This window comes from Luteolibacter algae (assembly GCF_042683045.1).
Lineage (GTDB): Bacteria > Verrucomicrobiota > Verrucomicrobiia > Verrucomicrobiales > Akkermansiaceae > Luteolibacter > Luteolibacter algae.
Genome location: NZ_JBHUIT010000031.1, coordinates 1 through 56308, shown reverse-complemented (window position 1 = coordinate 56308; position 56308 = coordinate 1). Strand labels below are relative to the sequence as shown.

Here is a 56308-nt window from a genome sequence, read left to right as displayed (position 1 = left end):
ATCCATCCTTCGATATTTCCCATGGTTTCGAGGGCCATATCATTGATGTGAAGTCTGTCGGTGAGGTGCATGGACTCATCATTTCCGACGGGGATGTCGTCAAAATCCGCTCTACAGGAGGAATCACCCAGAACATCCCCAAGCGCCAGATCAGAACCAGTAAAGCGCTTGATCGTTCGCTAATGCTCAGTGCGGATCAACTGGGGCTTTCCGCGCAAGATGTGGCGGATCTGGTGGAATGGTTGAAAAATTATTGATCGCAAAGTTACCAGCGGCTGAGCCATTGAAACCGGCTCACCCTCTGGAACCGCATCGGGAACAAGGAGTGCGGTTTTCGTCCTGCCTACGCGGCTTTACGGATCAGACCGACAAGAACACCCTGGATGATTAGCTCTCCAGCGGGAATGAGATCCGGAAACGATTCGTTCTCAGCCTTGAGGAAAGGCTTACCCTTGGCGGCGATATAGCGTTTGAGAGTCGTTTCGCCATCGATAAGCGCTGCGACAATATCGTTATTGCGAGGCTCTCTCTTCTCCAGGACGACCGTATCGCCATCACAGATGTGGGCATCGATCATTGATTCCCCCCGGACAACGAGGGCAAACGTTTCCCGGTTCCGGTTGAGCCCCAGCGAGGTGACATCAATCGAGATACAGCCCTCCTGTTCCTGCTCGGCATCCTCGGCGAAGCCTGCGGCGATGCTTCCGTAAATAGGAATATCCCGAATCTCCGCCCGGTCGAGATCCTCAGGAAAAATCACCGCTCTTGCTTTGCCGGGAAGCCGCTGGATGACCCCCTTCTTTTCCAGTGCCCGCAAATGGCTCATCGCGGCCGTCTGGCTGGCGAATCCAAAATAATGCTGAATCTCCCGGGTGGAAGGCATGAGCCCCGTTTCGCGGCTAGACTTTCGCAGATAATCCAGGATTTCGGTTTGGCGACTGGTAAGAGAGTGGGACATAATGCAACTTGAACAGTGTTCTTGAGAACAAGAATGGTTCCTACTCCTTTTTACGTAAAGGAAATAATTTTAAGCGACCTCTACGACTAGATTGATCTCCACCGAAACATTCAGCGGTAGCGCGGCTGCCCCAAGTGCTGTCCGGGAGTGCTTTCCGCGCTCTCCAAAGATTTCCACCAAAAGCTCTGAAGCCCCGTTTACCACAACTGGATGACCATAGAAATCCGGATCAGAGTTTACAAAACCGTTGAGCGAGACGATTTGCTTCACGTTATCGAGCGATCCGATTGCTTCTTTGATCACGGCAAGACGGTTGAGAATAATGATCCGGGCGCCTTCCGCGGCGTCTTCGACAGAACATGCCGAAGGAACTTTTCCTAGAATCTTGGTTTCTCCATCTATTGGCAGTCCGCCGGAAAGAAATAGTAGATTTCCGCTACGGACATAATTGACATAAGCGGCGACCGGCTGCGGAACTTCCGGGAGTCTGAGGCCGAGGGATTCGATTTTGGCGAGGGTGTTGTCTTGCATGATTGTGTGGAGAGACGCTGGTCTAATAGAAGAAAACCGTCACGTAAAATTGCTCCATCTATCAGGAGTCCGGGAGTTATAACCCCTGCAGGTATTCCACGATCTCCCGGTGCCCGAACATTGAGGCGAATTGTATGGGTGTTTGTCCTCCTCCTTGGTCGGCGGTCACATCGGCCCCGTGCTCCACGAGCAGCCTTGCGATCTCCGGATATCCCTTGAAGGAAACACCTCCAAGGGGAGTCTGGCCGCGTTGGTTACGCTTTTCGGTGTCTGCTTCTTTGGCGAGAAGAAGGGCCACGGAAGAGGTATTGCCGTGGTATGCGGCAAGCATCAGCAATGTGTTTCCGCTTTCGTCGGAAAGGTTTACGGGCATACCGGCGTCCAGCATTACCCCAAGCAATTCATCATTGCCATCGCGGGCAGCCTGGATGGCTTGCCCTTGAAGCTCGGCATATCGTTCCAGCTCTGCTGTAGTCGTCTCGTGCATAGTGGTATAGGTGGGTAAATTATTGGATTTCCGGGCGGCAGCCAACCCACCGCCCGGCTAAGGTTTATTCAGTCGATCTATGGTGATCAGAGTGCGGAAGACTCTTCCTGGACGGAGATATTATTTGCGTCGAAATCCATTTCCAACGCTCTTGCAACCCCCGCCGCATAAGCCGGATCGGCTTTATGGAAATGTCCCAATTGACGGCGGATAATATTCTCCGGGACCCCTCCCATCGCAGCCGCAATATTGCCGAAGAGCTGTCCTTTTTGATCATCGGACATGATTCTGAAGAGGTTGCCCGCCTGGGTGTAATCGTCATTGCCTTCCCGATGGTCGTAGCGATCCGCATCGCCCGAGATAGCAAGCGGAGGTTCATCAAAGTCATGGTTTTCCACCGGCCCGTTAAAACTATTAGGCTCATAGTAGGCATCACTGGAAGATGGCTTGGAGAAATTCATTGAGCCATCCATGTGATAGGTATTGACCTCAGATTTCGGTAAGTTGACCGGCAGCTTCTCATACCAAACTCCCAGGCGGTAGCGGTGCGCATCCGCATAGGAAAAGATCCGCGCCTGGAGCATTTTATCCGGAGAAAAGCCTATTCCCGGGACGATATTGGATGGGTTGAAAGCTGCTTGCTCGATTTCCTGAAAGTAATTCTCAGGGTTCCGGTTCAGCTCCAGAATGCCCACATCGATGCACGGATAGTCCGAGTGCGGCCAGACTTTGGTGAGATCAAAGGGATTGATATGGTAGGTATCCGCATCCTTTTCCGGCATGACTTGGATCTGCATCTTCCATTTGGGGAAATCCCCTTTTTCGATGTGTTCGTAGAGATCGCGTTGTGAAGATTCACGGTCTTTTGCGATGACCTGCTCACCCTCTTCATTGGTCATCGTCTCAATCCCTTGCAGGGTTTTAAAATGGAATTTCACCCAGAACCGTTCGCGCTCGGCATTGATAAAACTGAACGTATGCGAGCCATAGCCATTCGTGTGGCGGAGAGACTTCGGAAGGCCGCGATCAGACATCAGAATGGTTACCTGGTGGAGACTTTCGGGCGATAATGACCAGAAATCCCACATGGCCGTGGCCGAGCGCATGTTCGTGCGTGGATGCCGCTTTTGGGTATGGATGAAATCAGGAAATTTCATCGGATCGCGCACGAAGAACACCGGCGTATTATTTCCGACGAGGTCCCAGTTTCCCTGATCCGTATAGAACTTGAGTGCCCAGCCGCGCACATCGCGCTCCGCATCCGCGGCGCCCCGTTCTCCGGCTACCGTGGAAAAGCGCAGCAGGCACTGGGTTTCCTTGCCTATCTCCGAGAAAATCGCGGCCTTGGTGTATTTCGTGATATCGTGCGTGATCGTAAGCTTTCCGTAGGCACCTGAGCCTTTGGCATGCACTGCCCGCTCTGGAATGCGCTCGCGGTTCTGGTGTGCCAGCTTTTCGATAAGCTGATAATCCTCGAGCAAAAGCGGCCCGCGCGAGCCAGCGGTTTTCGAGTTCTGGTTATCAGCGATAGGGTTGCCACCTGTGGTGGTCATCTGCGGTCTGTTTGTCATGGATTGAGGAGTTTGAATGCCCGAAAGCCCCCTTGGGCGCATTCCGAACAAGCTATAGTGAACATATTTTCATCCATTGGAAAATACTATTCTCGAAATGCTTGATATCGGAAATTCCTATACGAAGCTATCCACATGGATTTACGGCAGCTGGAATATTTCGTGGAAATTGTCAAAGAGGGGTCCCTGACCGCAGCGGCACGTCGTTGTCGGGTTGCCCAGCCTTCGCTAAGCCAGCAACTCCGGCTTTTGGAAGAGGAATTGGGCGAGCCTCTCGTATACCGGAAGCCGCGCGGCATCGAGCCAACTGCAGCCGGGCTTCTGCTTCTGGAACATGCCGAAGGTCTGCTACGCCAGTCCCGCCTGCTCCTTGAGAGCTTTGAGAAAAGGCGTGAGACCAAGCAAGGGAGGGTGATCTTCGGGATCATTCCCACACTGGCTCCCTATCTTTTGCCGAAACTTCTGAGCCCTTTCCGCAAGGCATATCCGCAAGTGGATGTCCAAGTCAGGGAAGGGAAAACCTCCGCCCTGATCCAGCAGGTCGTGGATGGATCGATAGGCTTCGCGATTCTCAGCGACGTGGTTCCGCGGGATCTGAAAAAATGGTCACTCCACGTCAAAGAGCTTTTCCGGGAGCCTCTGATGCTGGCGCTCCCACATGATCACGCCATGGCCCGGAGCACCGCATCCCCCCGCCCCGAAGATCTCGGAAAGGAAAACATCATCCACCTCCAGGGCGGGCATTGCCTGACCGACAGGACGCTTAAAGTATGCCGCTTGGAGCGCCTTGATCCCCGACTGGAATGCGATCAGCTGGAGACCGCACTCGCGATGGTAGGGGCGGGAATGGGTGTGGCGGTCGTCCCGGAAATCGCAACTGCGGCGGGGAGCCGCGCCGATGTCTGCCTCAGAAAATTTTCCGATCCCGTGCCGGAAAGGACCATCAGCCTGATGAAGCGCAGAGCCGTGACATTGTCGAAGCCGGAGGAAGCGCTGATCTCTCTGGTAAAACGATTGTAGAAAAATAAATCATCAGCTTGCGCCAACGGCTTTGGAGGATAGGTTCCATCTTTATGAAATCCAGAGCCCTCCCAGCCCGTGCCGCGTTGTTCTTTCTAGCCATGCCCTTGGCACAAACCGCGCATGCGGAAATTGGAACGGAACTATTGTATCGGGGTTTGGAACGGCCGGTATGGGTTGGTGCACCCAGTAAGACCACGGGCAAACTATGGGCCATGGAACAAGCGGGTAAAATCTGGATCATCGATCTCCAGAACGGAACTAAATCGGACAAGCCCTTTCTCGATATCAGCGACAGAGCCGACCGGAGAATGAACGAAGAAGGATTGCTGGGCTTGGCGTTTTCGCCGGATTTCGAGGAAACCGGCCGCTACTATATCAATTACACGACCAAGGACAGCACCACACGTATAGTCCGCTATATTTCAAAGGACCGTAAAACGACGGATGCGGGCAGCGGCGAAGTTATTCTGGAGTACAAACAGCCCTACGATAACCACAACGGCGGTTGGCTGGACTTCGGGCCCGATGGCATGCTCTACATTGCCACGGGCGATGGTGGTTCCGGCTTTGATCCCCAGCAATATGCCCAGGATCTTTCGAGTCTGCTTGGAAAACTCCTAAGGCTGGATGTGTCCGGGGAAAAAGGCTATCGCGTGCCTGAAGATAATGGCTTCAAGGATATCAAAGGCGCCAAACCCGAGATCCACGCCTTCGGTCTGCGCAATCCGTGGCGGTGCTCATTTGACCGGAAAACCAACGATCTCTGGATCGGGGATGTCGGCCAGAAATCCTGGGAAGAAATCGATTTCGTCCCGCACGGAGAGCTCTCGAAAAAGAATTTCGGCTGGCGCCTGCGAGAGGGCGATGTCGAGACCATGAACCTCAAAGGGAAAAGCGTCGGCGGCCCGGAGCCTGAGAATTATCATGCGCCGATCTATGTCTACAAGCAAGGCAGCGGCCCGAAGGAGGGGTATTCCGTAACAGGCGGCTATGTGTATCGCGGCAAGGACATCAAGGAATTGCAAGGCCGCTACATTTTCGGCGACTACCAGAACCCGCGTATATGGTCTTTTTCTCCGGAGAACGGCAAGGTTTCCGACTTTAAGGATCACACGGAGTCCATGCAGCCCAAGGGCGGCCGGATAAATCTCATCTCCTCGTTTGGAGAAGACGCGGAAGGCGAACTATATCTCACGGATCTCTCTGGCCCCATTTACCGCGTGGTGGAAAAATAAACTATCCAACCCGGCTTTTACCAAAAGCCTCCCCTAAGCAGGCTATCCACAAAGACGCCACTGGATTCCATCGGTGGCGTCTTCATATTTCAGAACAGGTCAGAAGAAAAGAATCTCACTTTGCATAGGTGAGATCGATGAATCGCATGGAGCCAGCCGGAACCACGAGCTTCACGGGACCTTCCCCGACTTCGATTTCCTCGTTGCTGAGGATATCGCGCATTCCAGTGGGCTGTTTGCCTTGGAACGTCACCGTAACATCCCGCTCCTGTGGATCAAGATAGCCGGGATCAATCAACACGAGCCGGGTGTGATTATCATCCAGGCGGATCGCGCTCCAGGAGGCACCTGATACCAGGACCGGCATTTTTTTTGCGCCGGCTTGCACGGTCTCCCTGATGGTTTTACCGAATTCCTTGGCAGGAATTTTCACACCGTCGAGAAAGCCGGATTTTGTATCGGTAATGGTGAAAGGCGTGCCTGCTTTCTCCAGCTCAGGTGCGGATTCCACTGCAGCGACGGGAACCATCCCGTAAGGCATGGTAGGCATAAAGTTCAGCCAACGGTAATCGACACCCAATGCCACTTTTGAGAAATCGTGTTCAGGCAAACTTGCACCACAACAATCCACATTCGCGATCGAGAAAACCGCGTTTTCATCATCCGGAGTGTAAAGCTCCAGATTGTGCCCGTCATCCGCTCTTTCGATCGTCCGATGATCCGGATCCTTGATGAGCTGCCATGCGCCGATGGAAAGAATATCCTCCTTGTTCACCACGGGTAGCACTCCGGATTTCATCAGGGCGTAAAGTGTGTTCATCCCGGGATCTTCCAGATATGCGATATTGAAGATCAATCCGTAGCGCGAGCCGTATGCGGCCAGCAGCGCACCATTACGCAGGTAGGGCGAAACGGAACGCTGGCCACCCGGCGAGAGAGGGCGCCAGCATGTCGGATTATCATCCACCAGACGCATCGCGAAATCCTCGATATATCCTCCCGCCAGCATTCCCACGCGGCCCGCGAAGTTGAGCTCCTGCGCCCGGGAGTTTGTGTCTTCCGCGGAGGGCACCAGAACATCGGAATATTTACCGGGGAAGAAAAGATCCTTCCAAGGCTCCAAGTGGGAAGTGGCTGCCCAGAAGATATTTTTGTAGCGGAAGTAAAGCTTAGCCTTCCCGTGTTTTCGCATCGCGGTGGCAAGCCTCGGGACATACTCATTGATGAAATGGTGCACCCTGGGATCCTCGGTATTTGCCATCTCGGCGTAGACGAATCCGTAGCAAGTATTCGGCGCAGCCTCCAGCACTGCCTCCATGGTATCGATACTAGTGATGAAAGGATCGTTCCCGTGACCGGTCCATGCGGTGAAAGGAGTGCCTTCTGCCTCCATCTTCCTGGCGAGAGCCACGATCTCCTCGCGGGTCATCGAGTAACTCATACGCTTGTCCTTCTTCAAAGCAACTTCGCCGATCGCTGCCACAAGCTCTTTGCGGTCCGACTTTTCCTGCATGTAGATCTGGTTGGCGAAAGCCATTTCCGCACCATCAAGATTTTCCACCTCTGCCGGTAGATTGTTCGAGCTGAGCATGACCCATGGCTTCTCCGAGCGTTTTTGATATTCGGGAAGCTTGAAGGCGAGAGTCTGGCGGTAGAGTATTTCGAGGTTTTTTTCCACGGTTGCCATCCGTCCCAGCAGACTGTGGGAAGTCTCCAGCCAGTTGTCCTCTGCCAGTGGGTAGAGGTAAACACCGTTACCACCGTCCACCTCGCCCGCTGCCACCAGCTGCTTGGTCTTTGGCTCAAGAGTGAAATCACTGAAAACAATTCCCCGGTGTCTTTCTCCGACTTTTTTGATGAGATTGCCGTTGAGATCGCAGAGATAAATAAATCCTCCGAATTGAAGGGCGATTTCATCGCGGACAGGGAGCAATGATGCGCCGGTAACATGCGCGTAGCGTTGCTTGTCTTTTGGCGACCCGGTGAACTCTGCGATCGCTTCGAGCTTACCATTCAGTCCCACCCATACAGCCTTGGAATCATCCCCGAAAAAGAGAAGATCTTCCAGCCCGTCCTTATCGATATCCGCGACATCGAAATCGGTGAGCATCATTTTCCCAAGATTCTTGCTAGGTAACTTGTTGGTGCCTACTTCCGCAAGCACCTCTTTGGTTTCAGGGTTGAGGATACCCATGAATTTCCAGCGAAACTTATCGTGCCGGTAGGTCATGACAAAGAGCGATTGTCTGTCCTTCTCAATGAAATTCCCAGCTTCCAGCTTCCGCACTGTGCCCTCGATTTTCGTGGCAGAGAGCTGTTTCCCGGACTTATCCAACTCATAGAGATGGAAATCATTGCCACCTGCGAAAATGCGCGACTCCCCGCCGTTTTCCACGACCGCGATCTCGGAGAATCGCACTTTATGGCCCGGATTGAAACTCCACCTGGGGGTTCCGTCATTGCCCCAACAATGGATATTTCCGTCTCCACTCGCGCCAAGCAGCTCATCGACACCGTCGTTATCTATATCAGCTGCTTCTATCTCAAAAAGCACTGCCGGGGTTTTGCCCTTATTCTCCCAGAGCTTCTCTCCGCTCATGGAATAGGCTGCGACTCCGCCGGAAAGTTCGGATAAAAAGAGGGCCGGCTTGCCGTCGATTTCCGTAACCGCGGAGCAACGGAGTCCGTTCAAATCCGTGGCAAAATCACCGCCGTAAAGGCTCGGTGACAGTAAAAACAATGCGGCGGCAAAGGTTGGTGACAGGTTCATGGGTGATGAAAGATTTATTGAAGTTATATGGACTCTACCGGGGCTTATTTACCTAGGGTAGTGGCTCCGGTTTTACGCAGCTCGATGTATTTTGCCTGCATCCGTTTGATGCGCTCAGCCTGCTCGGGATTGCCAAGTAGATTTCCGGACTCTTCCTCAGCGAGATTGCTATCAAGATTGAACAAGGCAAGCGGAGTAAAATCCAACTCCTCCAGCGGAGCGTCCTTGCCCGATTTTTTTTCGCCCTTCTTCAGCTTTTTACCCATGATCAGTTTCCAAGGTCCTTCACGTAAGGCAAAGGTCGGCCCGCCGGACGATTGGTGCATGAGATAGGCATGCTGTTGCTCCGGCTTTTCCGATTTGAAAATCGGGACAAGATTCAAGGAATCAATCACTTTTGAGCGATCCACTTCCTGTTCTGCCAGGGAGGCGATCGTAGCAACGGTATCCAGGCCTACGATGGACGTATCTGAAACGCTGTTTGGTTCGATCACGCCCGGCCAGACCGCAATGAATGGAACCCGATGGCCGCCCTCGCTAATGGAACCCTTTTTCCCGCTCAAACCATTGCTGGAATCATGGGTCGGGCTCGCACTGAGACCGCCATTGTCTGAGGTGAACATAAAGAGCGTGTTCTCATATACGCCGGCTTTTTTCAGTGCGTTTATGATCATGCCGACCTGGACATCCAGCTCGAGAACCATGTCGGTGAGATTGGAGCCGGTGACACCCGCGATTTTCACTCCGTCCAGCTCGGCCGGTGGAGAATGGGGAAGATGCACCGCCTGACTGCAGTAGTAGATGAAGAACGGTTCATCGGCATGCTCACTGGTTTGTCTGTCGATATAGCTCACCGCTTTGTTGGCCAGCATGGGACCGGCGAGAGAGGGATCCCAATGGGAATCTCCGAGCCCCTCATAGGTTTTACCTTTCTTGTCATCCGGATATCGGATCTGGCCAACTTCCAGATGCTTCAGTGTGGAATCTTCCTGCAGTGGCACCCATTTTTGATTTTCATAAAAGGCGAAAGGTGTGTTCTGAATCCCCTGGGGTAGCTCAAATGCGTAATCGAAGCCGAAGTGCAAGGCCCCTTCAGAAAGCTCGGGTGAAGGCTTTTTTCTGGATTGCATCGAGCTGCCCAGACCCCATTTCCCGAAAAAAGCGGTATGATAGCCACCAGCCTTGGCGATGCGCGCGGATGTCGTAAACTTCGGATCAATACCAGAGTCCGAGTCCGGCGTCCAAACGCCAAATGACCGGTAATTCCGGTAGGAGTAGTTTCCCGTCAGCATGGAAAAGCGCGTTGGTGCGCAGAGCGAAGCCGGAGCGTGGGCATCGGTAAATCTCATGCCATCCGCTGCCAGCTTATCGATATTGGGAGTATCCACACTGAACTTCTTTTTCGAGTTCCCGTCCCAGTAACAACTGATGTCTCCCTGGCCGATATCATCCGCCATGATGAGAACGATATTGGGCTTCTGGCTCTTCGCCCATAATGAAGCAGAGGAGATGAATAATACGGCAAAAGAAACTGCGCGGAGCGGGATTTTCATGAGTTGGAACGGAGAGGGATTTATGTTTTTCCAGTATTTCCTTACACAGATTTTTCGATTTCTGCGGGAAGGATTGGGACACTGTGGAAAAATATATCCCGCACGCCTTACAGCTCAGGATCTTCGATAATCTTCACACTGCTGTTGGAGTGAATGAACTTCTCCACATCACTGGCGGAAATCTGCCCTTTTCGGGTATAGATACGGTTCAAACGCAGCAAGTGGATCCTTTGATCGAAAGTCGCATTGTAGCATCCCCGCAAATCCAGGGATTCGATTTCCAGCAAATTAAGATCAGAAACCTTAAACGAGCCACTGCAGTTCACAATGAGATGACTGAGGGTGAAATACCTGAGGACGCATAGTTTATAGTTTCCGCTTGGTATGCGCAGCTTGAGATCACCCTCATTGGAAACGACAGCCGTCCGGTTCTTCCAGGTATACTCCAGGGTGAGTTTTTTCGATCGGTCGTTCACCACCTGAAAAAATGCTTCCACCAATGGCGCGTCGGTAGGCCGCAGGCGGGTGCTTTCAAGCTGATACAATAGGACCTTTTCCAAATGATTGGAGTTCTCAAACTTGTTTTTGGCAGCGGCGTGGTAAAAGGCGATGAGTTGCTCTGTGGTGGGACGTTTTTCCTCATCGAAATCAAATTTTGCGAATTGACGGGCTAGGTTCACCATGGGAGCGAGCGCCCCGTATTGATCCGAAATCCCCATTTTCAGCGCTGCCTTGTGATCAAGCTTGATGCAATTGAGTACAAATTGCGCACGTCTCGCCGGCACGCACTCAGGATCCAGCATCAGAGCCATATCGACCAATCGCAGGGCGTGGGCTACGATCTGAACGGGTTGGTGGGCAACGCTCATCCGCATGTTGGCGTTCGCGGAATTGGTGAGATTAAGCGCGAGTTCCTTTTTGGTAAGATCGGATTGTTTGAACAGCTCCTGATAATCCGATGAGATCATATCCACCTCGGTGAGAAGACGGTTTGCCCGCTGTCGCTCCTCCGCCGTGGCGGTCTGCTCGCGGTCAAGGTATTGGACAAACAACACACAGGTTACAGTGAGGATGATCAGCGCAAGGGATGCGATCGATGCCGGGAGCCGGTTTCTACCGAAGAAAAGCCGCATTTCACGGAAAAAACCCGGCTCTTCCGCTGCTGTTGCATAACCACCCAGGTAGTTGCGGATCTCCTGTTGGAGTAATCTTACAGACTCGTATCGATCGCCTGGAGCCAGAGCCATCGCCTTCAAGACGACTGCCTCCAAGCCTTCCGGGATTTCCCTCGCAGGAAATCTTTTCCTAAGCGGCGCCACTCTGGAGTGAGCCGTATCATCAAGCACCTTCTCCGTCGTCCCTTCGAAGGGAGGATGCCCGGTCAGAATCGCGTGAAGGATACAGCCCAGCGAATAAATATCTGTCCGCTCGTCCTTGCGCTGATTCGGGAGCGCCTGCTCCGGAGCCATATAGCCCAGACTTCCCAGCACTTGGGTATCATGCTCATCCTCATCGATGACGGAGCGCGATAGCCCGGAGGGAAATCCCTCGTCTTCCGCCTCCTCAAAATGGGTCCGCTGGCCCAAGCCCCAGTCACACACCAGAACCTCGCCAAAGCTATCGCATTGGATGTTCTGGGGCTTAAGGTCGAGATGCAGGACCCCGCGTGAATGCGCATAGGAAATGGCATCACAGATCTTATTGAAAATCTCAAGCAGCCCGGCGAGCGGATATGAAGGCTCCTGCGAAATAAGAGTTTGCAGGCTGGTATTGCCCCGCAGATCCATGGTGAAAAATGGCCGCTGGCCCCCGTCCACACCCACATCGTGGACTTTGATAATATTCGGGTGATTCATCCCGGCGATGAGCCACGCCTCATGGATAAAGGGATCGAAAAAACGATAGCCGCGGTTCTTGCGCAACCGCGCCATTGCGACCCACCTGCGGGAGCGTGTGTCAAACGTGCGGAAAACATCCTTCAAGGCGCCCTGGCCAAGCTGCTCCACATCCGTGTAGCGCTTTCCCGCTTCTAGAATCGAGGCAAATGACGGACAGAGCAGATCAAGCAATTCCTCATCATACCGGTTCGCATCCGCATAGATTTTCAGCAGCTTCGGATCCGGCTGTTTGAATTCGAAAGGTCCCTTTTTCGGCTCCCTCATGGCTCCAGATTTGCCGTAAGTTCCTGGATTTCCAGATAGAGCGCCTTTTTGACGCGCTTTTTCAACGTGTAGACAGACGAGACTGCCAGGCCAGTGCGTTCCGCGATTTCCGAGGCTGGAATGTCCTCCATGGAAAGCTCGAAAACCTCCATTGCCTGGCCTTTGAAAAGTGTACGTATCCGCTCCATCGCCTGCTCCACAATATAGACGGACCATTCCTTTTCGATATGCGCATCCAGATCGGATTCCTTGCCCATATTCTCAAAAACCACCGCCTCGCCCATCCCCTGGATACGCCGCATCTGGCTTTTTGTTTTACGGAAATGGTCGATCGCCAGATTACGGATCATCGTGCTCAGCCAAGTGCGAAACCGCGATTTTTCCCGATCGTATTTCGGCAGGTCCTTTGTAAGCGAAATCAAAACCTGCTGTGAGATATCATCGATATCGTCCTTATGGACATTCAGCCCATGCAGCACATAGAAAATGAACCTCCGGTAATGCTCTTCGAGCTCCACCCATGCATCCTGATCAGCCGTATCGACAGCACGGCGTAGCAATGTATAGGAAGTGTTTTTTGACTCGGACATGGACTGGCTTGCGGTGGTCCGCAAGCCTTAGCAATTTCCCACCGGAAAGCAATGAGTCTGTCCGGGAGTAGGCTCACTACAAAAAACAATATACCGTCGGATCGTGCGACGTGCGCCCGGCCAGCCGATCGTCTTCCGATGTTTGTCCATCGGGCGCTTCACCCCTCAACTGTTTAGCAATGTTTCGAGCTGGGCACGGACGCCTTTGTTGGGATCATTATTTTTCTCCATGTAATCAATCAAATCCTGAGCCAGCTTTTTGACAACATCCCGGTAAGCCGGATCATCGATGAAGTTTTTGATTTCATCCGGGTCGGCTTTGATATCCAGCAGCCAGGGTTTGTCCTTTTGCACGACGTGCAGTTTGTATTGCTCGGTGACAGCAGCATAGAAGCCAAGGCGGACAAAAGTCACATCGTCCCAATCGGCCGGCTTCGGTCCTGTGATCAGCGGTGAGAGATCCCGACCCTGGACCTCCGGGCAGTCGATCTCCAGCAGGCTCAGAAACGTCGGCATCCAGTCTGTGGTATTGGCGGCCTGATTGATCACCTTTCCGGCAGGGATCAGGCTCGATTTACCGCTCATCCCCTTCGAAATGACGAATGGAATTTTATCCGAGGCCTCATGGATCGTCCCTTTGTTCACGCGCGCATGCTCTCCGAGCAAATCTCCGTGGTCCGATGTGAAGACGATGATCGTGTCCTCCATAAGATTATCCTCCTTCAGCTTCTGGATGATTCGTCCGACATTATCATCAATGCATTTCACCATGCCGAAATACTGGCGGATTTCCTCAATGAGCTTTGCCTGGTCTTTGGTCTTGGATGGTTTCTGCCATTCCGGTTTGGCTTTGTCTTCCGCATTGTGAGCGTCGTGGAATGTCTTAGGCAGGGTGATCTCCACGTCATCGAACATGGTGTCATAAGGCTCCCGGACCGAGTTTGGCGTATGGGGATCCGGGATACTGACGACAAGGAAAAAGGGCTTATCCTTATTCCCGTCGATGAACTCAACAGCGCGATCGGCCAGCCAGTCCGTGGTAAATTTTACGTTCTTCGAGCGCTTGTCCTCATACAATGGCTGCCCGTATTTGTCCTCGCCGATCCGGGTCGGACGCTTTGCCGCGCGGTATGGATTCCCATCGGCATCTATGCCTTTGAACTTATCATGTCCTCCATTGAACATGAATTTTTTGTCGGTGAAACCATAGTCATCCGAAGGATCATCGACAGGCGCGGGTGACCAGACCTCATCTGGCTCCGCAGCCTCCGCCAAATGCCATTTGCCCGCATAGCCGGTTATGTATCCGGCGTCCCGCAGAACATCGGCGATCGTTGTCACGTCCGCATGCAGATATTTACCATCACCGGGTTTGTTCGAGTTATTCGGAATCCCTACAGTATTGGGATAAAGCCCGGTGAACATTGAGGAGCGCGAGGCACTGCATACAGGCGCACTGCCATACATGCGGTTGAAAAGAACACCATTCCTCGCGATGGAATCGATGTTCGGCGTTTCGACTGCTGCATTCGCCCCCCAGAGAAAAGCTTGCTCCGGAGGAAGTTGATCACGATAGCAGCCCAGCGTGCGGAAGTTATGCTCATCGGTGATGATGACTAACAAATTCGGTTTTTTCTCCGCCCACAGCGTGGAAAATCCGGTAAGTGCAAATGCTGCAAATATGACGAGTTGTTTTTTGAAAGGTCTCATTGAAGTCTAATCCGTTCGTTTGGGTTTCTGCATTCGGCCATCCTGCGGATGCGATCTACGTAACCCATACGAACGGGAAACCCGATGTGGGACGCTCCGGAAGTTTTTTGGAGAATTCCCGACTATTCCCCCACAAAAAAACCGATCCTCCAGAAAGAGAATCGGCTCGAAAAGGTCTGAAATAAAACAGAGCTTACTCTTTCAATTCTTTAATCCGTATCGTGCGGTATTCCAGCTCCGCCCATTCTGCCTGGACCGAGATATGGCCTTTTTCCAAAGCTTTCCACTCGCCGTTGCTATCCCTGAACTTCATGTTGTAAACCGTATTGAGGACTTTGCCGTTGAGTATAAATTCCGCCTTTTCGCTACCGTGGACGATGACTTCCGCCATATTCCACTCGCCGACAGGTTTTTCCACGTGGCTTGTCACCGCTGTGCGGCGGCCTTTGGCATCCTGGCCCCTCGTCAACATCTCCCCTCCCTCTGCGTATTTCCCACCATCAGACGGGGAATCCGCCCGGGTGGTGCCCAGCACAAAAAGGTCTCCGGTAACATATTTATCGCCGGGCTTGCCATCACCTAACTGCATTTCCACAGATGGTGGCCAAACCCCAGCGGGATGTGTATGGATATGGAAAAGGATGCCCGCATCGCGGTTGTCTTCTGTGCGTGGCTGAAACTTTTTTTCCAACCAGCGGTATTCCACCTGAAGATGGAATTTCCCCCAGGTCGATTCATGATAGAGGTTTGCATTACTCTGCTTGGAGCCGGCATCCGCATTTTGATAAATGTGAATGACTCCATCGCGGACGGTGAAGATCTCATTCGCCTTTTGCGAGGTTTCATCTCCTTGGCCGCCGGTATTGGCGTGCCAGCCTTGCAGGTCTTTGCCATTGAAAAGATTGGTCCACTCTCCGCTTTCCTCCACGGCAAAAATGGAGGAATTGATGGTGAAGGAACAAAAAGCAACCGCTCCGATAATCGATTTTTTAGTTAGGTTCATATGGTTTTTAGTAGAAGTGACTGACTGGAATGGATCTGAACGGCAGGTTATTTTCCGCTAGGCTTTGGCTTCTCAACCGATATATTACGGAGCATTTTCCATGCGTCGGTCGCTTTGTAATCTTTCTCGTCGTATTCAGCCCCATTGTGACTGTTTTTTGCGGAATGCAGAAAAGCCAGGATTTCCCCGCGCATTTCCTGAACCATTTCCGGATATTGTTTCCGCAGGTTATTGGTTTCTTTCCGGTCTTTCGAGAGATCGTAGAGCTCGTCCTCTCCATTGTCATCGGGCGAGTTGATGATGAGCTTGAAATCACCTTTTACCAGACAGGCGTAGGGCCCGAAACGGAAGGGTATCGATTTTTCGTGTTTGTTCACTTTCCCTTCCAGGATCGGGATAATATTTTCTCCGTCGAGAATTCTTCCAGGGAGTGGCTCGCCGCCTGTCACCGCACTGACGGTTGGCAGGTAGTCAAGAACCGAGCAAGGGGTATCAATCACCGTGCCTGGCTGGATACGCCCCGGCCAGAGAGCCAAGGCAGGAACCCGGACGCCACCTTCGTGCACGCTGCGTTTGCGGCCCTTGAAACCGCCCGTAACGCCAGCCGAACGCCGGTTGTTTTTGGATTGATCAGGATCGGTGGCGCCTTCAGGTCCATTGTCGCTGCAGAAAAACAATGCCGTATCGTCCGCGACTCCCAGCTTATCAAGCTCTGCCCGCAAGCGCCCTACCTGATCATCCACCGCAGTGATGGATCCATAATAGTGGGCTGCGGCACCATGGCCTTCATACATTTTCAAATATTCCGGACCGGCAACCACATCCTCATGCGGAGCATGGAACCAAATCACCGCAACAAAGGGCTTTTCGGCCGCGGCGGCATCCCTGATGAACGGAATCGCGCGATCCATCAGGACCCGTGAATCACACCCCTCGAGATTTTCTGTCGCGATCGATCCATTCTCATAATACGGATTATCGACAGCGCGTTCCCCCTTCCCCGGATCCCACGTTTGCACGGCGGACTCCGTTACAAAAGACGCATCATAGTCCCGCAACCACGGCGGCGCGAAGTTTACTTCCGGCCTGCGTTTTTTACCTTTGGCGGAGATTTCGGTGCTGAGTGTTCCCAAATGCCATTTCCCGAAATGTCCGGTAGCATAACCTTTCTCACGAAGCATCCGTGCGATGGTGAATTCCTCTTGTGGCAGATGCCCGTAATTGGCCGTCCAGATACCCATGCGAAAATAATGACGACCCGTGAGGAAAGATGCTCTCGTGGGCGAGCAAACGGGACCTATCGAGTAAAAGTGATTAAGTTTCGCTCCGTCTGCGGCGATTTGATCGAGATGGGGCGTCTTGATAATCTTGTTCCCGTTGAAGCCGGTATCGCCCCAACCGAGATCATCACACATCATCAAGATGATATTTGGTGGTTTCTCCGCAGTAGCCGCATGAGTGGTGTCTAAAAGACATACCAACGGAATGGATAGGAATAGGATTTTTCGGAACATGCAACCCGCCTATACGAATCGGGATCCGGCTTTCGATCAGGAACGAGAAAAAAAATCGAGACGGCCCCAGGGCCAGGCTGCTCCGATTCAGCGAAAAAAGGTGGGAGCATTCCGCACCCACCTTTGCTTGAATTAAAAATTATCAGAAAAACCGGCAGCCTTATTCTGCCGGATCATCATTTTCGGGGTCGGTCTCGCCCTCGAATTCGGCTTTGAGCTTTGATCCAGCTTCCTTCGCTTTATCCACGGCATTCCGGGTTCCCTCCTTGATATCGTTTTTGAGTTCTCTTCCCTCTTCCTTCAACCGATCCGCGGTAGAATCGGCTTTTTCCTCTACTTCGGAAGTATCCTCATGGCTGGAAGCTTCCGGAGAAGATTGTTCCATGGCATCTTTCGAGATACCGATAACCCCAGCTCCTATCCGATCGCCGGCATTGCCCGTAGGCTGGCCGCCATCATCTTCCTTCGCATGGACGATTACCGCGCGTCCCAGAATCCCACGCTTGCCAGCATTCAACGAGAGATTTTTAACGGTCATGTCCAGACTGGCGTTCCCTTCGGAATCGGCAACCAGATTCCCCATATCACCAGCGTGTCTCATATCTTTTTCGGGCAGGGCATGGTCGTGTCCATCAGGATTGAAATGTCAGCCGGCACTACTCGCATCGGCGCTGCCAAGATCGCCGAACTCATGGACGTGTATTCCATGCTTTGAGTTTGGTTGGAGCCCGCCCACTTTAGCGGTTACGTGAACGTCTTTTCCCTTTTTCTCAAAAACTATCGTTCCTTGCACCTTGCTCTCGCCCACTGGTTTGATCACCGCAATGAGCTTATTGAGATGATTCTTCATCCCCCCGTGTTTTGCCATATTCTTATGCCCGGCGTGATCCGCAGGAGCCACCTCCTGGGCTGATACGGGAAGCATCCCGATTGCAAGGATTCCCAGACTTTGTTGAAGAAGTTTTGATGTGTGTGTTTTCATAAGCATAAATGGTTCGTCCGTATTTACGCACATGCCATACCAGTCAAAATCGTTGCTATTCCAAGGATTCAGCCAATCCCCTCAGCGGAAATTATTGCAGATCGCACCACGGATCCCGCAAATTGCGCTAATGAGTAAAGAGTCAGCTGCCCTGGCTAGAGTTTCTGTGCCACCAACCCGATAAAGAGGGGAAACTCTTCAGCGGCCCGGTGCTCGGCCTTGCTGAAAGGCCCCACTTGTGAACGGCGGTGGGAAAAGAGTTCTTTGCAGTCCGTAATGCCAAGCCCTGCATTCCCCATGGATCCAATGACCTCGGCCAGAGGCCTGTGGTAGAAAGTCGTGCTCTCATCCGTGCCCAGACCGGGACGGGTCTGTAGAACGATCTCCAGTGGCTTTCCGTATTTATCCAGCCTCCTATATTGGATTTTCTGATCTTTATCCCAGCCCCAATGGCTCTCCTTCGGGATACGAAAGCACGGGTGCATCATCACAATGACCGCACGCCCACCAGGCTTGAGAGACGCAGCCATATTGCGCATCAATCCTTCTATATCCGGCACATCGTGGACCGCCATGACACAGGCTGCGGAATCGTAGGTTCCATCCGCCCAATTCCCCTCCGCACAGGCATCGGCTTTTAGAAAAGTTGCTTCTCGCTCGCCAGAGTATCGTTGCCGCGCAGCCCCGATCAGTTTCCCGCTCGCATCCACTCCCAATACCCGCTCCACACCTGCCGCCACCAGATGCCTGATCAGCACCCCTTGCCCGCAGCAGATATCAATGACTTCGTGCCCCTTTTGCACATCCAAGAGTTCCATCACCGCTGGTAGGATCACATGCTGGTGATAATCCGATCCATCGGCCCCGACTAACTTGTCATACCAACCGGCAACACCGTCCCAGCCCCTTTCCTGCTTGCCGGGAGGTTTGCCGCCGCCGGGAAAACTGGATCCAGCTTTTCCTGATCTTTTATTGGGAAACTTCCCACCCCTCATCTCATGTCGTTTCGGCCCGTCCATGCGTTCATCCTATCCACCTGAAGCCACCTGCTGGCGATGAAAATCCGCACCCTACCCTTCCCGCGCCAATTACTAAGCAAATTGTGTGACAAATTAAACCCTTAAAAAAACCATACACTGAACAAATTTTACTAGTAATTAGCGAAATTGTGATACCTCACTCCGTAGCTATGAAAGCTCACATCATCCTCGCTATCTCAATTCTATCAAGCTCTTGCGGCGATAAGAAACAGGATAGCACATGGTGGAACAACGAGAAAACCATCATAGAGCTCAACAACCAGATCTCACTGAACAACTATAAAATCAACCTCTTAGATACTGATAATGAATCGGTTAGAATAGAGAAAACAGTCCACGACATCCCGGCAATCAATGCGGAAATTAGCGATCTGATAGCGCAAAATGCGCGTCTCGGTCTCGCAATTACCGGGATGAAGCAGGAATGGGAGAATTTCCGGCTGGAAATTCTCAAGGAGCGACGCAAAGAGCTTGTGGGCAAAACCTTCGATTCATTGGAGCTCAGCTCCGGAAAAAGCTTCACCGATGCCAGAATCACACGGATTGACGATTCCGGAGTGTCTCTCATGCACTCCAGCGGAACTTCACGACTCCGTTGCTCCGATCTAGATCAAGCGGAGAGAGCCTATTTTTGCCTGGATTCCGAGCTAGCACAACACGCTCTCGCCAAAGAGCGAAACACCCGCTCCAGATACGACCAGTGGGTGAATGAGCAGCTTGCCATTACCGAGAAAGAAGAAGCGCAGAAAGCTCTCATCCGCAGGCAGGAGGAACTGGAACGCGAGCAACGCCTTGCATCCGCCAAAGCCCTAGCTGCCACTTCATCGCGCGGTTCCAGTCTACTCTCGGATTCAATCGGGAAACTTGGAGAGACATCCCGCGTGGGAAGTGGATACAGCAGCGCCTACTACCGTCGCTCTTCTCCTACCTATTACTATTACGAAAATTCCTCCGCTCCTTGCTATCGACCACCCTCCTACCCCAGCTACGGAAATACTACGTTCCCCGTTTACACTCCCCCATCAAGCGTTTTTCCAATTTGCGTCCCTGCTCCCTAGACCATCTGAAATCCAAGTAACCCCTCAATTTCACGATATGAACAAGCTCATCCAATCCACGGCAATCGCCCTGATTTCCCTCCCTCTTCTATCCTGCATGGAAGATCCAAGCCTCGTGCGCAAACACGGAGAACAAGAGGCGGAAATCGCCAAACTCAAAGGAGAACTCGCCTTTCTCGAAGAACGGTTGAAGACCATCCCTGATGATCGATCCGCCGAATATCAACAAGCTCAACAAGAAGGCATAAAACTGGAAAGCCAGAGAGTTCAACTTGCCGCTGAGAACATAGCTCTGGAAGAAAAACTGAGACAACTCCAGTCACAATATGATGCGTATAAGCAAAAATATTCTGTCCGCTAATCGCAACGATCCACTCACCCAACTTCAACAGAATTTACCCAATGTCTTTTAGTGAACTTCTCAGCAGCAGTCGTGGTCCCGGCGTCATCGGTCTGCTCTTAGCGCTGCTGGTTTTAGTGGGATTCGGCTCCCTTTTCATGATTTCCTTTCATGAGGGTTTTGATGGTGAAAAAAATCGCTTGCAGCGATCGTCCGGGACAACCGCCTGGATATAACCCGGAAAAAAGAACAGGTAGCAGCCTACCAGAAGCAGGTGGCAAAGATCCCCCTCCTCAAGGAAACCGCCAGTCAGTTGGAAGAAACCACTGCACAGAATAAAGCTCTCTCCGCTCGCATTTCCGTCAGACAAAAAAGCATCCTGGAATTGGAAGAGCAGCTGGAAAGGCTCAGTGAAGAGTTCGAAGGCTATAAAAACCAATACCGGGCGCAGGTCAGAGGAGAAGCGGAAGGAACCTTCATCGAGGAGCTGAATACAGCAAGTGGAACGGTTTATTATCGCGTCGAGGTTCGCAAAGTCACAGCCGTCGGCATTGAAGTGCGACATCGCGACGGGCATAAGCGAATCCCTTTCGAGGAGCTTCCAGAAGAGATGCAAGACCACTTTCAATTTGATAAGGAACAGATGGTTGCTGCTTTGGAAAAGGAAAACAGGCAACGCAGAATCCATGAGGCACAAGTCGCAAAAGCCTACGCTGCAGCAGATGTCATCGCCGCCAAGCGAAAGGAAGAAGAGCAGGAAAAATACCTCAAACGCAAGCAGGATGAGATCAATGCGAAACAACTACAGTTATCCAACATTGAACGTGAGATCGAGCAACTTGAGTCAGATGTGACCAGTGCGGAAAGTGCTGCCCATGCGGCCCGTAGTTCCGGCCGAATGCATCTCAACAAGAGCGGTGCAGCCAGAGCCGCGTTGAGCCGTAAAAGATCGGAGCACTCACGCCTGGCTGCGGAAATCGCAGGACTCCAAAGCTCACTCTAAACCGATCCCTTTTCGCAGAATGGCTTCGGATGAATCTGGTGGAATCATTTGGTTTCTTATTGGAATCATCGTTCTAACAATGGTTGGGGTGTTTCTTTCTCTTTTCGCGGATAAGCAGATCAGTTTCTCCAAAAGTAAGAATAACGTTCACGATCAAATCATCGCTGGGGCACGGCTTCGGAACACCTTACGGGATGAACTGGAACGGAAAGAGAAGCTCTTGGTCGTATCATCGGATAAAAATGGCTTCATTGAGGCAAAGCTCCGGTCACAACTGGCACAGAACGCGGCCAATTCCCGCTACATTGCCGAGACGAAAAATCTCAACAAAGGTTTGGCGGATCAGATCTCAAGCTTGGGCATGGAATTCGATCAATATCGAAACCGCTATCGGGATCACATTTGGAAAAGCGCAATCGGGGAAAAGTTCGAAAGCCTTACACTGCGTAATGGACGGAAATACGAACATGTGGTGATTACCAGAATCACCTCGGAAGGCATTAGCATTCTACATTCCCATGGCAGTGCCCGGATTCCTTACACGAACCTGGAGAATAGCTGGAAGGATCGATTCCAGTGGCACGGTCACTAGTCCCGCAACGTCTAGAAGCTGTCGGTTCGGAATGGAGTAAGTGGAAGACCCTCGTAGGATAAAATATTGCACCTAGGATTGTTGGCCCACGCATAGCGCACCGCTACCGGCTCTTCGATCCCTTCCGCGCTAACTTCAATACGGTTATTCCCATCAAACTTTGCAATGGCAGTTTTCCACTCCCTGTCCTTCCCGCATACGGCAAACCCCCGGAGCTCATCCGAGTCATCCGTTTTCAGGCCTTTCCCAACATGATCAAAAGTGAGGACCGCCTTATTCCCCTGGACTTTCATTGAGTTGAACTCGGGGCTGCGGTAATTCATTTCAAAGCCGTAATCCTTCACAAGTGCCCAGCGGACCAGACGTTCCGCCACCTCACGCTTTTTCCGCGGATGGATGTCATTAGCCTGTCCCAGATCAATGATTACCGCCTGCCCGGTATTGCTCACCGATTGCAAAGTCTTCGTCTGAGCCTCGCGGAGCGCTGCCCATCCCTCTTCCACGGGCTGATCCGTCTCATCCATGTAATCGGCAAGCTGGACGAAATAAAATGGAAAATCGCCCTGCTGCCAATCCTCCCGCCAGCTACCAATCAAAAGCGTCATGAGATCGTTATATTTGGCCGCACGCTGATTGTTGGTTTCTCCCTGATACCATATAACGCCTTTGATCCCATAGCCAATGATCGGATGAAGGCAACCCGCATAGAGATTCCCAGGGCGGTGCTGTCCGGACATCTGGGCTTTCAGCTTCCGATCGTGTTCCGAAAGAGGAGCTTCCAATGCGGAAGCCTTCTTCTCATTTTTCTCCCAAACGCCCAGGTAATCTGAAAAACCGCCATCTGCCTCCAGAAGATCCCGTTTCACCCAGGCCTCTGCAGCGGATCCGCCCCAGGCATTGTCGATCAGCCCCACCGGCACTCCTAATAAATCGTGAATCGATTTACCATAGTAGTAACCTACAGCGCTAAAGCGACCGACCGTTTGGGGTGAGCATTTCACCCATTTCCCGTCAAAATGCTTCTGGAGTTCTTGGCTTCCGTTTTTTGGAACGGTGATCAAACGAATTTCCGGCTGATCGGCTCCCGCGATAGCCAGCTCGGCTCCATAAGCATCGCCAACGCTCCACTCCATATTTGATTGTCCTGAGCATAACCATACCTCACCGACCAACACATCTTCGATTGAGAGCCCACTGGTGCCGGTGATTTTCAAGGTTTTCGGCTCCGAGCTCGCAGCCATCGGTGCCAGTTTCACACGCCAGTTGCCCTCTTTATTAGCAGTAGTTTCGTAGTCGCGCCCCGCGATACTTACCTTGATTTCCGTGCCCGGCTCGTCCCAGCCCCATATAGGATTTTCCTGCTTTTGCTGAAGCACCATGTGATCGGTGATGATTGAGGATACTGTTGTTTCAGCATAAACAGCAGCGGAAAAAACAAGGCCGAGGATAAACTGGATTTTCATGAGGTCTTAGAGTTTGAAGCGGGAAGACTGCTTTAAAAAGGCGAGCGGATTCTGGTAGACGACCTTTTCGATCTGCTCTGCGGAGTATCGCCGACGGCGCATTTCCAACGCACATTTCGGAACCGCCAGTGGATCCGAAACCCCCCAGTCACATGCGGAATTCATCCAAATACGCTCTGTGCCGTAGACTTCGAGTATATCAATGGCCCGGCTGGGGGTGCACTTGCTTTCCGGATAGAGCGTCATCCCCGCCCAATATCCGGCATCCATCACATGGGAAACGGTGTGCTCCTCCACATGATCAATGATCACTTTGGAACGATCCAGTCCGGAAAACGATGCCAGGCAATCAAGAATAAGCTTCGTGCCCTTCAGCTTGTCCTCCAGATGGGGAGTATGGATCAGAATCGGAAGATCATAATCCAGAGCAATCTGGACATGCTCCTCAAAAATCTTCAGCTCGCTTTTGGTATTTTTATTGAGGCCTATTTCACCTATCCCCAGCACGCTTTCCTTCTGAATGAACTCCGGAATAAGAGACATCACTTCCCGCGCAAAGCCGGTGTCATCAGCTTCCTTGGGGTTAATACAAAGCCAGCAAAAATGTTTGATCCCAAAGCGGGCGGCCCTCTTCGGCTCGTATTCGGTAAGCTGCCGGAAATAATCGTAAAAGCCAGCAGCTGATGAGCGGTCAAATCCGGCCCAAAACGCAGGCTCGCACAATGCTTCACAACCAGCTAGCGCGAGCTTCTCGTAATCATCCGTCGTGCGGCTGACCATGTGGGCGTGAGGTTCGATATATCGCATGGGATTAGTGGGTCGGTGCTCCGGAAGCTCCCTGAAAAGGCGCCGTTTCTGGAAGATTGGCGGAAAAGTCCGAGAATTTCTCCAAAACCGCTTTGGCGCGATCTGGGCGGCTTTCCTGTAAAATGGGTAGGGCCGCCTTGAAATAGTCCAACCTCGCATCAGCCTCCCCGGTATGTCGGTCCAGCCGATCCAAAAAAGCGGCAAGATCGATCAAACGCGCACGGGCGTCGATAAACTGTAAATCCAGTAATTCTTTTTTACTCAGCATAGCAACTAACCAAACATCGACGATCCAGCTTTCTGATCAACCCAGAATGAAGCTGGAATCGGATTTATTGAAACGAAAACCTCGCGGCAAGGTCCAATCCCTGCCGCGAGGTGAAGTTGTTTGGGCCGCCGTCGCTCCGAATCCTCGGTATCCCTCGGACGTTGAGCGGTGGCCGCCCCGAAATTGTTTTTGTTTGAACGCTTTTTAATACGTAGGAGCTTTTTGCAGCTCTTTCAGCGAATTGTTAAAAATTGTATTTTTACGCATCAGACTCATTGTCAATGACTTGCGTCTCACTTGCAGTGGGTCGGGCACTGGTATAGCCCAAGCTGGGAACAACTTTGCGAACAAGCTTTGAGAAACCGCTTTCCGCGGATTCCATCTCGCTTTCTGCTTGCCTCATCGCCTTCTCCCAGGCGCCGGCAAAACCAGGTGCCTGCTCCCGCATTGTGCTGATTGCCATCTCCTGCATACGGAACTGACGAAGCTCGTTTTTATCCGGTTTATTCTGAAGCGCTGCCAGGTTGACCCGGAGATTCTCGTTCTGGGTTTTCAATCCCTCGACTTCCTTGGTCAATGCATCATTGCCTTGGGCGGTAATTTTCATCTGGGTATTGAGATGGGACTGCATGTCGCGCATCTCCCCTTCCACCCGGCGGAGTTCCCGCTTGAGCTGCATCTTTGTCCCAATGGCGTTTTTCAGGATGAATCCGGCGATCAGTAGGCCTAGTAATAGCCCCCATACAAAGTGGTTTTGGAGAATTTCTTGAAGGCTCATAAACTTGTTTTCTATTCTTTGGGTTCTGCTGCAGCGGAGTCCGCAGATGGCGTGACAGATTCTTCAAGAGGTTTTTCTCCCAGGAGCTCCATCACATCATCGCTGATATCGGGTGCCGATCCATGATACAGCACGAATGGTAAACCCGTATTGCTGTTTCCCGATGTGTCAAATACGGCATCCAGATTTCTTTCTTTCGCAAGCTGTTCGGAAGCCGTGGTGATTTTCTCCAAAGATTCGCGCATCGCGCTTACCATCTCTTTGTTGATACGCTTGTCTTCCTCCGCACGGAATTCCTCGAACTCCTCGCGCAGTGTTTCAGCTTCCTGACGTTTGATTTCGTAGGATCTCACAAGCTTGGTGCCGGCTTCAGAATCGATCTCGTCCTTTTGCTCCTGGAGCTGGGTTTGCAGGGCTTGAAGTTCCACGATGATAGCTCGTAACTGTTCAGCCCTTTGGTTTTCCATGATTGCGTTTCTTTGCTTCTGGATATCCTCCTGCATCGCAACCGTTGAGGGAAGCTTGCGGTAGATATCGGTGACGCGAACAATCGCAAACTTGGGAGCTGCAAAAGCAACCGCAGCCATTCCAAGCCAAGCTAAAGTGACGGGTAATTTCATATTCTCCAAAGGACTTTAACAGTAGCCCCGCTTTTGTCGATGCCGGACTAAATGTCCTGGGTTTCCAAAGCAGAGACTTCCTCACGGAGTTTCTCCGCCAGTGGAGTCGAGAGGTAGCGTTCTGTGGACGAGCAGCCAACGGTAACGATCCGTTTGCCTTTGAACTCCGGCCGCTTGGCTACCTGCATTGCCGCCCAAACATTAGCGCCCGTGGAAATACCTGCCGGAAGTCCCTCTTGCTGTGCCAATGATTGAGCGGTGGCAAAGGCGTCCTCGTTGCTGACGAGAATCGTCTCATCAATGATATCGACATTGAGATTTCCCGGGATGAATCCCGCACCGATGCCCTGAATCATGTGAGGACCCGGCGCCCCGCCGGAAATGACCGGACTATTTGCCGGCTCTACCGCAAAAACCTTCAGATCCGTGCGACTTTTCAGCACTTCCCCTACTCCTGTGATCGTGCCGCCGGTGCCCACGCCTGCTACGAATGCGTCGATCTGCCCATCCGTATCCCGCCAGATTTCTTCGGCAGTAGTTTCACGGTGTGCCTGGGGATTTGCCGGGTTCTCGAATTGTCCGGGTCCGAATGCTTCCGGATTTTCCGCAATGAGTTTTTTAGCCATTGCGATCGCGCCGTTCATACCCTTGGCACGGGGTGTCAGAACGATTTCCGCCCCCAGCATCCTGAGCAGAACGCGACGCTCGATTGACATGCTTTCCGGCATCGTCAGAATGCAGCGGTAGCCTTTGGCACGTGCCACGAAAGCCAGTGCGATACCGGTATTGCCGGAAGTCGGCTCGATAATCAGCCCGCCGGGCTTGAGAAGGCCGTCGCGCTCTCCAGCCTCGATCATATACTTTCCGATACGGTCCTTAACGCTGAAGAGTGGATTAAAAAATTCCGCCTTCACGCAGATTTCGGCCTCCAGGCCCTTGGTGACGTGATTGAGGCGAATAAGAGGCGTATTACCAATGGTTGAAACCATGCTGTCTGAAATGCTCATAGATATGTTGTATTTAGGTTTGGTATTCGTCGCGAAGTATACAGAGGAAATTAGATCTGGAAATCGGAAGTTCCGGAAGCTTCATGCAAGCCGCACTCATATTTCTGTCCGTCGAAACGCGTGCCGTTTCCGGTGCCATCCAGCGATGGGCGGGTGCTGTGCCAATCTCCCATTGTGACATACCCCTGGGCGGCAAGCGGGTGATGGGGAATTTCTCCCTGATGATAGAAAATATCCACCTGGGCATCCGCCCAATCGAGAATCGGGTAAACCTTGAGTGTCTTTTTCTGTTGTTCCGCGAAGGGACGATCCTGACGGGTCTCGGATTGTGCGCGGCGTAAGCCGCTGATCCATACATCGCCGCCAATTTCACTGATCGCGCGATTCATCGGCTCAACCTTCGTGATGATCCCATATTTCTCGGCTCCTTCCGGCCCCTCCTCCCAAAGATTTCCCCACAGCGCCTGCATGCGGGCGGCAGAAATCTTCGGATGATAGATCCGATAATCCAGGGGGAACATTTCCATGAGCTTTTCGGCGTAGCGATAGGTCTCCGGGAAGAGAAACCCGGTATCGATGGAAATCACGGGCACCTTCGGGGCATGATCGTGCAGCAATTTCAACATCACAGCTGCCTGCAGGCCAAAACTGGTGCTGGCGACAAGGCGGCTGCCCAGCCGTTCATAAAGCAGCTCCAGTCTTTCACCGGCACGCAGGCCCGCCAGCTCCTCGGAGAGGCCGGCAGCATCCACTGGACGGTCGTGTGGTTGGACGGTTTTCAACGCTTCCATGATTTTACCTTTTTGTTGCTTCCATGAAGCGACGCTTGAGACAAGCTCAGGCACGCGCTTCATCTTTGATATTCTTGTGGAAATCTTTGCCTTGCTCTGTCGCTGCGACATAGCCGGCACGGATGCAGAAATCACCGAAGCGCTCGCCATCATTGCGCTCTTTGGCATAATGATGAATGATCGGGGCGAGTAGCTCTTTGATCTTCTCACCAGGGAAATTCTCACGATACATCTTCGAGAGCCTTTGCCCGGCAAATCCGCCACCCAGATACACATTGTAGCAACCGGGGGAGCGTCCTACGAAGCCGATCTCCGAGATATATGGACGGGCGCAGCCATTCGGGCAGCCGGTCATTCTTATTGTGATTGCATCATGGCGCAGGCCAGCCTCTTCGAGGACTTCTTCGAGCTCGCTGAGCAAACTCGGCAGATAGCGCTCGGCTTCAGCAAGAGAGAGACCGCAGGTAGGAAGGGCCACGCATGCCAGGGAATTGAGACGCAGACCACTCTGGAGGTGGCTGTCCTTCATTCCGTATTGTTCCAGAAGTTTTTCAATCTCCGGCCGCTTTTCCGGCGAGACATTGGCAATCATCAGATTCTGGTTTGCGGTCAGACGGAAATCGCCATCATGAATCTTCGCAATCTCACGGAGGCCGGTGCGCATCGGATAAGTCGGTGTATCAAGGACGCGCCCACCTTGGATAAACAGGGTGAGATTGTGCTTGCCATTGATCCCTTCCACCCAGCCGTAACGGTCTCCATTATCCTCAAAAACATAATCGCGGACAGGACCCAGCTCGTAGCCTAGATACTCGTTGAGTTTCGCAAGAAACCAATCCGGCCCGTGGTCATCGACAGTATATTTCAGACGGGCGTGCTTCCGCTCCGTGCGATCCCCGTAATCCCGCTGGACCATCACGACTTTTTCCGCCACGTCCTGCGCCTGCTCAACGGTGCAGAAGCCGATGACATCCGCAAGCCGCGGGTAGGTCTCCTCCGAACCATGGGTCATCCCCATGCCTCCACCGACGCTCACATTGAAGCCGACGAGCTTGCCGGACTCAACGATTGCGATGAAAGAAAGGCAGTTTGCGAAAACATCCACATCATTGGACGGCGGCACTGCGACTGTGATTTTGAACTTACGGGGCAGGTAGGTTTTCCCATAGATCGGCTCCACCACATCCTCGCTGCTTTCCACTTTTTCTCCGTCCAGCCAGATTTCGTGGTAGGCACGTGTCTGCGGGGTGAGATGATTGGAAATATCCTGCGAAATCTTCAGCACCTCGCCGTGGATCGAGGAGAGATAAGGATTGGGATTGCACATGACATTACGGTTCACATCTCCGCATGCGGCAATGGTGTCCATTGCAGCTTGGTTGATTTCCGCAATGGTGCGCTTGAGGTTGGACTTGATGATGCCGTGAAACTGGAAGGCCTGGCGGGTCGTCAATTTGATCGTCCCATTGGCGAACTGTGTCGCAAGCCGATCCGTCTCCAGCCACTGCTCAGGGGTTGCCACACCACCGGGGACGCGGATGCGGATCATAAACGAATATGCTTTCTCGAGCTTGTGCTTCCGGCGCGCCGGGCGCAGATCCCGATCATCCTGCTGATAGGTTCCGTGGAATTTCAGCAACTGCTGATCGTCCTCGCTCATGGAGCCGGTAGAGAGGTCGGCAAGACCTTCCTTGATCGTCCCGCGTAGGTAATTGCTACGGATCTTGATACCTTCGTTTGCTGCTAATTTTTGCTCAGCCATAATAAAATTTCCTTAGATGTTCTTGTTTTGGAATCGGGTGTCCTAGTAGACGTCACGCTGATATCTTTTGCTCTTCTTCAAATTCTCAACATACAGCTCAGCCTCCTCACGGGACTTCGCCCCGAAATTCTGGACGACGCCAATCAATGCCTCGTGAACATCTGCCGCCATGCGGCTTGCGTCTCCACAGACATAGAAGTGAGCCCCTTCCTCGAGCCAGGCATAAAGCTCCTCGCCCTTCTCAAGCATTTTGTCCTGCACATAGACCTTCTCCGGCTGATCTCTGGAAAATGCCAGATCCAGCTTGGTCAGCGCACCATCCTTCAGGTAACCCTGCCATTCGAGCTGATAGAGGAAATCATATGTGTAATGCTGGTCACCAAAGAACAACCAGCTCTTTCCTGGAGCTCCAAGAGCGGCCCGGTGCTCGACGAAGGAACGGAACGGCGCAACCCCTGTGCCCGGCCCGACCATAATTATCGGAGTATTGTGATCCGCCGGCAAACGGAAGTTCTTGTTCGGCTGGACGAAGACAGGCACCGACTCACCGGTTTTGGCAACGTCAGCGAGGAAGGTGGAACACACCCCTTTTCGAATTCTTCCATGGCTCTCGTATCGGACGGCTGCAACCGTGAGGTGAACCTCATCCGGGTGGGCCAGCGGGCTGGAAGCGATGGAATAAAGCCGCACCGGCAATTTGCGAAGAATGCCAGCCAGTGCTTGGGCGGAGAGCCCCGTGGGGGCGAAATCCTCAATCGCATCGATGATCTCGCGTCCCTCGATATATTCGCGCAGTTGATCTTTCGCACCATCAGCAAGCAACGCATTCAATTTCTCCGAACCCGTTGCCTCGGCAAGCTTCTTGAGCACAGCCTTGGAGAGAGCGGTGATATCATAATCATCCGCCAGGGCGACTGCCAGCTGCCGCTTGCCCAGGCCTTTGACCTCCACCTCCTCAGTTCCTTTCAGCTTCGCGGCATCCAGGATTTCCTCGACCATTCTCGCACAGTTCGTAGGGAGAACGGCAAGGGCATCACCAGGCTCATAAACGAGCCCGCTACCTTCCAGGCTGAACTCTGCGTGGATGGTTTCCTTTGATGAACCCTCGCCATTGAGCAATACATTATCGATCACCTCAGCCGGAAACGGATTTTTCTTCCCGTATTCCGTGGTTGCGGGAGCAAACGTGGCCGGGGCTGCCGTGGAGACAGAAGCCGGGGCCGCCGGTGCGAGAGCGGTCATCGCTGCGCCAAACCACTCATTGTAGGAGTCTTCATAATCAACATCGCAGTCAACCCTTGGCGCTACGCGGCTCGCGCCGAGCTGCTCGAGACGCGCATCGAACTGTTTCCCGATTTCGCAGAATTTCTCGTAGGAAGTATCACCCAACGCACATACGGAAAATTTTACACCGGTGAGATCAAAACCTTCCGACATGAAGGATTTGTGGAAAGAGACGGCAGTTTCCGGTGCTTCTCCATCTCCCCATGTTGAAACGATCACCAGAAGATTCTCCACCTTCGCCAGATCCGCAGGAGAGATATCCGCCATGTTTTTCATCACGGCTTTGAAACCTTTTTTCTTCGCTTCCTTTACTGCCCTATCTGCCAACTCCTCGGAATTGCCGCTCTCCGTTCCATAGAGAACGGTTAGCTTCCCTGCGGACGCGGAAGCACCTGAAGGCGCTGATATCACTGCAGCTGAGCCGGCGGCAAGAAATCCGCTGAGCCATCCGCGCTGAAGCACATCAAATCCAGCAAGCAACGAATCCAACGCCTTGCGCTGGTCTAGAGTGAACGGTGAACTGTCGGGAAGCATAATCCTTAGTATATTACCTTGTTTTGTCAGGTTTCGTCGAAAAAATGCCCCCAACACGCCGAATAAGCAACTCCTATTTGAGAAAAACAGCCGATCCAGCGGCAGGCACTTATTCCGCGATTCGCAAAATACGCTGTCTCGCTGTGTGATGGATTTCCATAAAAGCCGTCTGAATCTCCTTTTCACGACTGTTGAGCAGCCGCTCTCCAAAACTCCTGAGAACGCTTACCTTCGTCTCCCCGATCAGACACTTCACGAACGGAATTCCCAGCATTCCACGATAGGCTTCGTTCAGGCCCTCAAAGAGCTCCGCCTCCCCGGAATCAAGACGATCCATTCCGATTTCTTTCCATTCATCCAGAGCCAGACCGGATAGATTTTTCCCGTCTATCGAGAGCTCCGGCCATTCCGCCAATAGGGCCAGACGATCCCTTTCGCTGGCAGAATCCACAGTCTCTCGCATCAAAGTCGCAAGCTCGTCAAAGGACTTGTAAGGCCTCCCATCCAGCGCGGCATCGGCCACCCAGTCGAAATCTCCGTAAATCTCGCCGAACTTATTGAAAAAAGCCTCCTCCTCCATCCCATTCAACTCGGCAATCGTCATGGCGGCATCATCCATACACTTTGTATCCTGTCCATCCCCTTGCCCGGCGAAGGCTTTTTTTGGCGGAATCTACACATTCGCCGATCTTCGGAGTTGGACGTTCGGCAGACATTGGTCATTCTCCGCCCATGCCTACCGTTCAAGTCGATCTCGACGACCGTTCATATCCTGTTTTGGTTGAAAACGGCCTCCTTTCCAAAACTGCCGACCTTCTTGCGCAACACGGCCTCTCCGGGCTGCGTCCCGCCATTATTAGCGATGAAGCAGTGAGCCGATATCACTCAAAGACACTTATCGAAAGCTTTGGTGCCGGCAATTCTCCCACACTCCACACAGTGCCTTCGGGTGAAGCTTCGAAATCAATCTCCCAAGTTGAAAACCTCTGCCGGGAAATGATACGGGCCGGTCATGACAGACGCTCCATGATCATCGCCCTGGGCGGAGGCGTGGTGGGCGATCTTGCTGGGTTTGTCGCCTCGATCTTCTACCGCAGCATTCCGTTTGTTCAAATTCCCACGACGATCGTCTCCCAGGTGGACTCTTCCGTGGGCGGAAAAACAGGAGTGAACGTCGCTGAAGGCAAGAACCTTCTCGGTGCCTTTCATCAGCCAAAACTCGTCATCGTGGATCCGGAAACTCTCCGCACCCTCCCTGCCCGCGAGTTTCACGAAGGTTTTGCGGAAGCCATCAAACACGCGGCCATCCGTGATGCAGCAATGCTCGATGACCTGCTCACAATCGCCCCCCAGAAACGTGACGTCCCCGCCGATCTGCTAGCCCGAAATATTGCGATCAAAGCCCGTGTAGTCGAAAGCGACGAATACGAGACAAAGGACATTCGTGCTCTTCTGAACTTCGGCCACACGATCGGCCACGGCATCGAGGCCTCGCTCCCGTATGGGCAAATTCTGCACGGTGAGGCGATTTCCCTGGGGATTCGCGCAGCACTCCACATCTCGGAAAAACATTCCGGACTCCAGCCGGAGCACTCCACAAGAATTTTGGATCTACTGGGCCACTTCAATCTCCCATTGACTCTCCCGGAATCGATTGCCACCGCGACAGTCATGGAAAAGCTATCCCGTGACAAAAAATTCAAATCGGGAAAAATCCGTTTTGTCACACTTTCCGAGATTGGCTGCGCCCACGTCATCGATTCCGTGTCTTTATCGGATCTGGAGGAGGCCATTCATCACCTCCGCGGCTAGCATCTGTCTACGGCTATCCCCATAAGCTCCGCTCCAGACCTATGAATTTGATCCACGGCGATTGTCTGAAAATTCTCCGCACCCTCGAGGAGAAATCTTTCGATCTCGTGGTAACCTCTCCTCCTTATAATCTGGGGATCAATTATTCGCAATTCGAGGATACCGCGCCCCGCACAAAGTTCCTTTCGTGGTGCAAATCCTGGGCTCGCCAGCTGAAACGGGTTTTGGCAGACGACGGCTCGTTTTTTCTCAATATCGGTGCCACGCCTTCCAATCCACTGCTTCCCCACCAGTTGATCCTGGCCCTCACAGACGGTAAAAAACCTCTCTTCACTCTGCAAAACACCTTTCACTGGGTAAAATCCATCAGTGTAAAAACCACCGATGATGAATTGCTCTCGGTGGGACATTTCAAGCCTATCAATTCCGACCGCTACGTAAACGACTGTCACGAATACGTTTTCCATCTCACCAAGACAGGCTCAATTCCTCTCGACCGTCGCGCCGCAGGCGTCCCCTATCAGCACAAGTCAAACATCAGCCGCTGGCAGCACACCGGTGGGCAAGATCTCCGCTGCCGTGGGAATACGTGGTTTATCCCATACCAAACGATCAGATATCGCATGAAAGACCGCCCTCACCCGGCATCTTTTCCTCCCGCCCTGGTGGAGCAATGCATCAAGCTACACGGGAAAGGATGTGAGACACGGCTTCTCGATCCGTTTTTGGGAATCGGCTCCTCCGCCCTGGCCGCAAAATTTCAAAAAATTGCACACTTCACCGGAATCGAGATCGATCAGGAATACCTCGCCAGTGCGCGGCTGCGATTAGAGAAGGAAGCCATTTCCAAAACTTCGCTTTAACTTTCTATAGTAAGGAAAATTCAACCTTCTTAACATCCGCGTAATCGCTCCTTCCTCCGCCCTAGAACGGCATTCACCAGAGAGCGATTCCGTCAGTAATATCGTAGAATACTGATTTTCAGTTAGTTAACTTTTCTGAAATTTCCTTCTTTCCAAATCAGACAGATGGCCATACCTTTAAAACGTCCCAACCAAAACAGCCTAGCTAACTTGAAATAATATAACTTTGGAGTTGATTAATATCGACCTTCCTAGTTATCTTCCCTTTCGCAATGGCTGTGCTCCCTTACATGTCCCAAAACATGAACACTACAACCAGCCAAAATGAAAAACACACAACCAAGTGCCTCCGGCACCTCGGTGAAAGCCGATGCCGATCGTCTCGCAGACTTCGTCCTGTTCACACAGCGGAGCTGCATCCTTAACCTGTCAACAGAGCTCAACAAAGGAAACATCTCGTTCCCACAGTTTTTCCTCCTTACCTACCTTTCCAGCGAAGAATATTTGACCATGTCCGATATCGCGAAAAAAATGGGTCATTCCACCGCAGCCGCTACAGGCCTTGTGGATAGATTGGAAAAACTTTCCTATGTCGAGCGCATACATGCCGCTGAAGACCGCCGCAAAATCATGGTTCGAATCACATCCAAAGGAGTTGACCTTGTCTCCAAGATGCGCACCGAGATTGCGACAGACCTCGCCGGCATTCTGGCAGGAATGGATGAAGAAGAGGCCGAAACAGTTGAACATACCAACCGTGCGCTTAAAAATCGCGCGATTGCATAAGTTTCTGTCTCCCCCCTGAATAATCCAGCTTGGCGAATTCCAACCGCCTCCGTTACAGTTCCCGCTGTGACGGAGGCGTTCTCATTTCTAAACTCAATTTCAAATCAACCGGAGTTCCAGGCATCCTGGATCCCGCGTTTATCCGGAGTAAATGTCGATGGGGACCGGGAGTTCGCGTTGCGGAATCTCGCTCCTCTACATGATCAAATTATCTCGGCTCAATATCCATCGATCAATGCCCGCCACCACGCGGAGCAGGTTCACGGCAACGGAATTTCCGTGATTTCAGAGCCCCTACAGAGCGGGATCATCACACATCCAGGGACGGACGGCCTGATTACCAATGTGCCGAATCAGCTGTTGGCAATCTACGTTGCCGATTGTGCCGCGATCTACCTGGCAGATTCCGTATCGAAGGCCATCGGCCTTCTTCACTCCGGCAGAAAGGGAACAGAACTTAATATTCTGGAGCAAGCTGTCCGTAAAATGACCGAATTCTTCGGCACAGATCCCGCAAACCTCACCTGTATCTTATCTCCCTGCATCCGACCTCCCGATTATGAGATGAATCTACCAGAAAGCGTCCACTCCCAGGCGCGTGCGCTAGGAATCGACCAATTTTACGACTCCTGTGAGAACACTGCTGCAGATCTGACAGCTCACTATTCATATCGCGTGGAAAAAGGAAAAACTGGCCGAATGCTCGCTCTTTTGACACTACAATAATTTCCATCATTTCCAGCTTCAACAATTCCCCATGCTTTCACCTGCCAAACTCAATCTCTCTCTGCGAATTCTAGGCAAACGCCCGGATGGCTTCCACGAAATCGACACTTTAATGATCAAGCTCCCGGGTTTGGCGGATGAAATTACCATCACTCCGGCTGAGGAGTTTTCCTTTACTTGCGATGATCCTGCACTTCCGACAGATCATACAAACCTGGTGGTAAAAGCGGTGGAAGCCCTCCATGGAAAAACCGGGGAAATACAGAACTTTCATATACATCTGAAAAAGAATATTCCTCACGGAGCTGGTCTTGGCGGCGGCTCTTCCAATGCAGCCACCACACTTCTTGCGTTGAACAGTCAGCTTGGCAGCCCATTGGCCATCGAAGAGCTTCACGACCTAGCAGCGTCGATAGGATCCGATGTTCCCTTTTTCCTTTATTCCGGAGCGGCACGATGCACCGGACGAGGGGAAATTATCGAGGCCGCGCCACAACCTGAAAATTTATCCATCGCATTGTTCAAACCGGACTTTTCTGTCTCCACTCCAGAGGCATACCGCACATGTTTGGAATCCCAGGCACTGCCCGGGGTAAGATCCGAGCCCCAGACTTATGGCTCGCTGACTTTGGTAAACGATCTGGAAAAAGCGGTATTTGCGAAACACCGCTACCTCGCCGAGTTGAAAAGCTGGTTACTCAAACGACGCGACACGAAAACGGTGCTGATGTCCGGCTCGGGGTCCACACTTTTCGCTATCCTACATCCAAAAGCCAACCCACAGAACCTCATCGGAACGGCTCATAAATACTTTGATCCCAATCTATGGACATGGTCGGGAAACAGTTCGGAGCTCTCCTCATAGGTTTTCCACAGCATCCAGAAAGCCGGGATAGATCGGCTCCCAGCCTGAGCGACGGAGCTTTTCATTGCTGACTTGCTTGTGAGTCCAGCCACGCTTCCGATTCATATCGCGTGGACCTCTCGGAGGCAAATCCCTTCCGAATCGCCGGGCCAGTCCCTGATAGACTTCCAGCTGACTCATCGTCACGGAGTCACACACATTGAAGATCTGTCCACCCGGGAATTTCTGCAAATCAATCAAATGGAATACCGCACGGGCAATATCGTCCCGATGGACCTGATTTATATACCGGCTTCCATCCTCCTCAATCACCGCTTCACCACTCAGGAATTTCCTCAGTAAGACACTTCGCCCGGGTCCGTAGATCCCGGCAAGCCGGGCGACAATTCCTCCGGCGTCCACCACGACTTTCTCAGCTGCCAAAAGAATTTTACCTGTTTCGCGGCCAGGCTGTGTAGGCGATTCCTCAGTCACAATCTCGCCATTGGTCTGCGCATAGACCGAGCTACTGGAGGTGAAGAGCAGCTTGGCCCGTGGAAATCTCCGCACAAGGTTCTCGCACCCCTGCAGGTAGACTTTTCGATACGCTTCTTCACCTCCTCTTCCTGAAGCCGCGCAATGAACCACCGCATCCGCATCGGGAAAATTATCAACCGAAGCCCATTCGCTGACATCACCTTCGATCAACCCGGCTCCTCCACTTAGCGAAACTCCGGTAGCCTCCCAGCCATGAGCGCGGAAAACCCTCAGAATTTCATCCCCGACAAATCCAGCTCCGACCACCAACAACTTCCTCATGACTCAGGATACACACGGTATTTCGGTTCCACACCAGGCATTTCAGGCCCCATGCCATCTCCTTTGGCAGCGTAACGTTTCAGATCCGTGGTCTTACCATCAACTATAGTCACCCAGGTTTCCTCGTAAGTGAGATCACTGGTGCCTTGCAGGATGATCAATGTCTCGGATCCTTTCACGAACGCATACACGGCTGCGGCATCGGCGCCTCCTTCCTCGGGATACCATTCTCCCGATAACGTGATGGAGCCATGTTTGGCGGTCTTTATTTCTATAGGCGGAGCATCCCCGTCGAGGCGAACAAACCAAAGCCCTGTGGGGTGATGAACCCTGTATTTCCGGAATTCGACCGCTTCACTTTTCAGCTTCCGATACCCGCTGATAGACGGCGTGTGCGAAATAGAGCTCTCGTATTTTCCCACCGTCCAGATCACTTCTCCACCGGCCGAATCGCGACTCTCGTTTCCTACACAACCGGTTAAAAGAACGATCGCCATGAAATTTAATATTTTCATCCGTCCATGCTATATACTCTGCATCGGCACCAGCAATCTCCGTTTCGCCCCTTTGCGTTGAAAATTTCCGACACCTATCCATTGTCCTCCCCCGATGTTATCTTTTGACGAAACCACACTCCGAAAAGCCGCCGCCTGGCAGGATTTCAAGGAAGCGCAATCCCTGCTCAACATCGGTGCCGTCGATGAAGCGGAACGAACTCCGAATGGCTGGAAGGGCAGTGTCCGCCTGGGGAAACGTGTGTATCGTGCAAGTGTCGACGCGAAAACCCCAACATGGCTGGATGCCAACTGCTCCTGCCCCGCCAACCGACGGGAAGGAACCTTTTGTCCCCACGCCATTGCTATTGGGCTGCACCTCGTGAGCCCTCCTCCAGCTACGAAAAAAGTCCCCCAGCCACAGCCGCAAAAACAAACGGCTCCGGCACCGCTCCAGCTTCCACGGCTGGCCTGGCAAATCCGTTTCCAGGGCCCCTGGGAGCGGGCGATGGAAAAAGGACACGCCGCTATTGCTCTATCTCCCTCCGACCATGAGCCCACTCCAGCCGATGACAAACTCACCGCGTGGCTGATCGATCAAAAAGCCCATTCCAAGACAACGCTTCAGCTTGCTCTTAGCCCGAAAACGCTCCCGGGCTTCCTTCATCAAATTCGTAATCATCCCAGAATTTCCGCAGGAGAAAATCCCCTTTCAATCGACTCCGGCGCCCAGCTCCATCTCGCAGATTGCACATTGAAAGGAGAGCATATCCACCTCATGCCCGGCACCGATCGGTGCTTCAGCGTCGGAGACTCCTTCTGGAAGCTGAAACCCGGAAATCTCTCAAGAATCGGCTCTGGGAAAATTCCGCCCTCAATTCTCCCATATTTCACCACCCTCGCGGAAGGAAAGCCTTGCAGACTTTCGGTTCCGGCTTTCCTGACGCATCTGGATTCACTCCATTCATACCTCGATTTCACCGGGTCGGAATGGTTCGAATCGCTCCAGTTTACTCCCGCTACTCCTGTTATCACTCTCAGGATCGACGGAGGCAGCTCGAGACTCACCGCAGCGCTCCAGGTATCATACACCGAGGAAAACCTACCCATCCTCGATGGACAGAAGGTGATCACCCGCAATCCTCTGGCAGAAGTTGCCGCATTGAAAACCTTGGCAGCCAGGACCGGCTCCCCGGGCTCAACCACGATCCACGAGATCAGATCCGCTCCAGACATCCAGAATTTCCTGACCAAGTCTGTCAAAAACCTTCCCTCCACCTGGAAGATTGAATTTTCCCCTACTGCCGAAAAACTGTCATCCTCCTATGTTTTCATCTCTCCGGAAATCAAAATACTTACTTCCGACGATGACCAAATGAGCTTTGATCTGACCTTCCGCTCAGATTCGGGAGCAGTGATTCCCACCGCAGAAATCCGTCGTCTGCTCCGCTCGGGAAATCCCGCCGGGCAACAGCTGAAAGGAAAGCAAATCATTCTTTCAGACGACATCGAGTCCCTCATTGATCCGCTTTTCGAGGACCTTGATCTGAAACAGGAGAACGGTCACTTTTCCGCAAAAAAGGCCTCCGCTGCCATCATCCGGGAGATCGCTCATAATCTCGATAGGTCAACGCCCAAGACAGTTCCTGACGATAACTCACAAGTTATTCACATTCCGGAAATCAACGCTGAACTCCGTCCCTACCAGGCAAAGGGCTTCTCCTGGCTTGTAAACCGCTTGGATAAATATGAAGGAGCACTTCTGGCGGATGATATGGGTCTTGGGAAAACCCTCCAGACCATTACCTGCATCGAATATTTCCTAAGGAGTTATTCACAATCAGGACCAGTGATTATTGTTGTGACAACCTCGCTTCTAGGCAACTGGCTGGCAGAGTTCAACCGCTTCGCGCCGGAACGCCGGGTAATCACTCTCCATGGAGCACATCGGGACAAGCTCCGCGCCGATATCCTACCTGGCGACGTGATTCTCACCACCTACGGCACTCTTGCCAGAGACCTGGCATATCACCTGAAGCAGGAATACTCCCTGGCCGTCATTGATGAAGCATCCCTGATCCGCAATCCGGATACCGACCATTCGAAAGCTGTGGCGAAATTGAATGCCACCCGCCGGCTCGCGCTCACGGGCACCCCGGTCGAGAACTCAGCCCGGGATCTCTGGTCGATTTTCCGCTTCATCCAGCCCGGATGGCTTGGCACGAGAAAAGACTTTCAGGAACGCTACGAGATTCCCCTCAAGAGCCCGGACACATCCGCCCAGGCCAGCACTTTACTCCGCCTGAAAACCTCACCTTTCGTTCTCCGGAGGACGAAGCTGGAAGTCGCTCCCGAACTTCCTTCCAAAATCATCATCAACGAATATTGCACCCTCTCCAAAGAGCAACTCGCCACCTACCGGGACCTACAGAAAGAAGGACTACGCAAGATCGACGAGATCCGCCAGTCCGGCCAAAAGGCTGCGGCTCGCATGGCGACCCTCACCACCTTGCTCCGGCTTCGCCAAACCTGTTGTGACCTGGCATTGTTCGATTCAGAAAAACTGAAAAAACTTCCGGTCCCACGTCGCTCGGCGAAGCTGGAACGACTTCTTGAAATTTGCGAGCAATCGATTTCTTCGGGCAGTAAGATTCTGGTCTTCAGTCAATTTCAAAAGCAACTCATCGAGATCGAATCACAGCTCGATTCCCTGGGCATTGCCTCCCTGCGTCTCGATGGCCAAACCCGTAACCGCCAGGTGCTCGTCAATGAGTTCCAAGACCCGGAGGGTCCACCGGTTTTCCTGATTTCCCTAAAAGCGGGTGGTTATGGCCTCAACCTCACAGCCGCGGATATCGTGGTGCATTTCGATCCATGGTGGAACCCGGCTGCCGAAGCCCAGGCGACCGATCGGGCGCACCGCATCGGCCAGACAAAACCTGTGACGGTTTATCGATTACTCACGCGGGGAACAGTGGAAGAAAAAGTCGTCGAGCTGCAAAGCACGAAGCAAGCTCTGGCAGATTCCCTTGATGAGAACGTCACCCCGACAGATGCGCCAGCATACACGGCCGCCGATCTGGAACGCTTGCTATCATAGGCTTGCCTCCCGCCACCCGCCCGCTTGAGAAGCTTTTTGAATTGCCGGGAAATCAATCTGCTGGCAGCGTTTCTGTAACTCCCAAATAACTTTTAATAATCATGATCAAAGAATTCAAAGAATTTGCCTTCAAGGGCAACCTTATCGACATGGCGGTAGGTATCATCATCGGCGGCGCATTTGGCACCGTTGTCAAATCAATGGTTGAAAACTTGTTCATGCCGGTCTTGGGGAAAATCACCGGAGGCATCAATTTCACCGAGATGTATCTCAACCTGAACAATCCAGACGTGAAACTTCCCTACAAGGATGCCTTGGAAGCAGGGCAACCGGTAATCGGTTACGGTCAATTCATCACTGATCTGATTGCCTTCATCATTCTCGCATTTGCGGTATTCATTGTCGTCAAAAAGGCTCTTGGTTCCATCAAGAAAGAAGAGGCCAAGCCGGATCCTGCTCCTCCCGCACCGAGCAAAGAAGAGCTCCTTCTTACCGAAATCCGCGATCTTCTTGCGAGAAAGAGTTAAGACCCGGCCAAGCACACCCTACCCAAGGACGGCGGAGAAATCTCTGCCGTCTTTTTCATTGGGAGGGTTCTTAATCAGAAACGCCTTTGCGTTGACCTCTCCCATTGCTGGCATACGATGTTGCCAGTTCGCGTTAAAAACACATTTTCATTATGAAACTTCTCTCATTACTCCGTCGGAAAGCCCGTGCATCTTTTAAAGAACTGGCCGAGATGCTTGGCTCAACGGAAGCCGAAGTCGCCGAGAAAATCGCGACCTGGGAAAAAGATCAAACAATCCTTGGCTACCATGCGGTGACTAATCCGGAAATCATCGGAGACACTTCAGTTTCAGCTTTTATCGAAGTCCGCCTCACTCCGGAAAGAGGTGGCGGCTTTGACCGCCTTGCAATGCGTATCGCGCGGTTCGACCAAGTCGTATCATGCTATCTCGCCAGCGGAGGTTACGATCTCATGGTCGTCGTCGAGGGGGCGGATCTCAGAGAGGTCGCTCTCTTTGTGTCGGAGAAGCTTTCCTCACTGGATGGTGTTCTCTCCACAGCAACTCATTTCCGGCTGAAGACGTATAAGGAAAATGGCTTCCTTTTCGAGCGTGAGAACGAAACCGATCGTCTAGCTGTCGCGCCGTAATTTACGCGCTACTTTCATCTTAAACAAAAAGACCTCTGCGGAATGAGTCGCAGAGGTCTTTTTTCCATATTCGGAAGGAGGCCATCAGAAGTCGCTTCCGGAAATATCACATCCGGGTATAGGCATCCCCTGGGTATCGATGCACGAATTCCCCGGGCCAGAGCCATTATTTCCCATGTGGCCGTCGCCACGGGGTAGGACTGTTCTCGGTCCCTTGTTACCAGCACGATCAGGTTTCCCGAAAGGACGGCCAGGCCCACGCACAATCACTCCGGTGGGGAGCAGCTTGCCCACGCGTCTCCGGTCCAGCTGGGAAGCAATGGAATGGTCTATCAATTGCTTTGCATTTCCGCCCAATGGTTTGAAAAATTTTCCATCGAGAAGCTTCGAAGTTTTTACCAGCTTTTGGAGGTTTATGACCAAAGGTGCGGGAAAGTTTTTCGCCTGTGGATGCATGACGATCATATTGCCGGGCTCCACATCTATCGTATCGCCATTCTGATTACGGAGCTTAGCCACGCCTTCGATCACCAGGAATTTGAACCATTGGCCCTCACTATATTCCATCATCGTCGTAGTCCCAGTGATCGCAGCCGTCACCGTCGCTGTGCGGATGGTGGCGCCTCCCGCATTTTTTGGGACATTCAACAGGAATGAGCCTTGCTGAATTTCCATATCCCGTGATCCCGAGCTAAAACGGAAAATCGAATTTGCACCCACACGGGTAATTGTCTGATCATCAAATGTAAGCTCGGCTCTTGAGTTTCTTCCGGTCAGAACCGAAGAAGATACGGTAAGTTTTTCACCGATTCTCGCGGTTTGAGCGGAAGAAGAATCCGTGCTGATTTTGACATCATTGACCACCGCGGTGATCTCAGCGGATTTCAGGGGAGCGGCATGCACACCGCTCATCGCAAAGAGGGCGAAAGAAAGAAGAAAGTAACGTTTCATAATATTCTCAGTAAGTTGTGAATTTGAGCGCGCGGATTAGAAGAAATAACGGACACCAAGCCCGAGACCGCCCGTCCATGCCTCGAAGTCATTCGCGCCTGCCAAGCTATTGGAATCGTTTTTATCATAGAAAACAGACGCATTGATCATGAAGTTTTTGTTCAGCTCCCAGATAAGCTCCACACCCACGTCATAACCCCAATCTTCCCTTCCGGCGGAGTCATAGTTGTAATAGGAAGCACTCGCTGTGGCCAATGCGTAGACATCATCGGTGAAGGCATAGCGATATGCCACATCCAGCGCGATTTCGTTTCTCTCAAGTGTCTCCGGAGTGGCCGTCCATTCATAGGCACCGCTGAGACTAGCGGCCAACTGGTGACGTGGGGCCGCCCAGAGCACCTTTTGCACACCTGCACGGACACGCTGTGCATTGTAATCCGAATCAGTGAAAGAACCGGTGGTGAGACGCTGATATTCATATCTTGCGAAGACAATCGTGTCGTCGAGATCCGGAAGCGTCTTGAAAACCCCAAGATAAAGCCCGAGGTTCTCATAATCCGTAGCGGAAGAATTATCGAAACGGATCAAGTCCTGCTCGAGCCCAAGATCGGCAAACCAGCCGCTGAACAGATGCGGTCTCCAACCCAGAGACATGCTTGAAGATGAAACCCATGAGCTATCATCGTTAATCCCACTGCTCGAAGGTGCATTGTCAGTGCGATATACCGAGGTTTCGAAATCAAAGATAACCGGCACGGAACTCCCGCGTTTTACCAGAATTTCCTGAACACCAAAGTCCGAATCCGCCGGTGAAAACGGAGCTTGTTCTGTGGTAAATTCCCCGAAGTTCGCTTCTTCATCCACATAATCCGGATATTGTCCCCCCATTCCAAAAAATCGTTGAACGGGAGTGAGAACGTCAGCTTGCGCGGAGAATGCGCCAGCAAGAAACATAAGTATTAATCGGCTTTTCATGAAATGTTTTATTGTAGAGGCGCTGAATTGCTAGATAACAACACTAGTGAGAGCAAGAATAAAGCCACGAAAGAACCGATACCTTTCGGCATTAACAGCTTTCGTTGGAGGTATGTTGATTGCATTAGTCGCATTCATACCTCCGGCGTCGGATCATATTATATCGAGTGACCGGAAATTGGGTGATTCCGCATTATATGTTCCGAATAACCCCAGTCCCCGCGAGGATCTCGTTTTTCTGGGAATTGATGAAGAGAGCCTGACTCTACAGGGACTTGATCCCGCTCTTATCCAAAGCGATGAGAACCTTACCCGTATGTCCAAACGTTTTCCGTGGGACAGACGGGTGTATGCGGATACAGCTACAAAACTTTTGAACGCCGGGGCGAAGCTCGTCGTGATCGATCTGGTAATGGCGGAACCATCGACTCCCGAGGCCGACGAAGCGCTAGCAGAAGTTTTACGGAAATATCCCGGAAAAATCGTGCTGGCGACTGTCTTCGCACCACGTTCGAATGATGGAAAAGGCGATGCTTTTATGCTGATTGAACCAGCTCCTGTCTTCACCTCCATTGATCCACCACCATTGCTGGGCTTTGTAAATTTTCGCCCCAATCCCGATGATTTACTGATCCGGGAGATCGATTACACGAGCACGCTTTCACAGGAAAACGGACAGGCGCCCATAGCTGGGGAAGCAGAGTTTCAATCAATCGCCGGCTCGGTCCTCCGGTCTCTCGGTAAACCAGCTCCTTTTCAAAAAGCTCAGATCCGCTATGCGGTAAAGGCAGCCGATGTGGATCCCTTGAAGATTGATCGAAGCAAAGCCTATGAGGTTTATCAGCCACTTTCCATCAGCAGTATTTTCCTTCCGGATGCTTGGACGCACCGATACAAATCGGGAGAATTTTTCCGGGACAAAGTGGTTCTCATCGGCCCGGCCACCGCTCGTTTTCAAGACAATCACCAAACACCAGTCGGTCAGCTGATGGGTCCGCAGCTACACCTCCAGGCCATTGGAAGCGGCCTAGACCGGGCCTTCGTCAGCAGACCATTCGGCGAGTGGGCGGGCTCGATATTTTGGTCTGGTATCGCCGGAGCCCTGTCTGCAGCAATTTTGATCCGTTTTCTAAACCGCCCAATCATTATTCTACTGAGCACTGTCACCATTGTAGTTGTATCATTTTTCACGGCGTTTGCGTGCGCCAGACATTTCGGTATTTGGTTCAGCCCACGGACATTCGCGATTGCACTTTTCGTTGGTGCCGTTTCGGGGCAATCCTTTGACCTGATCCGTGAACGTGTTGAACGCTCCAGACTCCATCATCAATTCCGCCGATTTGTTTCACGCGATGTTGCCGATTCCCTCGTGAATGATCCGAGCATCTACAAACAAGCTGCGTCCGGGAGAAAACGAAAAGTCGTCGTGCTCTTTTCCGATATCCGCGGCTTCACCTCTCTCTCGGAACAAGTCTCTCCCGAGCAGCTTTTCTCTCAGCTCAACGAATACCTTTCTGCCATGGTGAAAATCATTTTTGCCCATAACGGCACGTTGGACAAATTCATCGGAGACGCGATTTTGGCGCACTGGGGAGCGCTGGAGGATGGCGACGAATCGCAATTTGCCACCTCCGCCCTGGCCGCGACGAAGGCCATGATCGAAGAACTGGAAAAGCTGAATCAAGACTGGGAATCGCGAGGCCTACCTGTTCTCGGAATCGGCATCGGTCTTCATCTCGGCGAAGTGCTGGCCGGAGAAATTGGCTCTGAGCAGCGCACCGAGTTCGGCGTGATCGGAGATGCGGTCAACCTTGCATCCAGACTTGAAGGAATGACCAAAGCCTTCTCGTGTCCCTGGCTAGCCAGCGGCCAATTTATCCAGGCAACGGGAGCAAGCCAGATCCACCGGCGAATTGCGAGAGTGCGCGTGAAAGGCCGGCAAGAGCCGGTGGATCTTTGGACAACCTCCCAGTGTCCGGCGTCACTGGAATCCTACACCAAAGCGCTGGAGTGCTTTGAACGGGGAGACTTCGTGAATGCTCTTTGCCTCTGTGAAAAACATCTCGCCGATTATCCAGATGACCTCATCGCCCGAAATCTGACAACTCATACACAGCGATTTCTCAATGACCGTCCGGATCAATGGGATGGAATTATCAAATTCAACGAAAAGTAAGCCAAGCATTCTAACAATTTCGTGACAAATTCATCACATCTCTGAAGTATTCATCATGTATATTCATATATTTATAAATCAGACATCGGAGAACTCAATATTGTTGACATCTTAAATCTCACAAACACCCTAGCGCTGATGAAGATTATATCCCCTGTCCGCACCATGTTTCTTAGCGTAGGATTTTTCTCAATCTTGACAGGGATGGCCAGTGCTGTCGTGCAGGTAGGAATAACGGTCACCCAATTTGAATTAACGCAAAATAGCGTGGGCTTTCGCATTCAAGGGGTTTTCCCGTTCGAAACACCTGCCTATTACGATAATTCGATCTACTTCACGAGCACGATGCTTTTCGATGACCCAGGGTTCTCCATACCGCATCTTCTGTCCGCGGATGCTGTGGATACCTATGACTTTTCTGAGGAATCTCCTTCTGGATCAGGGTCCGTTATTGCTTCGACGGGCGTCTCTTTCCTGGGAGATTACTTCTTTGTCAACTTTGGAGAAAGCTTCTCCCCCGGCGAGTCGATCGACAAGTTTGTGACAGCCTATTGGGAAAGCGGCGCATTCGATCCGGAAGAAGCCGACGAGCCATTGAATGTGTTCTGGGGAGCGTCTGATCTGCGCGAAAGCGCTTCCGGCACCTTCCTGACAACAACTGTCCCCGAGCCGTCAACCGCCCTACTCGCGACAGTTGGTGTAGCCGGATTCCTGATCCGGAGAAAGCGAAGATAGACGCGTGGAGAGCAAATAGCTCAACGGCAAAATTCCATTCCAAAAGCTTCTGCTGGCAATGCAGGCTTTGGACCATGGGAGAATATCTCTCCGAACGGAAGCTAGAAACTTATCCAAAAAATACCGCCGGCCGGACTCGAACCGGCACGCCTGTGAGGGCAACGGATTTTAAATCCGCAGTGTCTACCATTCCACCACGGCGGCATTTGCTTGGGAGCTGTTGACCTTCCTTCCGGAAGACAAAAAAGAATCAATCCGGTTTCATCCGATACGTCCAGTAAAGACCAACAGGAAATGTCACAAACTGGGAGAAAGCTCAATGAGGCAGCTCATCGTCTTCTGCTTCGCTGGGTGCCGCAGAATTATCGGTGCTGGATCCCTGGCTCTTGGTGCGACGGCCCGGCTTTGCAAGAATTTCGATATATACCGCTTCCCATCCCTCTTGTGCCGCTATGTCAATTGGCTTGGTTAGTTCGCTTACATGGACTGCCTCCGCCGTCTCAGGGGCCTTTCCCGCGCGGCAGTCAAAATCCCAGAAATCCACATCTTCGGGCAAGGTCTTGCGCCGTTCCCGCTTGAGATACTTTCTGATTTCCGCCTTTACAGATTCCACCACACGGGCGGGCTTGTGATTCGGAGAGGTGAGTGGAAAAGATTTCTTCATGCCCGCTCTTGTCGGCTATGAGCAGCTGTTTGTCGATGATTCTCCCTGATCCAGATGCCTAAACCGAGCTCTCGCTAGGCCGCTGATCCGCCTGCACACTCAGCCTTTGTTCATCAAAATCACCATTTCGCCTTTCACCGAGTGGGTTTTAAACCATTCCAAAATCTCGGCAGGAGTGCCACGATGATAAGTTTCAAATTTTTTGGTGAGTTCTCTGGCCACGCACACCTTGGCATTGGGATCTATGTCCTGAAGAATTTCCAACGTGGAAAGAATCCGATGCGGACTTTCGAAAAATATTCCCGTTTCGCCACTCTCAAGCGCAGTGCTCATTGCCGTGCGGCGCTTCCCGGATTTTACCGATAGGAAGCCTCCAAACCGAAACGCATGGCACGGCAAACCCGATCCAATCAGGGCTGTCAAAACCGCAGAGGGGCCGGGAAGAACCTCCAGCGGAACCTCCATTTCAATACAGGACTGAACCAAGCGGTAACCCGGATCAGAGATTCCCGGCATTCCCGCGTCACTTATAAATGCGATGACTTCACCCGCCTTCGCCGCGGTGACAAGCTCCGGTGCTTTGCGCAATTCATTGTGTTCGTGAAGTGATACAAGCGATTTCCCCGTGATCCCATGATGGGCCAACAACACCCCCGAGCGGCGGGTATCTTCGCAAGCGATCCGATCCGCATTCCTGAGCACCTCCAGAGCACGGAGGGTTATGTCACCCAAGTTTCCTATCGGCGTAGGCACAAGGACGATCCCGCCGGACTTTTCCGTTTTGTTCTCGCTCATTTCAATGCTTCCAGAATCTCTCTCTCCCTTTCGGGAATCCTTTCAGGACGACCCGATTCATTCACTTTTGCGGTGACCATTTCGCCTTTTGCCGCGACTTTGCCATCCTGTTTGAGAATCCAGAATCTCCAGGTCAAAGAGCCATTGCCAATCTTTTCGAGACATAGGCATACCTCGATTTTCTCCTGGAATGTAAGTGGCCTCTCGTATTCGCAGGCAATCCGAACCCGAGGCCAGCCCCCTGCCGATCTATCGAAGACATCAATTCCCGATGATCTCAGGAATTCATGCTCCGCGTTTTCCGCAAACGACAATATCTTGGTGAAATGAACCCATCCGCTCGCATCAGTATCGGAGAAAACAATCCCGCGTGTGTGCCGATGGCAGATGTTTTCCACAATCGTTAATCCTCGAATTTTTTGACGAGAACGGAAGCGTTGTGCCCTCCAAAGCCGAAGCTGTTGCTTAGTGCCACTTTGATCGGCACCTCACGGGCCACATTGGGAACAACATCAAGGTCACACTCGGGATCTTGATTTTCCACATTGATCGTTGGGGGAACTACACCTTCCACGATTCCCATCACGCTTGCGATAAGCTCAATACCGCCAGCGGCACCGAGCATGTGCCCTGTCATTGATTTGGTGGAGCTAACAAGAAGCCCATTATTTGCGTATTCGCCGAATGCCACCTTGATTGCTTTCGTTTCGGCGACATCGCCGAGGCCTGTCGATGTGGCATGGGCATTAAGATAATCAACCTCGTCGGGATTGGTCTTGCCGTGTTTGAGAGCCATCCCGATGGCGTAAGCGGGACCGCTACCATCTGGAGAAGGTGCACTGAGATGATATGCATCCGCACTGACGCCATAACCGATAAGTTCCGCATAAATTTTCGCGCCGCGGGCTTTCGCTGTTTCCAGCTCTTCGATCATAACAACACCCGCACCTTCGCCCATCACGAAACCGTCCCGGTCCTTGTCGAACGGACGGGACGCCGCCTCGGGATCGTCATTGCGGGTGCTGAGAGCCTTCATACTTGCGAACCCGCACAGCCCCATTGGCAAGACAGCCGCCTCGGCACCTCCACAGAGAAAACCATCGGCATCGCCAAACTTGATCATGCGCCACGCCTCACCGATATTGTGGTTGGAGGTAGCACAGGCAGTAACGATAACCATATTTGGGCCCAGTAGACCGTGCTCCATCGAAATGATTCCAGAAGCGATGTTAGAAATCATCATCGGGATGGTGAATGGAGAAACCCGTCGTGGACCTTTGTCACGATAAACGGAATGCTCCCGCTCCAAGGTGGAAAGGCCACCAATTCCGCTCCCGACCATGACTCCATACCGGCGCGGATCGATCTTTTCCTTGTCCAAACCGGAATCTTCCATCGCCATTTTTGACGCTGCGACCGCGTATTGCACGTAGCGATCTGAGCGACGCGCGTCCTTCGGAACCCGGAAGTAATCATCCGCATTGAAATTCCGCACTTCTCCGGCAATCTTGCACTCGAATGGCGTAGGATCCAAAGACTCAATCCGGCGGATGCCGCTTTTGCCATTCTTCAGCCCATCCCAAGTTGTCTCCAGATCATTTCCCAGAGGCGAAATACATCCAATGCCAGTAATCACTACCCGTCGCTCACTCATATTGTGGGGGCAGCCTAAACGCTGAACTTACCACCGCGCAAGTATTAGAATCACCGAGCGCACATTGTTTAAAATCAGCCAAACCCACCCGCCATCTTGTAAATCGTAAATGCTGCGCAAAGCATTATGAACACCATACTGAGTGCGCCAACCGTCTTATCCACAAGGTTCATTTTTGGCCTAGCCACCGAGGCTGATTTTGGAAAAACGATCGCTGCATATCCCATACCCGCGATCAAACCTCCAAAGTGGGCGGCATTATCGATAAAACGATATCCGATCAACCCAATGAGTGCTGTCATCACCACGCCGCCGATCAGCCGCCGTTTTGCGCTCTTTGGAACAAGGCTCGAATGCAGGGTTTCGAAGACCAGAAGAAATCCCAGCCAGCCCATCAATCCACCGGAGGCACCAACCGAAGTGGCATCGGTAAAACGGACGGAAGCTTCTCCGGCTACGATCGCGGAGAAAAGAAACACCATTGGAACATGAGGCCACCGCGCAAACACCTCCACCCTTTTGCCAAGATACAACAAGGCCATGGCATTCATAAAGTAATGTAGAAAACCTCCATGCAGCATGGGCGCCGTGAAGAGTCTCCAAAACTCGCCACTACGGTAGGCTGTTTTCACCAAACCGACGTCGTGGACTGAATTGGTGAAAACCAATTGGGCGAGCGCCACCATCGTGATCAAGCCCAGCAATATCCATGTTACCGGAGCTTTCTGGGTATCTAGCCATATCTCGAACCGAATCAGAGGAACAATCGGCCCGGCACGTTTGGAGCGAGCCTTGAGTTCACTGGATTTTTTCCGAGCTTGATACCAGGGGATGAAAGCAAAAACCAGGAAACCAAGCAACGCGATACCCACAGTCGTAGAACGCAAGAGCGACCCGAGTATCCACCTTAGTTCCTCATTGAGAGTAAGGCTCACACCATTTGCCAACTCGATACTCTTCGCATGCTTCCAGCCTTGAAAAGCCAGGTATGCGATCAGTATTACCAAACTGGCGCCGAACCATTTGAGGCGCTGTTGCGATTCCTCCAAGTCATCAGCCACCCATTGTCGGCGGACTTGGGTAATTGAGGATTTGAATGCTTTGATTTCCTCCGGGATCCGACAATGCGCGGATTCCGGAGTCCAAATTAATAGGACCGCACTTTTACGGTCATTGCGGATCACATCGGCAAGATCTTCCAACCCCGTGCACTGATGTCGGCGGCCTCGGCTATCGATCCAGCCATAACCGTCCCCGGCTGGAGGGAAAGCGTTGTCACGTGCCCATACCGGCAAATCCGGTCTTTTCTCGCTATTGAGGATTGGGTCACGTTTCACACCTTGCAAGCGTCAGGCTTACTCGGATTTGTCCGCTTCGTTTTCTTCAGCGGCAGGTGCCTCTACTTCTTCAGGTGGGGAGACTTCGTCTGGCACAGCGACCTCTTCTTCCGCAGGAGCAGGCTCCTGTTCTGCGGCCTGCGTATCGTCGGAACCTGGCAGTTGGTCGATCAGCGATTTCTCCTCTGCAGCAGTCTCGACCGGGGTGCTCTTCTCGGAAGCAGCGGCACTTTCTTCCGCAACAGGCTCCTGTGGTGCCAAGAGACTTTTTTGTTTAGTTTGCTTCCCGATCAAAATAGCGAGGGTGAGGCTCAGCAGGAAGAACAAGGAACCTAAATAAACAGTTCCCTTTTGAAGAACGTTGGTAGTGCGGGCACCAAAGACCTGATCAGTTACGCCGCCACCAAATGCAGCGCCCAGACCTTCTTGTTTCGGACGTTGCATCAGGATCAGAAGAGCCATCAGCAAACACACGATGACAAATACGACCAAAAGGAGATCGATACTAATGTTGAGCCAGTTAATTGCAGCGAAAATCATGGGCGGCGGAATATGAGTATGAGGTTCCTGCTTGTAAAGCAGGGACTTTCTAGATTTTCAATCGGATTTTGAGGGCTGTTTCACCCCCCTTTTTTAATCCACTCCGCGAGCTTTCGGTCATCGCCATCGGCAGCCCACACATGCCGCAGGAAATCGGCCATGGGAATATTACCGTTTTTGGCCAGGAAGTTTCTGTCTCCACCGCAGCCATACATAATATCCGGATCAAGTTCACCGCGGAGCTTTGCTTTAGCCTTTTTAAGAATACGGGGCAGATAGGCCAAGCCATCCAACTCTTCTCCAAATGACGGCAAATCGTCTACGACTGTGACATTGTCGCTAAATTTCCCGTTCTGTTCTACAAGAAAGTAGTCTCTTCTCACAGCAGCAACAAGAAGAGCCGTGGAGGGCGAAGGCTCATTTTCGCCAACATAATCTTCCACAAAGTCAAAAAACTCTCTTTTCCTGTATCCGATACTTTCCAGAAATGCCAGATCCTGAACGGTGTAATCTTTCTCGTAATCAAAGTTTCTAGCTTGATAATCAGCAGCACAGCGTGCGAAAAGCTCCAGAAAAGTATCGTTCCATGTCATGTGGAGATCATGGAACCTCTCATTCCATACGCTAGTTTTTTTTCCGAGAAACGGTCCTACCCCGCGGTGAACTGAATCTCTTCACACCCTCTTGAACGAATGATTTGGAAAATCAATAATCACGACCTCCATCTTACCCGTAAAGCCCGCATCATGGGTATTTTGAACGTCACTCCTGATTCTTTTTCAGACGGCGGAAATTTTGCCCGGGTGGAATCAGCCCTCGCTCAAGCTGGGAGAATGATCGCCGAAGGAGCCACCATCATAGACGTAGGCGGCGAGTCCACCCGGCCGGGATCACAGCCTGTCGATCAGGAAGTCGAAATCCGGCGAGCTATCCCGGTCATCAAAGCAATCCGCGCGGAATGGTCCGGGCTGATCTCGATTGATACCATGAAGGCTCCGGTGGCGGAGGCAGCGCTCGCAGCTGGCGCAGATATCATCAATGATGTTTCCGGTCTGACTCACGATCCGGAAATGATCAATCTCTGCGTAGAATCCCACTGCGGAATCGTCGTCATGCATATGCTGGGCACCCCTGCCAATATGCAGAATGCTCCGCTTTATTCCGATGTCACTGCCCATCTCCGGGGCTTCTTCCAGGAAAGGCTCGATTGCCTCGTGGCCGCTGGGATTCAGAAGGAACGTATCTGTTTTGATCCCGGAATTGGTTTTGGAAAGACGCTCGACCACAACCTAGCCATTTTAAAGAACATCGCCCATCTCTCTCCAATCGGCTCGCCTCTCCTATTGGGAGTGTCAAGGAAATCGCTCATTTCTAAAATTATTGATTGTGAATCACCCACCGAACGCGATGCGGCAACCCTAGCAATGACCACCCTAGCTCGAAGAAGTGGCGTCATGCTTCATCGGGTCCATGCCGTAAAAGAAAATCTGCACGCTCTGAGGATTACAGAAGCATTGATTTAGCGTTCCCCTCCCTAACTTCATCTTTAGTATCTTCGAGATTGATCCTTCAAATTTCCCTGTCCACTCTCCGTCCATGGAAGACCTTCGCGAACACGGCACCCAACCATTTGATGCTCTTATGGAAAATTGGGGATTAACCAATCATGAGCTTGTCGAGACATCCACCGAGCAGCTGAATCACAAGCAAGTTCAGAAAGCGAGAAAAGGGCGTCAGCTGACCTTGGCGACGATGCAAAAAGTTTGCCGGGCTTTTAACATCACTATCTGGAACCGTCTCTCCGCAGCGGAGAAAGAAATTTATTTCGAATATATGCACCGCCATTTGTTCAATTACGCAAAGGGCTATGATGCGGACTGGATTGATCCGAATGTAGATCTATTCCCCAAGAAATGAGTCCCAATGGAGAACCTTGGTTGATCATTGGCCAAGGGCTGGCAGGCACCTGTTTGGCCTGGGAATTCCTCGGCCGCAACGAGCCATTCAAAATCATAGATCGGGGCTTCGGCGGTAGCAGCCGGGTGGCCGCAGGCTTGCTGAACCCCATTACCGGGAAAAACTTTGAACCTAGCTGGCGGATCACAGATTTTTATACAGAATCCATCGATTTCTACTTAAGGGTTGAACGACAGTTGGCGCATCAGCTCTGGTATCCGTTACCTATACTTCGTCTTGCTTCCAGTGACAAAGAATGGAGCAAGATTGCCGCCAAACTGGAGCTTCCGCAGACTGCCCGCTGGATAGCTGACACGTCTCCGGATCACCCCGATGGCTTTGTGGCTGCAGTAGAGCTCACGGGCGGAGGGCGCATCGACACTGCAAATTTCATCAAGCTTAGTGCCACCTTTTTTACAGAAAGAGGCCTCCTTGAAATTGGGGATCATCGAGGCAGTCCCAGTGGAGGAAGATACATCCTCTGCGAGGGAGCCAGTGGCTTGATTGAAAATCAGATCGGCCAACATCGTTGCGCCAAAGGCGAAATACTCACAGTGAAATCCAATTGGCCGGAAACTCATATCAGAATCGGCTCGGGCGGCTGGTTGGTCCCGATTGGGAACAATCTTTTCCGCGTGGGCTCCACTTATGAATGGAACCATCTCACCGAATATCCTACGGCTACGGGCCAAGAGAGAATACTGAATATTGCACGGATACTAGGAGGAAGCCATTTTGAAATAGTCGATCATGTGGCTGGAATTCGTCCAATTTTGAGGAGGAGTCAGCCGCTTTTGGGGAAAAATCAAAATAACGACTGGATTTTCAATGCCCTTGGATCAAAAGGCACGCTCTATGCACCCAAATTTGCGACGATGCTGGCCGATTGGATATTAGAAGGTATCGAACCCAACGAAGACTTTATACTCGGTTCCCATTTTGATTAAGAGCTCATGTTCCCACCACGTCCCACGCAACTCCTTCATCTACTTCTCAAAAGTCAGCTAAACGAAGATGACGTGGTTATTGATGCCACTGCGGGAAACGGGCACGATACTCTATTTCTCGCGCAGGCGGTCGGTCCAAGGGGACGTGTCATTGCCGTTGATATTCAAGAACAGGCCATTCGCTCCACCGAGAGCCGGTTGCAGGACGCCGGTTTTATTAATAATGTGGATTTATATGTCATGAGTCATTCAAGACTCTCGGAACTTGTCACCGCCAGTAGCGTCGCATGCATCATGTTCAATTTAGGCTACTTACCCGGCGCTGATCATCATCTCATCACCACAGAAGCAGAGACCCTCAAAGCCCTTTCCAGCTCACTTGTGTTATTGAAACCAGGCGGAATCCTAACAGTGGTCTGTTACCCGGGACATCCGGGAGGCGAAACCGAAGCTTTGTCCGTAAAAACCTTTCTAGAACAACAATCAAACCTAAGAACTGCATCCTACGGGATGATCGGCACAAAAGCGCCCTCACCATTTTTCCTCATTTCGAAGAAGATGACGGAGTTGTAACCTATCTTCCACCTTGTGAGGAACGGAATCCCTGCTTAACTCAGCTTTAACAGCACCTAAACTTTTATCATGAAAAGAATCCCATTGTTTTTCCTGCTCGCGATGAGCCCTCTCAACGCTCAAGATAACACCAGCTCCCAAACGGCTGTTGAGCAACTTTTGCCCAGCCAAAAGGAATTCCTGAATCTTCCGGAAGACCAACGGAAAGAATTTATTACCCATTTCAGTGAGGCGAGCCGCTATTTTCAACAAAAGCGGATTTTCGAAACTCTAGAAGCCTTGGACAAAGCAGAAAAAGTTTTCGTCAATAGCGCTGAACTTTGGAATTTGAAAGGCTCCTGCTATGTGGAAATGCGTGCTTTTGATAAAGCTACTGCCGCATTTGCGAAAGCTTTGGAACTAAACCCGGAAAATGTGAGCATTCAGTTCAATATTGCCGAAGTTTATTTCGTCACTAAACAATGGCAGAAAGCGAACGATCTTTTTGAAGAAATCCTTAAAAAGACCGACCCTAAGAACACTTCTCTCGGGCGACTCGTAGAGTTCAAGATCCTACTCGGCAAAATCAAATTAGGACTCGAAAACGAGGTTCAAATTCTCGCCGAGAAATATGATTATCTAGACGACTCTCCTTATTATTATTATTCTCAAGCAGCGTTGGCTTACGAGAAAGAAGATCTTCTTGCAGCAGAAGAATGGCTGGCTAGAGCAAACAGGATTTTCAGAGATCCCAATATACTTGCTCCTTGGCAGGATACTTTAGTGGAATTCGGATACATAAAAAGCTTTTATGGTGAGCCGGATACGTCTCCCTCGGAATAGATGGTGTCGAGCGGGTAATTTTCTCCAACTGCGATAAACAACGAATTGATCGAAGAATCTGCCGCAGGTAGTTTGTTGCCTGCGGCATTACTATATCTGCTTGTAATGAAGTAGGAGAATTGTCCAGGTTTGGAGCGATTCTTCCCG

General features: G+C 51.9%; 56 protein-coding genes, 1 tRNA gene and 1 pseudogene (1 of these 58 cut by a window edge). 22 read left to right on the top strand and 36 right to left on the bottom strand.

Annotation, left to right across the window (positions count from 1 at the left end; genetic code table 11):
• A protein-coding gene (locus tag ACFSSA_RS12565; protein WP_386820822.1) for a PVC-type heme-binding CxxCH protein crosses the window boundary here: on the top strand, window positions 1-257 show its 3' end. The gene continues 2431 nt to the left of window position 1, outside the view; 257 of the gene's 2688 nt are visible here — the last part of the coding sequence; its start codon lies off the left edge, out of view; its stop codon occupies window positions 255-257.
• Window positions 258-343: 86 nt separating this feature from the next.
• On the opposite strand, the gene lexA is transcribed toward ACFSSA_RS12565, so the two are convergent.
• From lexA to ACFSSA_RS12545, 4 genes are all read right to left on the bottom strand, one after another.
• Window positions 344-958 carry a transcriptional repressor LexA gene (gene lexA, locus ACFSSA_RS12560; protein ID WP_386820821.1) on the bottom strand — a complete coding sequence of 205 codons (615 nt, stop codon included), beginning with the start codon at window positions 956-958 and terminating at the stop codon, window positions 344-346.
• Between the two features lie 69 nt (window positions 959-1027).
• Window positions 1028-1489, bottom strand: coding sequence for a RidA family protein (locus ACFSSA_RS12555; RefSeq protein ID WP_386820820.1), 462 nt, complete (start codon window positions 1487-1489; stop codon window positions 1028-1030).
• A 76-nt stretch (window positions 1490-1565) separates the two neighbouring features.
• On the bottom strand, window positions 1566-1976 hold the full coding sequence (locus ACFSSA_RS12550) for an ankyrin repeat domain-containing protein (RefSeq protein WP_386820818.1): 411 nt from the start codon (window positions 1974-1976) through the stop codon (window positions 1566-1568).
• Between the two features lie 86 nt (window positions 1977-2062).
• On the bottom strand, window positions 2063-3547 hold the full coding sequence (locus ACFSSA_RS12545) for a catalase (protein ID WP_386820817.1): 1485 nt from the start codon (window positions 3545-3547) through the stop codon (window positions 2063-2065).
• Window positions 3548-3682: 135 nt separating this feature from the next.
• Here ACFSSA_RS12545 and ACFSSA_RS12540 point away from each other — a divergent pair, with 135 nt between their 5' ends.
• Window positions 3683-4567 carry a LysR family transcriptional regulator gene (locus tag ACFSSA_RS12540; RefSeq protein ID WP_386820816.1) on the top strand — a complete coding sequence of 295 codons (885 nt, stop codon included), beginning with the start codon at window positions 3683-3685 and terminating at the stop codon, window positions 4565-4567.
• A gap of 53 nt (window positions 4568-4620) precedes the next feature.
• Window positions 4621-5805 carry a PQQ-dependent sugar dehydrogenase gene (locus ACFSSA_RS12535; RefSeq protein WP_386820815.1) on the top strand — a complete coding sequence of 395 codons (1185 nt, stop codon included), beginning with the start codon at window positions 4621-4623 and terminating at the stop codon, window positions 5803-5805.
• Between the two features lie 115 nt (window positions 5806-5920).
• On the opposite strand, the gene ACFSSA_RS12530 is transcribed toward ACFSSA_RS12535, so the two are convergent.
• The 9 genes and pseudogenes from ACFSSA_RS12530 to ACFSSA_RS12490 form a co-directional block, all read right to left on the bottom strand.
• Window positions 5921-8575 (bottom strand): hypothetical protein, encoded by a 2655-nt coding sequence (locus ACFSSA_RS12530; RefSeq protein WP_386820813.1) that lies wholly within the window; start codon window positions 8573-8575, stop codon window positions 5921-5923.
• 44 nt (window positions 8576-8619) lie between these two features.
• Window positions 8620-10128: a sulfatase family protein gene (locus tag ACFSSA_RS12525; protein ID WP_386820812.1), complete on the bottom strand. Its 1509-nt coding sequence runs from the start codon at window positions 10126-10128 to the stop codon at window positions 8620-8622.
• 107 nt (window positions 10129-10235) lie between these two features.
• Window positions 10236-12290, bottom strand: a complete 2055-nt coding sequence (locus tag ACFSSA_RS12520) for a serine/threonine protein kinase (protein ID WP_386820811.1) — start codon at window positions 12288-12290, stop codon at window positions 10236-10238.
• Window positions 12287-12880 carry an RNA polymerase sigma factor gene (locus ACFSSA_RS12515; RefSeq protein ID WP_386820809.1) on the bottom strand — a complete coding sequence of 198 codons (594 nt, stop codon included), beginning with the start codon at window positions 12878-12880 and terminating at the stop codon, window positions 12287-12289. The genes ACFSSA_RS12520 and ACFSSA_RS12515 overlap by 4 nt, the downstream gene beginning before the upstream one ends.
• Window positions 12881-13045: 165 nt before the next feature.
• Entirely contained in the window at window positions 13046-14590 is a 1545-nt protein-coding gene (locus ACFSSA_RS12510) for a sulfatase family protein (RefSeq protein WP_386820808.1), read from the bottom strand.
• A gap of 193 nt (window positions 14591-14783) precedes the next feature.
• The gene (locus tag ACFSSA_RS12505) at window positions 14784-15593 is read right to left on the bottom strand and encodes a 3-keto-disaccharide hydrolase (RefSeq protein WP_386820807.1); all 810 of its coding nucleotides are present in this window, start codon (window positions 15591-15593) and stop codon (window positions 14784-14786) included.
• Window positions 15594-15640: 47 nt separating this feature from the next.
• On the bottom strand, window positions 15641-17107 hold the full coding sequence (locus ACFSSA_RS12500; RefSeq protein ID WP_386820806.1) for a sulfatase family protein: 1467 nt from the start codon (window positions 17105-17107) through the stop codon (window positions 15641-15643).
• Window positions 17108-17267: 160 nt separating this feature from the next.
• Window positions 17268-17957 (bottom strand): annotated as a pseudogene (locus ACFSSA_RS12495) (superoxide dismutase family protein).
• Between the two features lie 287 nt (window positions 17958-18244).
• The gene (locus tag ACFSSA_RS12490; RefSeq protein WP_386820805.1) at window positions 18245-19108 is read right to left on the bottom strand and encodes a class I SAM-dependent methyltransferase; all 864 of its coding nucleotides are present in this window, start codon (window positions 19106-19108) and stop codon (window positions 18245-18247) included.
• A gap of 149 nt (window positions 19109-19257) precedes the next feature.
• Between ACFSSA_RS12490 and ACFSSA_RS12485 the strand changes: the two genes are divergently transcribed.
• From ACFSSA_RS12485 to ACFSSA_RS12470, 4 genes are all read left to right on the top strand, one after another.
• A complete protein-coding gene (locus ACFSSA_RS12485) occupies window positions 19258-20187 on the top strand; it encodes a hypothetical protein (protein WP_386820804.1) in 930 nt (309 codons plus the stop codon).
• 37 nt (window positions 20188-20224) lie between these two features.
• Entirely contained in the window at window positions 20225-20548 is a 324-nt protein-coding gene (locus tag ACFSSA_RS12480) for a hypothetical protein (protein WP_386820803.1), read from the top strand.
• A 253-nt stretch (window positions 20549-20801) separates the two neighbouring features.
• Window positions 20802-21530 (top strand): hypothetical protein, encoded by a 729-nt coding sequence (locus ACFSSA_RS12475; RefSeq protein ID WP_386820801.1) that lies wholly within the window; start codon window positions 20802-20804, stop codon window positions 21528-21530.
• A gap of 88 nt (window positions 21531-21618) precedes the next feature.
• The gene (locus tag ACFSSA_RS12470; RefSeq protein WP_386820800.1) at window positions 21619-22122 is read left to right on the top strand and encodes a hypothetical protein; all 504 of its coding nucleotides are present in this window, start codon (window positions 21619-21621) and stop codon (window positions 22120-22122) included.
• An 11-nt stretch (window positions 22123-22133) separates the two neighbouring features.
• Here ACFSSA_RS12470 and ACFSSA_RS12465 read toward each other — a convergent pair whose 3' ends face one another.
• The 10 genes from ACFSSA_RS12465 to uraD form a co-directional block, all read right to left on the bottom strand.
• Window positions 22134-23585, bottom strand: a complete 1452-nt coding sequence (locus ACFSSA_RS12465) for a sialate O-acetylesterase (protein WP_386820799.1) — start codon at window positions 23583-23585, stop codon at window positions 22134-22136.
• Between the two features lie 6 nt (window positions 23586-23591).
• Window positions 23592-24392 carry a TatD family hydrolase gene (locus ACFSSA_RS12460; protein ID WP_386820797.1) on the bottom strand — a complete coding sequence of 267 codons (801 nt, stop codon included), beginning with the start codon at window positions 24390-24392 and terminating at the stop codon, window positions 23592-23594.
• 4 nt (window positions 24393-24396) lie between these two features.
• Complete coding sequence (locus ACFSSA_RS12455; protein WP_386820796.1) at window positions 24397-24660, bottom strand: hypothetical protein; 264 nt, start codon at window positions 24658-24660, stop codon at window positions 24397-24399.
• A 259-nt stretch (window positions 24661-24919) separates the two neighbouring features.
• Window positions 24920-25438, bottom strand: coding sequence for a hypothetical protein (locus ACFSSA_RS12450; protein WP_386820795.1), 519 nt, complete (start codon window positions 25436-25438; stop codon window positions 24920-24922).
• 11 nt (window positions 25439-25449) lie between these two features.
• Entirely contained in the window at window positions 25450-26058 is a 609-nt protein-coding gene (locus ACFSSA_RS12445; protein ID WP_386820794.1) for an OmpH/Skp family outer membrane protein, read from the bottom strand.
• 47 nt (window positions 26059-26105) lie between these two features.
• A complete protein-coding gene (gene cysK, locus ACFSSA_RS12440) occupies window positions 26106-27065 on the bottom strand; it encodes a cysteine synthase A (RefSeq protein WP_386820792.1) in 960 nt (319 codons plus the stop codon).
• Window positions 27066-27115: 50 nt separating this feature from the next.
• Complete coding sequence (locus ACFSSA_RS12435) at window positions 27116-27919, bottom strand: phosphoadenylyl-sulfate reductase (protein WP_386820790.1); 804 nt, start codon at window positions 27917-27919, stop codon at window positions 27116-27118.
• A complete protein-coding gene (locus ACFSSA_RS12430; RefSeq protein ID WP_386820789.1) occupies window positions 27903-29618 on the bottom strand; it encodes an NADPH-dependent assimilatory sulfite reductase hemoprotein subunit in 1716 nt (571 codons plus the stop codon). The genes ACFSSA_RS12435 and ACFSSA_RS12430 overlap by 17 nt, the downstream gene beginning before the upstream one ends.
• A gap of 42 nt (window positions 29619-29660) precedes the next feature.
• Window positions 29661-31436 carry an assimilatory sulfite reductase (NADPH) flavoprotein subunit gene (locus ACFSSA_RS12425; RefSeq protein WP_386820788.1) on the bottom strand — a complete coding sequence of 592 codons (1776 nt, stop codon included), beginning with the start codon at window positions 31434-31436 and terminating at the stop codon, window positions 29661-29663.
• Window positions 31437-31545: 109 nt separating this feature from the next.
• Window positions 31546-32055, bottom strand: coding sequence for a 2-oxo-4-hydroxy-4-carboxy-5-ureidoimidazoline decarboxylase (gene uraD, locus ACFSSA_RS12420; protein WP_386820787.1), 510 nt, complete (start codon window positions 32053-32055; stop codon window positions 31546-31548).
• Window positions 32056-32168: 113 nt separating this feature from the next.
• Here uraD and aroB point away from each other — a divergent pair, with 113 nt between their 5' ends.
• The 5 genes from aroB to ispE all read left to right on the top strand — a co-directional run bounded on the left by aroB (window position 32169) and on the right by ispE (window position 36488).
• On the top strand, window positions 32169-33248 hold the full coding sequence (aroB, locus tag ACFSSA_RS12415) for a 3-dehydroquinate synthase (protein WP_386820786.1): 1080 nt from the start codon (window positions 32169-32171) through the stop codon (window positions 33246-33248).
• Between the two features lie 41 nt (window positions 33249-33289).
• Complete coding sequence (locus tag ACFSSA_RS12410) at window positions 33290-34111, top strand: DNA-methyltransferase (protein ID WP_386820785.1); 822 nt, start codon at window positions 33290-33292, stop codon at window positions 34109-34111.
• 324 nt (window positions 34112-34435) lie between these two features.
• Complete coding sequence (locus ACFSSA_RS12405; RefSeq protein WP_386820784.1) at window positions 34436-34897, top strand: MarR family transcriptional regulator; 462 nt, start codon at window positions 34436-34438, stop codon at window positions 34895-34897.
• Window positions 34898-34963: 66 nt separating this feature from the next.
• Window positions 34964-35623, top strand: a complete 660-nt coding sequence (locus ACFSSA_RS12400; RefSeq protein WP_386820783.1) for a laccase domain-containing protein — start codon at window positions 34964-34966, stop codon at window positions 35621-35623.
• A 31-nt stretch (window positions 35624-35654) separates the two neighbouring features.
• On the top strand, window positions 35655-36488 hold the full coding sequence (ispE, locus tag ACFSSA_RS12395; protein ID WP_386820782.1) for a 4-(cytidine 5'-diphospho)-2-C-methyl-D-erythritol kinase: 834 nt from the start codon (window positions 35655-35657) through the stop codon (window positions 36486-36488).
• On the opposite strand, the gene ACFSSA_RS12390 is transcribed toward ispE, so the two are convergent.
• Together ACFSSA_RS12390 and ACFSSA_RS12385 are read right to left on the bottom strand one after the other, a co-directional pair.
• Window positions 36483-37286 (bottom strand): NAD-dependent epimerase/dehydratase family protein, encoded by an 804-nt coding sequence (locus tag ACFSSA_RS12390; protein ID WP_386820781.1) that lies wholly within the window; start codon window positions 37284-37286, stop codon window positions 36483-36485. The genes ispE and ACFSSA_RS12390 overlap by 6 nt on opposite strands.
• Window positions 37283-37801, bottom strand: coding sequence for a hypothetical protein (locus ACFSSA_RS12385; RefSeq protein ID WP_386820780.1), 519 nt, complete (start codon window positions 37799-37801; stop codon window positions 37283-37285). The genes ACFSSA_RS12390 and ACFSSA_RS12385 overlap by 4 nt, the downstream gene beginning before the upstream one ends.
• Before the next feature lie 94 nt (window positions 37802-37895).
• Between ACFSSA_RS12385 and ACFSSA_RS12380 the strand changes: the two genes are divergently transcribed.
• The 3 genes from ACFSSA_RS12380 to ACFSSA_RS12370 all read left to right on the top strand — a co-directional run bounded on the left by ACFSSA_RS12380 (window position 37896) and on the right by ACFSSA_RS12370 (window position 42036).
• Entirely contained in the window at window positions 37896-40880 is a 2985-nt protein-coding gene (locus ACFSSA_RS12380; RefSeq protein ID WP_386820779.1) for a DEAD/DEAH box helicase, read from the top strand.
• 101 nt (window positions 40881-40981) lie between these two features.
• Complete coding sequence (mscL, locus tag ACFSSA_RS12375) at window positions 40982-41407, top strand: large conductance mechanosensitive channel protein MscL (protein WP_386820778.1); 426 nt, start codon at window positions 40982-40984, stop codon at window positions 41405-41407.
• 152 nt (window positions 41408-41559) lie between these two features.
• Entirely contained in the window at window positions 41560-42036 is a 477-nt protein-coding gene (locus ACFSSA_RS12370) for an Lrp/AsnC family transcriptional regulator (protein WP_386820777.1), read from the top strand.
• A gap of 84 nt (window positions 42037-42120) precedes the next feature.
• Here the strand turns inward: ACFSSA_RS12370 and ACFSSA_RS12365 are convergent, their stop codons facing one another.
• Together ACFSSA_RS12365 and ACFSSA_RS12360 are read right to left on the bottom strand one after the other, a co-directional pair.
• The gene (locus ACFSSA_RS12365) at window positions 42121-42987 is read right to left on the bottom strand and encodes a FecR family protein (protein WP_386820776.1); all 867 of its coding nucleotides are present in this window, start codon (window positions 42985-42987) and stop codon (window positions 42121-42123) included.
• 36 nt (window positions 42988-43023) lie between these two features.
• Complete coding sequence (locus tag ACFSSA_RS12360) at window positions 43024-43962, bottom strand: outer membrane beta-barrel protein (protein WP_386820775.1); 939 nt, start codon at window positions 43960-43962, stop codon at window positions 43024-43026.
• Between the two features lie 112 nt (window positions 43963-44074).
• Here ACFSSA_RS12360 and ACFSSA_RS12355 point away from each other — a divergent pair, with 112 nt between their 5' ends.
• Window positions 44075-46138, top strand: coding sequence for a CHASE2 domain-containing protein (locus ACFSSA_RS12355; RefSeq protein ID WP_386820774.1), 2064 nt, complete (start codon window positions 44075-44077; stop codon window positions 46136-46138).
• A gap of 204 nt (window positions 46139-46342) precedes the next feature.
• On the top strand, window positions 46343-46873 hold the full coding sequence (locus tag ACFSSA_RS12350) for a PEP-CTERM sorting domain-containing protein (RefSeq protein WP_386820773.1): 531 nt from the start codon (window positions 46343-46345) through the stop codon (window positions 46871-46873).
• Window positions 46874-46994: 121 nt separating this feature from the next.
• Here ACFSSA_RS12350 and ACFSSA_RS12345 read toward each other — a convergent pair.
• The 8 genes from ACFSSA_RS12345 to ACFSSA_RS12310 form a co-directional block, all read right to left on the bottom strand.
• Window positions 46995-47077, bottom strand: a tRNA-Leu gene (locus ACFSSA_RS12345).
• Window positions 47078-47189: 112 nt separating this feature from the next.
• Entirely contained in the window at window positions 47190-47537 is a 348-nt protein-coding gene (locus ACFSSA_RS12340; RefSeq protein WP_386820772.1) for a DUF6172 family protein, read from the bottom strand.
• Between the two features lie 99 nt (window positions 47538-47636).
• On the bottom strand, window positions 47637-48332 hold the full coding sequence (rsmI, locus tag ACFSSA_RS12335; protein WP_386820771.1) for a 16S rRNA (cytidine(1402)-2'-O)-methyltransferase: 696 nt from the start codon (window positions 48330-48332) through the stop codon (window positions 47637-47639).
• Window positions 48329-48730, bottom strand: a complete 402-nt coding sequence (locus tag ACFSSA_RS12330; RefSeq protein ID WP_386820770.1) for an acyl-CoA thioesterase — start codon at window positions 48728-48730, stop codon at window positions 48329-48331. Before ACFSSA_RS12330 ends, rsmI begins: the two co-directional genes overlap by 4 nt.
• Before the next feature lie 5 nt (window positions 48731-48735).
• Window positions 48736-49986, bottom strand: a complete 1251-nt coding sequence (gene fabF / locus ACFSSA_RS12325) for a beta-ketoacyl-ACP synthase II (RefSeq protein WP_386820769.1) — start codon at window positions 49984-49986, stop codon at window positions 48736-48738.
• A gap of 74 nt (window positions 49987-50060) precedes the next feature.
• Window positions 50061-51323, bottom strand: a complete 1263-nt coding sequence (locus tag ACFSSA_RS12320; protein WP_386820768.1) for a rhomboid family intramembrane serine protease — start codon at window positions 51321-51323, stop codon at window positions 50061-50063.
• An 18-nt stretch (window positions 51324-51341) separates the two neighbouring features.
• Complete coding sequence (gene secG, locus ACFSSA_RS12315; RefSeq protein WP_386820767.1) at window positions 51342-51863, bottom strand: preprotein translocase subunit SecG; 522 nt, start codon at window positions 51861-51863, stop codon at window positions 51342-51344.
• Between the two features lie 80 nt (window positions 51864-51943).
• Window positions 51944-52456, bottom strand: coding sequence for a DUF5069 domain-containing protein (locus tag ACFSSA_RS12310; protein WP_386820766.1), 513 nt, complete (start codon window positions 52454-52456; stop codon window positions 51944-51946).
• A gap of 99 nt (window positions 52457-52555) precedes the next feature.
• On the opposite strand from ACFSSA_RS12310, the gene folP reads away from it, so the two are divergent.
• The 5 genes from folP to ACFSSA_RS12285 all read left to right on the top strand — a co-directional run bounded on the left by folP (window position 52556) and on the right by ACFSSA_RS12285 (window position 56161).
• Entirely contained in the window at window positions 52556-53386 is an 831-nt protein-coding gene (gene folP / locus ACFSSA_RS12305) for a dihydropteroate synthase (protein ID WP_386820765.1), read from the top strand.
• Between the two features lie 73 nt (window positions 53387-53459).
• The gene (locus ACFSSA_RS12300) at window positions 53460-53780 is read left to right on the top strand and encodes a hypothetical protein (protein ID WP_386820764.1); all 321 of its coding nucleotides are present in this window, start codon (window positions 53460-53462) and stop codon (window positions 53778-53780) included.
• The gene (locus ACFSSA_RS12295; protein ID WP_386820762.1) at window positions 53777-54766 is read left to right on the top strand and encodes an NAD(P)/FAD-dependent oxidoreductase; all 990 of its coding nucleotides are present in this window, start codon (window positions 53777-53779) and stop codon (window positions 54764-54766) included. The genes ACFSSA_RS12300 and ACFSSA_RS12295 overlap by 4 nt, the downstream gene beginning before the upstream one ends.
• A gap of 6 nt (window positions 54767-54772) precedes the next feature.
• Window positions 54773-55339, top strand: a complete 567-nt coding sequence (gene mnmM / locus ACFSSA_RS12290; protein WP_386820761.1) for a tRNA 5-(aminomethyl)-2-thiouridylate-methyltransferase MnmM — start codon at window positions 54773-54775, stop codon at window positions 55337-55339.
• Window positions 55340-55408: 69 nt separating this feature from the next.
• A complete protein-coding gene (locus ACFSSA_RS12285) occupies window positions 55409-56161 on the top strand; it encodes a tetratricopeptide repeat protein (protein WP_386820760.1) in 753 nt (250 codons plus the stop codon).
• Here the strand turns inward: ACFSSA_RS12285 and ACFSSA_RS12280 are convergent.
• A partial coding sequence (locus ACFSSA_RS12280; protein ID WP_386820758.1) for a hypothetical protein occupies window positions 56128-56308 on the bottom strand: 181 nt, incomplete at its 5' end. The genes ACFSSA_RS12285 and ACFSSA_RS12280 overlap by 34 nt on opposite strands.

What these genes read in the sequence shown, in the direction of transcription:
- ACFSSA_RS12465 (WP_386820799.1), bottom strand. Translation starts at nt 23,585, where the DNA reads ATGAAAATCCAGTTTATCCTCGGCCTTGTTTTTTCCGCTGCTGTTTAT.
- ACFSSA_RS12550 (WP_386820818.1), bottom strand. Translation starts at nt 1,976, where the DNA reads ATGCACGAGACGACTACAGCAGAGCTGGAACGATATGCCGAGCTTCAA.
- ACFSSA_RS12300 (WP_386820764.1), top strand. Translation starts at nt 53,460, where the DNA reads ATGGAAGACCTTCGCGAACACGGCACCCAACCATTTGATGCTCTTATG.
- ACFSSA_RS12350 (WP_386820773.1), top strand. Translation starts at nt 46,343, where the DNA reads ATGGCCAGTGCTGTCGTGCAGGTAGGAATAACGGTCACCCAATTTGAA.
- ACFSSA_RS12505 (WP_386820807.1), bottom strand. Translation starts at nt 15,593, where the DNA reads ATGAACCTAACTAAAAAATCGATTATCGGAGCGGTTGCTTTTTGTTCC.
- ACFSSA_RS12530 (WP_386820813.1), bottom strand. Translation starts at nt 8,575, where the DNA reads ATGAACCTGTCACCAACCTTTGCCGCCGCATTGTTTTTACTGTCACCG.
- ACFSSA_RS12525 (WP_386820812.1), bottom strand. Translation starts at nt 10,128, where the DNA reads ATGAAAATCCCGCTCCGCGCAGTTTCTTTTGCCGTATTATTCATCTCC.
- ACFSSA_RS12540 (WP_386820816.1), top strand. Translation starts at nt 3,683, where the DNA reads ATGGATTTACGGCAGCTGGAATATTTCGTGGAAATTGTCAAAGAGGGG.
- ACFSSA_RS12385 (WP_386820780.1), bottom strand. Translation starts at nt 37,801, where the DNA reads ATGAAAATATTAAATTTCATGGCGATCGTTCTTTTAACCGGTTGTGTA.
- ACFSSA_RS12360 (WP_386820775.1), bottom strand. Translation starts at nt 43,962, where the DNA reads ATGAAAAGCCGATTAATACTTATGTTTCTTGCTGGCGCATTCTCCGCG.
- ACFSSA_RS12445 (WP_386820794.1), bottom strand. Translation starts at nt 26,058, where the DNA reads ATGAAATTACCCGTCACTTTAGCTTGGCTTGGAATGGCTGCGGTTGCT.
- ACFSSA_RS12380 (WP_386820779.1), top strand. Translation starts at nt 37,896, where the DNA reads ATGTTATCTTTTGACGAAACCACACTCCGAAAAGCCGCCGCCTGGCAG.
- ACFSSA_RS12500 (WP_386820806.1), bottom strand. Translation starts at nt 17,107, where the DNA reads ATGTTCCGAAAAATCCTATTCCTATCCATTCCGTTGGTATGTCTTTTA.
- aroB (WP_386820786.1), top strand. Translation starts at nt 32,169, where the DNA reads ATGCCTACCGTTCAAGTCGATCTCGACGACCGTTCATATCCTGTTTTG.
- ACFSSA_RS12405 (WP_386820784.1), top strand. Translation starts at nt 34,436, where the DNA reads ATGAAAAACACACAACCAAGTGCCTCCGGCACCTCGGTGAAAGCCGAT.
- ACFSSA_RS12295 (WP_386820762.1), top strand. Translation starts at nt 53,777, where the DNA reads ATGAGTCCCAATGGAGAACCTTGGTTGATCATTGGCCAAGGGCTGGCA.
- folP (WP_386820765.1), top strand. Translation starts at nt 52,556, where the DNA reads ATGATTTGGAAAATCAATAATCACGACCTCCATCTTACCCGTAAAGCC.
- ACFSSA_RS12480 (WP_386820803.1), top strand. Translation starts at nt 20,225, where the DNA reads ATGAACAAGCTCATCCAATCCACGGCAATCGCCCTGATTTCCCTCCCT.
- ACFSSA_RS12450 (WP_386820795.1), bottom strand. Translation starts at nt 25,438, where the DNA reads ATGAGCCTTCAAGAAATTCTCCAAAACCACTTTGTATGGGGGCTATTA.
- ACFSSA_RS12365 (WP_386820776.1), bottom strand. Translation starts at nt 42,987, where the DNA reads ATGAAACGTTACTTTCTTCTTTCTTTCGCCCTCTTTGCGATGAGCGGT.
- ACFSSA_RS12425 (WP_386820788.1), bottom strand. Translation starts at nt 31,436, where the DNA reads ATGCTTCCCGACAGTTCACCGTTCACTCTAGACCAGCGCAAGGCGTTG.
- uraD (WP_386820787.1), bottom strand. Translation starts at nt 32,055, where the DNA reads ATGGATGATGCCGCCATGACGATTGCCGAGTTGAATGGGATGGAGGAG.
- ACFSSA_RS12410 (WP_386820785.1), top strand. Translation starts at nt 33,290, where the DNA reads ATGAATTTGATCCACGGCGATTGTCTGAAAATTCTCCGCACCCTCGAG.
- ACFSSA_RS12355 (WP_386820774.1), top strand. Translation starts at nt 44,075, where the DNA reads ATGTTGATTGCATTAGTCGCATTCATACCTCCGGCGTCGGATCATATT.
- ACFSSA_RS12515 (WP_386820809.1), bottom strand. Translation starts at nt 12,880, where the DNA reads ATGTCCGAGTCAAAAAACACTTCCTATACATTGCTACGCCGTGCTGTC.
- ACFSSA_RS12435 (WP_386820790.1), bottom strand. Translation starts at nt 27,919, where the DNA reads ATGAAGCGCGTGCCTGAGCTTGTCTCAAGCGTCGCTTCATGGAAGCAA.
- mnmM (WP_386820761.1), top strand. Translation starts at nt 54,773, where the DNA reads ATGTTCCCACCACGTCCCACGCAACTCCTTCATCTACTTCTCAAAAGT.
- cysK (WP_386820792.1), bottom strand. Translation starts at nt 27,065, where the DNA reads ATGAGCATTTCAGACAGCATGGTTTCAACCATTGGTAATACGCCTCTT.
- ispE (WP_386820782.1), top strand. Translation starts at nt 35,655, where the DNA reads ATGCTTTCACCTGCCAAACTCAATCTCTCTCTGCGAATTCTAGGCAAA.
- ACFSSA_RS12310 (WP_386820766.1), bottom strand. Translation starts at nt 52,456, where the DNA reads ATGACATGGAACGATACTTTTCTGGAGCTTTTCGCACGCTGTGCTGCT.
- ACFSSA_RS12285 (WP_386820760.1), top strand. Translation starts at nt 55,409, where the DNA reads ATGAAAAGAATCCCATTGTTTTTCCTGCTCGCGATGAGCCCTCTCAAC.
- fabF (WP_386820769.1), bottom strand. Translation starts at nt 49,986, where the DNA reads ATGAGTGAGCGACGGGTAGTGATTACTGGCATTGGATGTATTTCGCCT.
- rsmI (WP_386820771.1), bottom strand. Translation starts at nt 48,332, where the DNA reads ATGAGCGAGAACAAAACGGAAAAGTCCGGCGGGATCGTCCTTGTGCCT.
- ACFSSA_RS12555 (WP_386820820.1), bottom strand. Translation starts at nt 1,489, where the DNA reads ATGCAAGACAACACCCTCGCCAAAATCGAATCCCTCGGCCTCAGACTC.
- ACFSSA_RS12340 (WP_386820772.1), bottom strand. Translation starts at nt 47,537, where the DNA reads ATGAAGAAATCTTTTCCACTCACCTCTCCGAATCACAAGCCCGCCCGT.
- ACFSSA_RS12510 (WP_386820808.1), bottom strand. Translation starts at nt 14,590, where the DNA reads ATGAGACCTTTCAAAAAACAACTCGTCATATTTGCAGCATTTGCACTT.
- ACFSSA_RS12520 (WP_386820811.1), bottom strand. Translation starts at nt 12,290, where the DNA reads ATGAGGGAGCCGAAAAAGGGACCTTTCGAATTCAAACAGCCGGATCCG.
- ACFSSA_RS12390 (WP_386820781.1), bottom strand. Translation starts at nt 37,286, where the DNA reads ATGAGGAAGTTGTTGGTGGTCGGAGCTGGATTTGTCGGGGATGAAATT.
- ACFSSA_RS12535 (WP_386820815.1), top strand. Translation starts at nt 4,621, where the DNA reads ATGAAATCCAGAGCCCTCCCAGCCCGTGCCGCGTTGTTCTTTCTAGCC.
- mscL (WP_386820778.1), top strand. Translation starts at nt 40,982, where the DNA reads ATGATCAAAGAATTCAAAGAATTTGCCTTCAAGGGCAACCTTATCGAC.
- lexA (WP_386820821.1), bottom strand. Translation starts at nt 958, where the DNA reads ATGTCCCACTCTCTTACCAGTCGCCAAACCGAAATCCTGGATTATCTG.
- ACFSSA_RS12490 (WP_386820805.1), bottom strand. Translation starts at nt 19,108, where the DNA reads ATGGACGGGCCGAAACGACATGAGATGAGGGGTGGGAAGTTTCCCAAT.
- ACFSSA_RS12455 (WP_386820796.1), bottom strand. Translation starts at nt 24,660, where the DNA reads ATGCTGAGTAAAAAAGAATTACTGGATTTACAGTTTATCGACGCCCGT.
- ACFSSA_RS12460 (WP_386820797.1), bottom strand. Translation starts at nt 24,392, where the DNA reads ATGCGATATATCGAACCTCACGCCCACATGGTCAGCCGCACGACGGAT.
- ACFSSA_RS12545 (WP_386820817.1), bottom strand. Translation starts at nt 3,547, where the DNA reads ATGACAAACAGACCGCAGATGACCACCACAGGTGGCAACCCTATCGCT.
- ACFSSA_RS12430 (WP_386820789.1), bottom strand. Translation starts at nt 29,618, where the DNA reads ATGGCTGAGCAAAAATTAGCAGCAAACGAAGGTATCAAGATCCGTAGC.
- secG (WP_386820767.1), bottom strand. Translation starts at nt 51,863, where the DNA reads ATGATTTTCGCTGCAATTAACTGGCTCAACATTAGTATCGATCTCCTT.
- ACFSSA_RS12370 (WP_386820777.1), top strand. Translation starts at nt 41,560, where the DNA reads ATGAAACTTCTCTCATTACTCCGTCGGAAAGCCCGTGCATCTTTTAAA.